This window comes from Sinorhizobium sp. P24N7 (assembly GCF_042436655.1).
Lineage (GTDB): Bacteria > Pseudomonadota > Alphaproteobacteria > Rhizobiales > Rhizobiaceae > Sinorhizobium > Sinorhizobium meliloti_A.
In genome coordinates this window covers 230,687-288,357 of the sequence record NZ_JBHMIW010000002.1, presented here as the reverse complement: position 1 = coordinate 288,357, position 57,671 = coordinate 230,687, and the positions used below count along the sequence as shown (strand labels likewise).

The 57,671-nt window shown below is 58.7% G+C and carries 39 protein-coding genes and 2 pseudogenes (2 of these 41 running past the window's edge); 16 read left to right on the top strand and 25 right to left on the bottom strand.

Features of this window, described 5'->3' with window-relative positions:
* The 3 genes from repA to repC form a co-directional block, all read left to right on the top strand.
* Positions 1–90 carry the final stretch of a plasmid partitioning protein RepA gene (gene repA, locus ACFHWW_RS04070; RefSeq protein WP_283067722.1) on the top strand. The gene continues 1,134 nt to the left of window position 1, outside the view, so only the last 90 of its 1,224 coding nucleotides appear in the window; the start codon falls outside the window, past its left edge; its stop codon occupies positions 88–90.
* Positions 87–1,112 (top strand): plasmid partitioning protein RepB, encoded by a 1,026-nt coding sequence (gene repB / locus ACFHWW_RS04065; protein WP_283067724.1) that lies wholly within the window; start codon positions 87–89, stop codon positions 1,110–1,112. The genes repA and repB overlap by 4 nt, the downstream gene beginning before the upstream one ends.
* 198 nt (positions 1,113–1,310) lie before the next feature.
* Positions 1,311–2,525 (top strand): plasmid replication protein RepC, encoded by a 1,215-nt coding sequence (gene repC, locus ACFHWW_RS04060; RefSeq protein WP_379937356.1) that lies wholly within the window; start codon positions 1,311–1,313, stop codon positions 2,523–2,525.
* 1,295 nt (positions 2,526–3,820) lie between these two features.
* Here the strand turns inward: repC and ACFHWW_RS04055 are convergent.
* The 4 genes from ACFHWW_RS04055 to ACFHWW_RS04040 all read right to left on the bottom strand — a co-directional run bounded on the left by ACFHWW_RS04055 (position 3,821) and on the right by ACFHWW_RS04040 (position 6,241).
* A complete protein-coding gene (locus ACFHWW_RS04055) occupies positions 3,821–3,973 on the bottom strand; it encodes a hypothetical protein (protein WP_379937511.1) in 153 nt (50 codons plus the stop codon).
* 35 nt (positions 3,974–4,008) lie between these two features.
* The gene (locus ACFHWW_RS04050; RefSeq protein ID WP_379937523.1) at positions 4,009–4,146 is read right to left on the bottom strand and encodes a hypothetical protein; all 138 of its coding nucleotides are present in this window, start codon (positions 4,144–4,146) and stop codon (positions 4,009–4,011) included.
* A complete protein-coding gene (locus tag ACFHWW_RS04045; RefSeq protein ID WP_379937355.1) occupies positions 4,143–4,853 on the bottom strand; it encodes a Fic family protein in 711 nt (236 codons plus the stop codon). The genes ACFHWW_RS04050 and ACFHWW_RS04045 overlap by 4 nt, the downstream gene beginning before the upstream one ends.
* A 212-nt stretch (positions 4,854–5,065) precedes the next feature.
* Positions 5,066–6,241, bottom strand: a complete 1,176-nt coding sequence (locus ACFHWW_RS04040) for a site-specific integrase (RefSeq protein WP_283067728.1) — start codon at positions 6,239–6,241, stop codon at positions 5,066–5,068.
* A 71-nt stretch (positions 6,242–6,312) separates the two neighbouring features.
* Between ACFHWW_RS04040 and ACFHWW_RS04035 the strand changes: the two genes are divergently transcribed.
* Entirely contained in the window at positions 6,313–6,591 is a 279-nt protein-coding gene (locus ACFHWW_RS04035; RefSeq protein WP_283067730.1) for a type II toxin-antitoxin system Phd/YefM family antitoxin, read from the top strand.
* Positions 6,578–7,009 carry a plasmid maintenance toxin (PemK-like) gene (locus tag ACFHWW_RS04030; protein ID WP_283067732.1) on the top strand — a complete coding sequence of 144 codons (432 nt, stop codon included), beginning with the start codon at positions 6,578–6,580 and terminating at the stop codon, positions 7,007–7,009. Before ACFHWW_RS04035 ends, ACFHWW_RS04030 begins: the two co-directional genes overlap by 14 nt.
* A 23-nt stretch (positions 7,010–7,032) precedes the next feature.
* Here the strand turns inward: ACFHWW_RS04030 and ACFHWW_RS04025 are convergent.
* Positions 7,033–7,292: pseudogene (locus tag ACFHWW_RS04025) on the bottom strand (hypothetical protein).
* Positions 7,293–7,483: 191 nt separating this feature from the next.
* Between ACFHWW_RS04025 and ACFHWW_RS04020 the strand changes: the two are divergent.
* The 4 genes and pseudogenes from ACFHWW_RS04020 to ACFHWW_RS04005 all read left to right on the top strand — a co-directional run.
* Positions 7,484–7,760: pseudogene (locus tag ACFHWW_RS04020) on the top strand (hypothetical protein); the annotation flags it as partial.
* Positions 7,761–7,781: 21 nt separating this feature from the next.
* On the top strand, positions 7,782–8,468 hold the full coding sequence (locus tag ACFHWW_RS04015) for an RHE_PE00001 family protein (RefSeq protein ID WP_283067734.1): 687 nt from the start codon (positions 7,782–7,784) through the stop codon (positions 8,466–8,468).
* A gap of 221 nt (positions 8,469–8,689) precedes the next feature.
* A complete protein-coding gene (locus ACFHWW_RS04010; RefSeq protein WP_283067736.1) occupies positions 8,690–11,020 on the top strand; it encodes a sensor histidine kinase in 2,331 nt (776 codons plus the stop codon).
* 2 nt (positions 11,021–11,022) lie between these two features.
* Positions 11,023–13,065: a hypothetical protein gene (locus ACFHWW_RS04005; protein ID WP_283067738.1), complete on the top strand. Its 2,043-nt coding sequence runs from the start codon at positions 11,023–11,025 to the stop codon at positions 13,063–13,065.
* A gap of 229 nt (positions 13,066–13,294) precedes the next feature.
* Here the strand turns inward: ACFHWW_RS04005 and ACFHWW_RS04000 are convergent, their stop codons facing one another.
* From ACFHWW_RS04000 to ACFHWW_RS03965, 8 genes are all read right to left on the bottom strand, one after another.
* Positions 13,295–18,550 (bottom strand): FtsK/SpoIIIE domain-containing protein, encoded by a 5,256-nt coding sequence (locus ACFHWW_RS04000; protein ID WP_283067739.1) that lies wholly within the window; start codon positions 18,548–18,550, stop codon positions 13,295–13,297.
* Positions 18,551–18,557: 7 nt separating this feature from the next.
* On the bottom strand, positions 18,558–20,027 hold the full coding sequence (locus ACFHWW_RS03995) for a hypothetical protein (protein ID WP_283067741.1): 1,470 nt from the start codon (positions 20,025–20,027) through the stop codon (positions 18,558–18,560).
* A 43-nt stretch (positions 20,028–20,070) separates the two neighbouring features.
* On the bottom strand, positions 20,071–21,846 hold the full coding sequence (locus ACFHWW_RS03990; protein WP_283067743.1) for a hypothetical protein: 1,776 nt from the start codon (positions 21,844–21,846) through the stop codon (positions 20,071–20,073).
* Positions 21,847–21,991: 145 nt separating this feature from the next.
* On the bottom strand, positions 21,992–22,846 hold the full coding sequence (locus ACFHWW_RS03985) for a phosphoadenosine phosphosulfate reductase family protein (protein ID WP_173519398.1): 855 nt from the start codon (positions 22,844–22,846) through the stop codon (positions 21,992–21,994).
* Entirely contained in the window at positions 22,836–26,285 is a 3,450-nt protein-coding gene (locus ACFHWW_RS03980; protein ID WP_379937354.1) for a hypothetical protein, read from the bottom strand. Before ACFHWW_RS03980 ends, ACFHWW_RS03985 begins: the two co-directional genes overlap by 11 nt.
* Positions 26,278–27,228, bottom strand: a complete 951-nt coding sequence (locus ACFHWW_RS03975) for a DUF4007 family protein (RefSeq protein WP_283067749.1) — start codon at positions 27,226–27,228, stop codon at positions 26,278–26,280. Before ACFHWW_RS03975 ends, ACFHWW_RS03980 begins: the two co-directional genes overlap by 8 nt.
* Positions 27,221–28,414 (bottom strand): cysteine desulfurase family protein, encoded by a 1,194-nt coding sequence (locus ACFHWW_RS03970; RefSeq protein ID WP_283067751.1) that lies wholly within the window; start codon positions 28,412–28,414, stop codon positions 27,221–27,223. The genes ACFHWW_RS03975 and ACFHWW_RS03970 overlap by 8 nt, the downstream gene beginning before the upstream one ends.
* Positions 28,407–28,715, bottom strand: coding sequence for an XRE family transcriptional regulator (locus ACFHWW_RS03965; protein WP_379937353.1), 309 nt, complete (start codon positions 28,713–28,715; stop codon positions 28,407–28,409). The genes ACFHWW_RS03970 and ACFHWW_RS03965 overlap by 8 nt, the downstream gene beginning before the upstream one ends.
* A gap of 154 nt (positions 28,716–28,869) precedes the next feature.
* Between ACFHWW_RS03965 and ACFHWW_RS03960 the strand changes: the two genes are divergently transcribed.
* From ACFHWW_RS03960 to ACFHWW_RS03950, 3 genes are all read left to right on the top strand, one after another.
* Positions 28,870–29,466, top strand: a complete 597-nt coding sequence (locus ACFHWW_RS03960) for a poly-gamma-glutamate hydrolase family protein (protein ID WP_283067752.1) — start codon at positions 28,870–28,872, stop codon at positions 29,464–29,466.
* A 93-nt stretch (positions 29,467–29,559) separates the two neighbouring features.
* Positions 29,560–29,952 (top strand): hypothetical protein, encoded by a 393-nt coding sequence (locus ACFHWW_RS03955; protein ID WP_283067753.1) that lies wholly within the window; start codon positions 29,560–29,562, stop codon positions 29,950–29,952.
* Between the two features lie 754 nt (positions 29,953–30,706).
* Positions 30,707–31,024, top strand: a complete 318-nt coding sequence (locus ACFHWW_RS03950) for a hypothetical protein (protein ID WP_283067754.1) — start codon at positions 30,707–30,709, stop codon at positions 31,022–31,024.
* A gap of 22 nt (positions 31,025–31,046) precedes the next feature.
* Here the strand turns inward: ACFHWW_RS03950 and tnpC are convergent, their stop codons facing one another.
* From tnpC to ACFHWW_RS03915, 7 genes are all read right to left on the bottom strand, one after another.
* Positions 31,047–32,612, bottom strand: a complete 1,566-nt coding sequence (tnpC, locus tag ACFHWW_RS03945; RefSeq protein WP_379937352.1) for an IS66 family transposase — start codon at positions 32,610–32,612, stop codon at positions 31,047–31,049.
* A 68-nt stretch (positions 32,613–32,680) separates the two neighbouring features.
* Positions 32,681–33,028, bottom strand: coding sequence for an IS66 family insertion sequence element accessory protein TnpB (gene tnpB, locus ACFHWW_RS03940; protein WP_283067764.1), 348 nt, complete (start codon positions 33,026–33,028; stop codon positions 32,681–32,683).
* Positions 33,025–33,429 (bottom strand): IS66-like element accessory protein TnpA, encoded by a 405-nt coding sequence (gene tnpA, locus ACFHWW_RS03935; RefSeq protein ID WP_283067766.1) that lies wholly within the window; start codon positions 33,427–33,429, stop codon positions 33,025–33,027. Before tnpA ends, tnpB begins: the two co-directional genes overlap by 4 nt.
* Before the next feature lie 48 nt (positions 33,430–33,477).
* Complete coding sequence (locus tag ACFHWW_RS03930) at positions 33,478–33,705, bottom strand: hypothetical protein (protein WP_283067768.1); 228 nt, start codon at positions 33,703–33,705, stop codon at positions 33,478–33,480.
* A gap of 35 nt (positions 33,706–33,740) precedes the next feature.
* A complete protein-coding gene (locus ACFHWW_RS03925; protein WP_283067770.1) occupies positions 33,741–34,577 on the bottom strand; it encodes an HNH endonuclease in 837 nt (278 codons plus the stop codon).
* A 3-nt stretch (positions 34,578–34,580) separates the two neighbouring features.
* Positions 34,581–36,344, bottom strand: coding sequence for an AAA family ATPase (locus tag ACFHWW_RS03920; RefSeq protein ID WP_283067771.1), 1,764 nt, complete (start codon positions 36,342–36,344; stop codon positions 34,581–34,583).
* A gap of 263 nt (positions 36,345–36,607) precedes the next feature.
* Positions 36,608–37,882, bottom strand: a complete 1,275-nt coding sequence (locus ACFHWW_RS03915; RefSeq protein ID WP_283067772.1) for a hypothetical protein — start codon at positions 37,880–37,882, stop codon at positions 36,608–36,610.
* 275 nt (positions 37,883–38,157) lie between these two features.
* Between ACFHWW_RS03915 and ACFHWW_RS03910 the strand changes: the two genes are divergently transcribed.
* Both ACFHWW_RS03910 and ACFHWW_RS03905 read left to right on the top strand, forming a co-directional pair.
* A complete protein-coding gene (locus tag ACFHWW_RS03910) occupies positions 38,158–38,547 on the top strand; it encodes a hypothetical protein (RefSeq protein WP_283067774.1) in 390 nt (129 codons plus the stop codon).
* Between the two features lie 3 nt (positions 38,548–38,550).
* Positions 38,551–39,264, top strand: coding sequence for a hypothetical protein (locus tag ACFHWW_RS03905; RefSeq protein ID WP_283067775.1), 714 nt, complete (start codon positions 38,551–38,553; stop codon positions 39,262–39,264).
* Between the two features lie 385 nt (positions 39,265–39,649).
* On the opposite strand, the gene ACFHWW_RS03900 is transcribed toward ACFHWW_RS03905, so the two are convergent.
* From ACFHWW_RS03900 to ACFHWW_RS03890, 3 genes are read right to left on the bottom strand one after another with little or no spacing between them, the layout of a single operon-like run.
* A complete protein-coding gene (locus ACFHWW_RS03900; RefSeq protein WP_283067777.1) occupies positions 39,650–40,147 on the bottom strand; it encodes a hypothetical protein in 498 nt (165 codons plus the stop codon).
* Entirely contained in the window at positions 40,137–42,842 is a 2,706-nt protein-coding gene (locus tag ACFHWW_RS03895) for a hypothetical protein (RefSeq protein WP_283067779.1), read from the bottom strand. The genes ACFHWW_RS03900 and ACFHWW_RS03895 overlap by 11 nt, the downstream gene beginning before the upstream one ends.
* A 4-nt stretch (positions 42,843–42,846) precedes the next feature.
* Positions 42,847–43,545: a M12 family metallopeptidase gene (locus ACFHWW_RS03890; RefSeq protein WP_283067781.1), complete on the bottom strand. Its 699-nt coding sequence runs from the start codon at positions 43,543–43,545 to the stop codon at positions 42,847–42,849.
* A gap of 602 nt (positions 43,546–44,147) precedes the next feature.
* Between ACFHWW_RS03890 and ACFHWW_RS03885 the strand changes: the two genes are divergently transcribed.
* The gene (locus ACFHWW_RS03885; protein WP_283067783.1) at positions 44,148–44,426 is read left to right on the top strand and encodes a hypothetical protein; all 279 of its coding nucleotides are present in this window, start codon (positions 44,148–44,150) and stop codon (positions 44,424–44,426) included.
* Between the two features lie 377 nt (positions 44,427–44,803).
* Positions 44,804–45,262, top strand: coding sequence for a hypothetical protein (locus tag ACFHWW_RS03880; RefSeq protein WP_283067785.1), 459 nt, complete (start codon positions 44,804–44,806; stop codon positions 45,260–45,262).
* Between the two features lie 367 nt (positions 45,263–45,629).
* Here ACFHWW_RS03880 and ACFHWW_RS03875 read toward each other — a convergent pair whose 3' ends face one another.
* Positions 45,630–53,423 (bottom strand): hypothetical protein, encoded by a 7,794-nt coding sequence (locus tag ACFHWW_RS03875; RefSeq protein WP_283067787.1) that lies wholly within the window; start codon positions 53,421–53,423, stop codon positions 45,630–45,632.
* Positions 53,414–57,671, bottom strand: partial view of a hypothetical protein gene (locus ACFHWW_RS03870; RefSeq protein WP_283067788.1) — the final stretch only. It continues 7,868 nt past the right edge of the window; only the last 4,258 of its 12,126 coding nucleotides appear in the window; the start codon falls outside the window, past its right edge — the gene reads right to left on this strand; it ends in the stop codon at positions 53,414–53,416. Before ACFHWW_RS03870 ends, ACFHWW_RS03875 begins: the two co-directional genes overlap by 10 nt.

Here is a 57,671-nt window from a genome sequence, read left to right as displayed (position 1 = left end):
CGCGATACCCATAAACGTGCCCGCGAGGCAGTAGACGCCGTTAACGAGGCGATTGTTCGCCTTATCAACGACAGTTGGGGACGGACATGAGCAAATCCTCTCGTAAGTCAATTGTCGCTAGCTTCGGACTGCTTTCCGCAGAACTGGAGAACAAACTGGCGAGTGATCAGCAGCCTGCGCCCTCAGTTCCGTCCTCGGGCAAACGCGTCGGAGCTGGTGTCATCGCCGTGGCCCACCGTACGATCGGCGAAATCCGGTCAGAGCGAGACCAGTTGAAGGCTCTCGTCGAGTCTGGCGGAGGTGCAGTTCGCGAGCTGGATCCTTCTCTCATCGACCCCTCCCCTTACCCGGACCGACTGCCGGACGATGACGAGACAAGCTTCGAGGCGTTCAAACGTTCAATTGAGGCCGACGGGCAAAAGGTCCCCATCCAGGTCCGGAGACACCCCTCGTCGCCTGGTCGCCATCAGATCGTCTACGGTCACCGGCGCTGGCTTGCTGCCAAGCAACTCGGCAGACCCGTTCGGGCCATTGAGGTTGAGATTTCCGACATCGATCTTGTCCTCGCGCAAGGCATCGAGAATGCAAGCCGTCAAGATCTAACCTGGATCGAGCGCGCTCTGTTCGCGTCTCGGATGGATGATGCGGGGATTAAGCCCCGCCATATCTACGCCGCGCTTTCTATTGAGGACGCTGAACTGGCGCGTATGCGGAACGTCTATCGCATCGTTCCGGCAGATATCATCGAAGCGATCGGGCGGGCGCCAAAGATCGGCCGGCCTCGCTGGCTCGATTTTGCCAAGGTGATTGCCGGCGACCCGCGTACTCTCGATTCCATTCGGACTGAGCTGGGCAGCAAGGGCAGAGCTCCCGAAACTTCCGACCAGAGGTTTCAGCGCGTCCTCAACGCCATCAAGCCAGCCGCCAACAGGGCCGTTGAAGCGACTCCGATTTCGGACGGAAATGGCACGAGGCTTGGCGCGTTGGTGATGTCCCCGAAAGAGGTTCGAATTTCGGCCGAGGGATCGCTTGGGATCGAGTTTTTGAAGTTCGTTGAGGCGGAGCTACCAGAACTTGCTGAGCGCTTCGCCCGTCAGCGAGAACACGAATAACCCTGACAGCTGTCAGGATCTCAAAGACTATTGAGGAAAGGAAACGCAGCAAAAGAAAAAGGCCCCCAAACGTTGCCGTCGTGGAAGCCTCTCTCTGATTTAGCACCTCGAGAATCGCATTTCCACGAATCCTAGTCAAGAGTGTTTGGCGTCGTTTTCGGCGGTCGGATTTCTTTTGCCATTCGAAGGTGAAGGAAAATGCAAAGTGGAAATGTGACGACGCCCTTTGGGCGGCGGCCGATTACGCTTGCCTTGGTTCGGCAACAAATTGCCGCAACGGAGATCAAGGCCGGCAGATCGGCTGACAAATGGAAGGTCTTTCGGCACGCTTCTGAAGCGCGGAAAGAGCTTGGACTGCAGGACCGCAGCCTCGCGGTACTCAACGCCTTGTTGACCTTTTATCCAGACAATGAACTCCGCCAGGACGGGCAACTCATTGTCTTCCCGTCCAATGCGCAGCTGACACTCCGCGCCCATGGCATTGCGGGCGCCACGCTTCGCAGACATCTAGCACTTCTGGTTGAGGCCGGTCTTATTGTGCGCAAGGACAGCGCCAATGGTAAACGCTACGCTCGAAGGGATAGGTCAGGCGAGGTCGAAAGTGCATTTGGCTTCGACCTCTCACCCCTGCTCAACCGCGCCGAGGAGCTCGCCCAGATCGCCCAGCAAGTCGCTGCTGACCGAGCAGCGCTCCGGAGGGCGAAGGAAGATCTCACCATATGCCGGCGGAACGCCCGCAAGCTCATCACTGCCGCGATCGCAGAGGGCGCGGATGGGGACTGGGACAAAATTGAGTCGGTATATGTGGAGTTGGTTCGCCGCATACCGCGTTCCCCAAGCTTGTCCGATCTGGACGACCTGCTTCATGACCTGAAATTGCTGCAGGAGGAAATTCTCAACACGTTGGATTTGCAGCGAAAAGAAGAATTTGATAGCACCAATGATGCTCACAATGAGCGTCACATACAGAATTCACATACCGAATCCATATATGAACTTGAACCTAGCTCTCGAAATGAGCAGGACGCGACGCGGAGCCAACTCAGCCAAGTTACGAGCGAGCCGAAAAAGAGATTTCCTCTGGGAGTGGTGCTGAAGGCCTGCCCTCAAATTGCCGATTATGGTCCAGGGGGCACAGTCGCGGGCTGGCGAGACCTAATGTCGGCGGCTGTGGTCGTCCGTTCGATGCTCAGAGTCAGCCCTTCAGCTTATGAGGATGCCTGCGATGTGATGGGTGCGGAAAATGCCGCCGTCACGATTGCCTGCATTCTCGAACGGGCGGAGCATATCAACTCGGCTGGCGGATATCTGCGAGACTTGACTTCAAAGACAAGGCGCGGCGACTTTTCGCTTGGGCCCGTTTTGATGGCGCTTCTGAGAGCTCACGGGCAAAGTTCGAGAAAAGTCGGGTGATCGTGAAGGGCTGTGGCCAACTCTGACAGCTGTCAGGGTTTTAGTCTCGGTTTTTATCACGGAAAGATAGGTGCAGCGCGGGCCACCCGGCTACGCTTAAGGGGCCGGACAGATCCACACCTCAGCGAAGCGTCCAACTGCATCCACCAACTATAGGATTGGCTGAACGGAGCCAATGATGTTCTTGAACCTCGTGAAAATGCGAAAGTGACGGAGGTGAGGCGAGCGGCTTCTGAATTTGGAGTGCACCTGTCGAGGCTGCGATCGAAACGCTATCGCGATCGACAGAACTCGAATCCGTCTCTCACGGAACTGCCTGAGTCCACATCCATTCGTTCACAATCGGTGGGTGACGATCAAAGACCCTGCAGACGGGGCCATAGCATGCCGATCGCCTTGGGCACATTTGACCGGAGAAAGATATTAGACCAGAGGAAGTTGTTGCGGCCCTCATCACTCCACGTGACCGGCATCGGATCTTCGAGGCGCGGGGCGTTGGACATCCTTTGCGATTGTCGCAAAGTAATGGGCTTGGCGTCTCAGCGCTCGCGACGAAGAATCTGCAGTCTGGAAAAATCGCAAGTGAATTTGGGTTGGACGATGTTGGACGGCGTTAGCGAGGTAGAGATCCCGCGATAAGTCGGCGGGAAATATTGACAAATAGGCAAGATATCGTGAGCCGTAACATCTTGGCTGCGAGCGGGAGCTGGCCCAATTAGGCAACGTCCCTACGTGCCCTCCGAATTTAGAGCCCGGAACCCTCTCCCTTTCGCGGAGAAGCAAAACCCTGACAGTTGTCAGGGTTTTGGACCGGCCCTTTTTATTCTTCACCGACAGACAAAGCCGTCATCGCTGGTAGCAGATACTCTTGCATGTGTATTGAACCAACTTTGCGGCACGGCTTTGCCGCGGGCCTTGGCCTCCTTCATGCCGGACTTGGTCCGCTCCGCAATTGGCGCGCGACCACCGGCAAGGAAAACATCTCCTGCGGCGTCAACGTCTCGATGGGCCGCGCTGGGACTGAAATGTGCACCCGCGTCCGTGAGTTGGTCGATGATGTCAAGGAGAGGGCTTACCGAGCGCGCCGGTCGAGCCGAACCACGACGAGCGTTTCGCCGCCGTCGACCTAATGCAGCTTTGAGAGGGCAGGGCAGGCACGGGAGGCATCGCGGAGCCGCGCTCCGCGATGGTCAGGTGGCAGCATGCGGCTCGTTGCTCCATCTCCTGCACTTTTGTCGCCTGGTCGTCGGTGGACACGCGTGCGTAACCAATCATCCGGCCACAAGGAGCAGGTGTCATCGCGGGCGGTTTCCGGTGAGGAGCTCGAGTAGGATGGGATTGATATAGAGTTTCTCGCGGCCGGATTTCAGCTCTGCGAGAATTCCAGCATCAACCAAGGCCTTCAGGTAGACCGCCGCGGCTTGACGCTTTGCTATACCGGCCGTCACGACGTCGGAGATCCGGCAATAGGGGTGGACGAAAATCACCTCCGCCAGCTCGCGCCCGTCTGATCGAGGAGATCGCGGATCGCGTGGATCTTCCTGTTTGACCACTCCGCGGTTTCGCGTATGCCCGCGAGCATGTAGAGGATCCAGTCCGCCCAGGCGCCTTCGGTAGTCACCCGCTGGAGCCGGTCGTAATAGGTTCGCTTGTTGCCGATGATATAGCGGCTGAGATAGAGCACGGGAATGTCGAGCAGGCCCTTGTCGACGAGATAAAGGAGAAGGGGTGAATTGCTTCAAACTGGTAGTGCATGACTGCGAGGCGGATCAGCGGATCGATGTCTTCGGCCTCGTGGATATAGCGCTCCCAGTTTGAAAGCTTGTCCCGTAAGAGGTCGCGACCCTCGGGAGGCGTGTAGATAACCTCCCCCGTGGCTTCATTGTATAGCGCGGTTCCCGGCGTGGCGCGTATGTCGAGCTCAATGCCCTTGATCGTCCGGCAGACTTCGATTGCCATTGCTGTCGAGACCGGCCGCTCCTGAAGCAACTGGAAGCCCTGATGCAGCGCGGTCCGGTAGCGCAGAGCCTCCTTGGTTGCGGCGTCGGGCGGGTTTGCCGCATCGCCGGCAAAGCGAAACATGCAGTCCGTCGTCGTAACGATGGTTTCGATCTCTGAGCTCGCTTGTGCTTCAAGCAAAGGGATGGAATTGATTAGCACAGACTGGTTTGGGATGAGTATCTCCGGATACCTTGAGCTCTGCCAGAGCAGCGCGCGCGGCGATGCAGGCCTTGAGGATGGCCTTCGTCTCAATGTCTTCGCTAGGCGGCAATGTTGGCAGATCGTTGTAGGGGCGGTCGGGCCGGAACGGCATGCTAAAACTTTCATTGTTCCGGCTGACTTGTCTCCGCATATGTCGCTGGCGACGACATGTCGCCTAAACGTGTCGATACAATCGCAATTTATCGACATATCCTGCCGATCGTTGGCGAACGTTTCTGGTAGAGTACCCGCGCTCGTACAGGAGCCTCCAAACTCGTCAAACCAGGACGATCAGGGACCCTGCGGGCGGAAATGCGCTGCTGATGGTGTAGCGCACTTCACGTCACAAGACGTGCCGCCCGGCCCGTCTTTCGCTCGGCATCGTTGTAGTAGCGCGCCGCCTGGGCTACCGACTTGTGCAGCGACTGCTGCATCGCCTCAGGAAGCGGAATGTCGCGGTTGGCGGCCTCGGTGAGATAGCCGGATCTCAACCCATGCGCCGAAAACAGCGCCGGGTCGAGGCCAGCTTGTTTGCAGCGACTCTTCAGGATCAGGTTGACCGACTGCGGCGTCAGCGCCCGCCGGTCGACGTTGCCCCACTGGTCGATGCGCCGGAAAACGGGCCCATCCTTGATTTGCGCGTCGAACAGCCATCGCTTCAACACGGTGACCGGCCGGCCGATCAACAGCACATGTTCGTCATCGTCGGCGCTCGTCGTCTTGGTGCGGCCGAGACGGATCGACAGGCAGGGCAGGGGAGGGGAGTCCTTGTCGGAGGGATCGGCGCGCACCGGTTCCTCGTCGGTCAGGTCCTCGACGCGCAGAGCCGCCACTTCCGAGCGGCGACGGCCGCCGGAGGCAAAGGCGGCCAAGAGCAGTGCCCGGTCGCGCACATCGACCAGCCGATCGCCTGCGCAAGCCTGAAGCAACTTCGCCAGGATCTCGACGGTCACTGCCTTTTTGCTCTTGCGCTGGCGCGGCCGATTACTTGCCTTGACCGCCAGCCTCAGCGCGCTCTTCAGCGATGGCGCGCCGAAGGCGCCGGTGCGACCGCGCCAGCGGGTGAGGATCGACCACGACGTCAACCGCCGCCGAACCGTGCCGGGCGCGTGCGGGCCGGGGGCCCTGAGCAGGCGCTCGGCCCGTAATCCCGCCTCGACCTCGGCCGGCATGCCGTGGGCCGGGTCCTCGCCGCGTTTGACCGGATCCCAGAGATGGTGGGCGACGAATTTCAAGAGCAGTGCTTCCGGCGCCGGCCAGGGGAGGGGGGCTCCGGTCGCCAGCTGGCACCAGGCCTCGAGATAGCCGAGGTCCGAGGCAAGCGCCCGAAGCGTGTTCTCGCCCATGCCCTCGCCGGCGAGATGTTTCAGCGTCGCGACGTCGTCGTCGGTCAGCAGTCCGGCGAGCTGGTCGCGCCGGTCGAAGGGGAGGATGGCGTCGAGTGCGTCGAGCTCTTCGGCGCGGCGATGCACCGCTTGGCTGTTCGCATCCGCCGCTTTATGGTTTTTGATCATGGCTTCCAGCCCCTGTGTTCTTGCGAAAGTTACGGAAAATCCGTATATTCCGGACAAATGGAGTTTTTGATATGACGTCGACCGTGACCGCCGCTGCGGTTTCCAAGAATTTCGGGGCCTATCAGGATGCCGCCGTGCGCGAGCCGGTGATCATCACCAAGAACGGCCGCCCGCGCACCGTGCTCATCGCCTATGAGGACTATCTGCGGCTGTCGCGGCGCGATCGCCGCGTCGAGGCGACGGGGAACCTGAGCGAGGCCGATCTCGCCGCGGTCGAACAGGCGGAAATGGAGCCGGGTCTCGATCATCTCAATGCCGAACTCTTGACGGACAAGAATGCTGCCGACTGAAATCAAGGTCGGCCGCGTCTTCCGCTATTCCTATCTCTGGCACTGGCAGCATCTCGAAGGCCGCGAGGAGGGCGACAAGGACCGACCCTGTCTGGTGCTGGCGCTGGTGACGACGCTCGAGGATGGCACACCAATCGTCCGCGTGCTGCCGATCACCCACACGCCACCAGCGAGAAGCGACGAGGCGATCGAGATTCCGCCGGCGACGAAGCGCCGCCTCCGCCTCGATGACGAGCGCTCCTGGATCGTGCTCAGTGAGAGCAACCGCTTCGCCTGGCCGGGACCGGACATCCGACCGGTCGACAGCGACAGCGGCTATTTCGGGCCATTGCCGCCGGCCCTGTTTGCCGAGGTGAAGCGCCGCTTCGTCGAACTCGCCCGGGCGCACCGGCACACGCCGACGGCCCGGACCGATTGAACCTGTCATGACTTCCGTCCTTTTTACGCCGGCTCCCGTCGCCACCGCGCGATGATCGCCTCGATCTCGCCGCGTCCTCCTCCCGCGCGAGCCAGGTGAACACGGTGGCCATGTCCTCGGAGACGTCGCGGTCGACGGCAAACAGGTCGGCAATGTCGAAGCCACCGAGCGCATCGGCGTTCCACCAGGCAAGCAGGAAGTTCGCCACCCGGCGGCCTTGGCCGGTATCGTCGTGGGCGATGTTCAGGAGCTTTTCGAGGGCAAATCGGACCCGGTCTTCCATGTTTTAAGCTCCCAGCAGCCGCGATTTGGGGCGAATCTAGGCGATTTGCGACTCTAAATCCATCACTATCGATACTTGAAACCTATCGATAGTGAGTGGTCGCGAAGAACGGCGTCCGGATGACGGAAAGATAGCGTAGTTTAGCTTCCGGTTGTGATATTTTTGACGTTAATTCATATGGTTAATCGTTCATTAACCCGGCCGTCTACTGCTGCTGCAGCCGGTGTTTGAGGCCCACTGCGCTGGCGCTCGACGAGCGGATCGCAGTTCGCCCTCGGTCGGGGCCGGATCGAACAACCGCATTTTGCCGACGCCTGCGCCTCGCTGTGGATCGACGGCGAGCTCGTGCACCTCCAGGATCTGGTGCTGCACGATGCCGGCCTTGACGTCCGTGCGCCCACCCATGAGCTGACCATTGCCCGAGACGTGCTGCGATCCCGCCGGCGGATTGCGACGCAGCCGCCCGGCTGAGCGCTCGGTCTGGACGGCATGCGCCGGCTGCGAGGGCAGGGCGCCGGGAGTAAAGAAGTTGACAAGGTGCACGCAGCGGCAACCGCGGTCGTCGATCAGCGGCCGCGCCGGTTGCAGCCCCTGCCGGGGGAGGGACGTACGATCGCTCGCTGCGGAACTGGCCACGATCGACGTCGTGATCGCCGCGTCGTGCTAACCGAAACCGAAGGTCTGCCGCCCGTGCTGCGCGCCGCGTTGTTGCTCGACGCCTGGAATGAACTGGAGGTCCTGCAGCACGTGTCGTGGCTCGGCCGGCTGCTCGCGGCCGAGGCGCTGCGGCAAGCGGGCCTCACGACGGCGGCGCATCTGACCGCTGTCAATCTTGTCCTCAAAACCATTGCCGTCGAGCGCCGCCGCCATCGCGCTCGCGACACCCGCCTGCTGGCGATCCTCAACGGTGTCGTCGCGGCCGCGGAATTCGGCCTCAAGGAGCACGACCGGCTGGCGCTCGCCAGGCAGATGATGGAGCGGCGCCTGGTCGGCCGGCGATCGTCCTCTAATCTGCCGGGCCTGATCGAGATCGTCATCTCGCGGCCGCTGGTGTCGGCCGGCATGGTCGCCGAAATGCTGAAGGTGACGCCACGGGCGGCGCTCAGGATTGTTGGCGAGCTCGGTCTTCGCGAGATGACCGGCAGGGGGAGGTTTCGGGCGTGGGGAATTCTGTAGGGACGGGGCAGGTTGTGATCGAACTCGACATTTAAGCATCGAAAAAACGACTATCCTGCTCTCGTTCGGGGATGATTGCCCCTCGTCTCGCCCTGTGAAATCAGCATCGAGGCTCCCATCATCGCCGCAGAGGGAAGCAAATGGACGGATGCGAGTTGCGATTGAAATCCCATTAAGTACTTTCGCATAGTGTGTCAGCCACACGTTATTCGGGAAGTGACATGGCATTTCAAATATTGGCTCGAACAGTTCTCGAGCTTGGCGCAGAATTGATCAGCTCTGACGGTATCGCCCTTTATGAACTGATCAAAAATGCGATCGACGCTGAGTCTGAAAAAGTCGTCATTGAGGTTCATATCCAGTGTCTTCGGTCGCACTTCGACACGTTGATTGCAGCTGTCGAAGAGCCCGGCGCTGACGCGACCAAGCTTAGGGCACGCTTTGAACAGGCCACAAAGCTGACGAAACTGCTCAGCGTCGATGCCCGTGCCATAGCCTCGATGCGGGAACAAATCGCGGTTATCGCCGATCCTGAGGCACTCGTCGCCACCTTGTGGCAGTGGTACGACGAGCACAACTTCATCCGTGTCATTGATACTGGCAATGGGATGAGCCTCGAAGATCTGCAGGAAGTCTATTTGACTATTGGAACCCGCTCGCGCCAGGAAAGCAAGGAGACGCTGCTTCCCGGTCAAAGGGCACCCCTCGGCGAAAAGGGCGTTGGACGTCTCTCCACAATGCGGCTCGGCGAGAGGCTTACCGTCAAAACGACCAAATCGGACGAGACGAACTTCAATCTGCTCGACATTGACTGGAGCCTATTCAGTCACTCATCCAATGCCAAACTGCATGAAGTGATGGTCGATCCGGTTCTCGGCCCCGCGAAGATCGCGAAGGAAAACTCGGGAACGACAGTCATCATAAGACGCTTGCGTGCGGACTGGACCCTAGAAAAGGTCACCGCGATCGCTAATCAGGAGTTCTCAAAGCTAGTTGATCCCTTCGAGGACGGCGTTGCGAACAACTTGATACAAGTCTTTTACGGCACCGATCGCGTCTACATTGATGAGATCGACACCCGCATTCTGGAACTGGCACATGGACGGTGTGAAGCGAAATACGAGATTGTCGAGGGCCGCCCGCGGCTTTGGGGGTCTGCAACCTATGATCTCCGCGAAAAGCGCCGGACATTTGACCTCAACGTCACCGACTTGTTGTCGGTCGTGAAGACCTCGGGTCCCGAGGCGTTGGTCTCGCTCGGGCCGTTCACAATGGAAATGTGGTGGTTTAACCGTCGCCTTCTGCACGCTGTCGGTACGCTCACGCGAAAAGACATCACTTCTGAAGTGGGCAAGTGGTCTGGTGGCTTGATGCTGTTCCGCGATGGATACCGAGTCAATCCCTATGGCGGCGGAAGCGACGATTGGCTCGAACTAGACAAGAGGGCTTTCGCTGCCAAAGGGTTTAAGCTCAATCGCCAACAGGTTTTAGGACGGGTGAAGATCAGCTGGGAGAATCGTGCCCTGACCGACCAGACCAACCGAGAAGGTCTGACTGAGACAAGAGAAAAGCAGGCCCTTGTCAAACTCTTGCAGCATGTCCTGCTGACAGAGTTTAAAAGTTTCCTCGATCGAGAAGACAAGGCCGCGCGGATCCAAGAACAGACTACCCTCGAGAACATCGAGGAGAAGATCGAAGCCTCTGAGACTGACATCAAGAGGAAACTTCAACAAATTGAACGTCTACTGCCTCCTGAAAACAAACCCCTTATCGCCAACGCGCTGGCAATGTTGCGCGACCTTACGGGGTATCTCAACGAAGTTAAGGCTTTGAGCGATGAGGTTGCTAATGACCGCGCCCAGCTTGTTCATCTAGCTGGTATCGGCTTGATGGTTGAGTTCATTATGCACGAACTAGCGCGAACTGCCGCTGCGACCCTGTCGACGCTGCGAGACATCGATCGCACAGAGCTACAGCGGCCTACAGCATCTGCGATCTCGGTCCTTTCGGATCAGCTGGTCACCATTGAAAAGCGGGTCGCCAACCTCGATCCGATTAGTGCCTCCCGCCGCCAGAACAAAGAGAATTTTGATGTCGCGGAAACACTCCGCGACATCATTGGCGGGAGAGCGGGGCAGCTTTCTCGTCACCAAATCGAAGTGACGGGAAGTTTTCGGGATGCGCGGCCCTGGAAAGTCAAAGCGGTCAAAGGCATGTTCATCCAGATCGTCGAGAACCTGCTTTCGAATTCCTTCTATTGGATGAAGCAACAGGAAAAACTTGAAGACGGATACCGGCAAATCCTCACCATCGAGGTGGATGCCGACGAAAAGTTCGTGAGCATTACCGACAATGGGCCGGGCGTGTCCCCCGATATGGCGAGCGAAATCTTCCAGCCATTCGTGACACGGAGACCTGCGGGTGAGGGACATGGCTTGGGTCTCTACATATCGCGCGAGCTCGCGACTTATCATGGCTGGACGTTGGATATCGAGCGCGCCGAGACGGTCCAGCCGAACAGATTCAATACATTTTTCTTAGATATGGGCTGACAATGATCTACACGAATGAACTGAAAAGCGTCTTCAAGAGTGCCGGAATCAAGAAGGTTGCAATTGTCGACGACGCTTTCGACCAGATCGATGTCAGCAAGATCGAGCGATCAGGGTTTATCGCATCCCGAACTGCTGCGCGTGAGATGGTGGGCGCAAACGCGAATGATTCGACGATAAACCAGCTCGAAAAACGACTTGGCAAAAGACATGCGGAAATCTTCGCCAATCATGACGACCAGGAGGTCGTCGAAGAACTTTGGAAAGTCTATTTGATCGAGGAGGTCGACAGCCCAATGGCGGAGTTGCTCGGGCCGATCTTCCGGGCGATCGGGGTCGACAAACGTGACAAGCTTCGGCCCCTGAGGATATTGAAGAACATGCTTGTCGAAGAGGCCAAGGTTGTGGTCGATGAGCTGGACAGCTCTACGCGTGCAACCGATGTCGTCGACTATGACCTGGTCTTTCTGGATTTCTATTTAGGTGACGACGTACCGAACACGGCAAGCGAAAAACTGACCGAGAAGATGAAGAGCGACGCCAGAGAGCGCTCGATTAAGTTTCTCCGCGACTTGGTCGATCTGACACAAGAGCAGGGAGGCAAGCGCATCCCACTGGTCATGCTGATTTCTTCGCTCGCTAGCCCTGATCATCTGCCGGCGTTTAGATCTGGCGCCAAAATGCTAGCGAGCAAGATGGCGTTTCTGCCGAAAGAGTATGCCGAGAAAAATGTCGCGCGCATGCAACACACCATTATCGGCCTTGCGCAGTTCCGCGGACAGGCGGACGCCCTTTGGAGCTTTTTGGAGGAATGGAAACAAAGCGTCGATACCGCCGCTAACGACATGATGTCTTCGTTGCGCGAACTCGATCTGCCAGATTACTCCTATATGCAAGAATATCGGCTGACGACCGAACGAACGCCGCTGTCGCAGTATATCAGCTCCCTTTTCAGCGGCCGACTAGTCGATATGGTCGAGCGTGAAATGGAACGCCGACAGGCGTCATCCCACCTTAAGGAGCTCAAGCTTCCGCAAGCCATCCCCGGGCGTGTTTCGCCAACCGCCGCCATCACTGACCTGTACAGCTCGTTGACCACAAGCCAGGTGCCGATAGCAGAAGGCGACTTCCAGCCGCGAGCCTGGGCGGGCGATGTCTTCATCGACTTGACGACATACAACGAGGCGTTCGGGACGCAACTTCGCGTGAAGAAGAAGCGGAAGAATATGCCAAAGGTGCTGGCAGTGGTGACACCCGCTTGCGACCTTATCCCGGAGCGTTCAAAGGAAAATCCATTGCGAATGGTGACGATGGTTGGCGGGGATCTCGTGCCGCTAGCGGACACTGATGCTCCAACGACCCACCTTCTGATGTTGAATAAGAAGCCTTATGCCATTCAGTGGAATACAAAATGGCCCTTTACGGTCGGAATCGAAAGCATGAAAACAACTGAGGCTCTAGCGGGTCGCTATAAATGGGCAGCACGCCTAAGGGATCTGCACCACGCGGAGCTCCAGCACATGTTGTTTGCCGACGTCGGCCGCGTCGGCGTGCCGGTATCACCAGTCATGTCGGAATATGTCGGGGTCACCATCCTTGCAAAAACAGGCCGCGACGGTGTCCCCGGCGGCTATGAAACAGTTTTGGACTTGACTAGTAACACGCATCCGGGGTGGACTTTCACCACCCAAAAGGGACGCGCATTTTGTCTGCGCGATGACATCGCATGGACAGTACGCGAATGGGTCCAAAATCGGCATGATCAGATTCAGTCCAAGAAAATCGTGAAGCTTCTTGAAAAATCTAATCAACCATCGTGGCTGGCCGACATGCACAGACCCATCCTGTTCAAAAAAGGTTCCCTCAAATCGAACGCGCCGAGTACGGACGGTGTCGCGTATCTGCGCTGCAAAGCGCTGAGTGAAATAGATTTCACGAAGCTTTCGCAGGAATTCGCGGTTGTTTTCTTGAAATCTGCTGCGGAAGAATCAAACCTCGAACAGCAGTTCGAACTGCGACCCACAGATCCGGCGCTAGTGGTCTGAACGCGAACTGGCGGCGCCAGTCATATGTCTCTGCGATATTCCATTGATCGAGCGGACTAAGCAGCTATTGCGCACGTAGCCTTCGTCTTCGCGGTCCAAGCCGCCAATTTATCACTAGCGAAAGCGCTTCCTTGGAAAAGAAGGTGCTAAAAAAGCTTTGAAACGCTGTATGCGACAAAAAAGGAAATCGCAAATGCGCAATCCCGGCTCCCTCTCTATCGTTGATCCTCTATTGTTGATCGCCACGTCCTCGAATTGCCGCAACTACGTCTGATACGAAGCCCTCTGATGCGAATGGAACCTGAGCATAGATTAGGCTCTGTTCGCCCTCCGCTCTGACTATCATGTGGCCCTTGCCCAGCAGCCTTTCAGCTCCACGCTCACCAAGAGCAATCTCAGATGTCCCCTCGGAGTCGACGCGCAGTATCAGCCTGTTTCCAAGCTGCGACCGCAACTGCATGGGCATCACATTCGCCTCAGGTCGCTGAGCTGCGAAGATGAGATGGATGCCTGCCGCCCGCGCCTTTACCCCCAACCTTCCGACTGTTGATGTAACCGCTACTCGGTAATCATCCGTAAGCATCCATTCCGCAAATTCGTCATGAATGACCCAGTAGGTCGGCAGCACCTCAGCAGGCGTAGCTTTAGCGTTATAGGCAGTGATGTTAGCGACGCGCGCTTCTTTGAAGGTTCGATAGCGACGGTCCATTTCTAGAACCATACGCTCCAGTTGGTCGATGGCCGTCTCCTGTTGGTCAATGATACCGTCTTCCAGATGAGGAAGCGCGTCAAAGGCGAAGTAATCGACGCCTTGCTTCGGATCGATCAGAACGATCTTCGCATGACGTGGATCGTTCGTTGCTGCAATCCCCAATATGATCGATTGCATGAGCACTGATTTTCCAGAGCCAGTACTGCCGGCAATCAAAGTGTGCGGTGCGTGTCGCTGGCTAGGCGACAGTATGAAAAGCTCGTTATCATCTTCTCTTACTCCGATCACAAGGTTCTGGTTCCCAGTCGGTGAAATTGTAGGCTTCCATCGGCTCCAGAGACTTTGGATATCCACGATTTGCCGCTGAGTTCGCGCGACATAGATTGCGATTGCACCTGGCTCAGGCCTCACGGAAATGATGTCCAGGCGATGTGTCGTCAGGAGCTCGGAACGACGCTTGAGAACCTGTTCTACCGTCAAATTTGCGCTTCCGCTGAAACGCAGAATGGCAGCATTCGGTGTCAGCTTCTGGTCAATGAGTTTTGCTTGTAGACCGAGTTGTTGAAGGGCGCTGCGAGCCATCATAGCGGTGTTTGCCAACCACTCTTCATCGGCCTCCGTTTGCCTCGGGCTGGTGTCAAGGTGCCGTTCGACGATCTCTGCCACGCTACTCGCCGGAGCGATGGTATTGGTCACTTCCGGTTTAAGCGCATTCTCGTCACTGGGCTTTTCAGCGGGTGATGGAGGGGCAGATCGGCGGTCATCGTTCTCAGCGACAGGTTCGGACTTTGCTTTTGCAACGGCTCGCGGCGCATCCGACCTGGGATTGATGGTCTGGCCGGGCGTATGCGGCGCCGGCACCTTGCCGTAGATTGGGTCGATCGACGTCAGCAGCGCCTCAACGTTCGCGTTGGCTATGTAGGCTGTGATCAGGTCCTTGAGTTCCGCCCGACCGAAGATCATCTGTCGGCTAGCGGGCGCCCCGCTTACTTCGCTGAAATCTGTAACCGTGGAACCATCTAGAGCGGTCGGAACGAAGACATGACTTAGACCGACCACCTCAATCCGGGCGAGGCCATCTCTGATCCGCCGGCGCCAGTCCACTAGAGGAACATTGCTGGCGGCCGGAATCTGAATGCCGTCTAGCAGAAGATCACCCAAACGAGACAGCCATGACTCGCGATCGAGGCGGTCGGGCTCAAACGTGGCATCAATGATCCGGCGCATCGTGTCGCGGAGCTGCTTTTCCGATTCCTTGCGCTTCGACGGGAAGGAGACAGCATCGACATACTTCGCCTCCGTGACGATGATCCGCAACGTCAGTTGCCCACTGGCATCGATCGCCGGAGACAATGCAAGAATGTCGGCCTGTGTTTCCTCGCGGGCTCCAAGCCAACTCGCGTAGTCGTCAAGAAAATACCACCCGACAAGGCGGTCGGCCCCGAGAGATTGCCGGGCGAGGAACCGGCTCAAGACGACGCCAATGAGCTCACCGGCGGCTTCACCACGTTTTGCGGCTCGCAACACGATGTCGCCCGAAATATCATTCGCGTCACCGATGAAGCGGTCCGCGAGTGCATTGATGTCCTCAGGCGATAGATCGAGCTGCAGTTCCTCGAGCCGCCGGCGTACCATCGCGCGAAGGAGGGTGAGTGGGGCGCGAGACGAAATCACGACATTCCGGCCCTGTGTCGCGGATTGCTTGTACCGAATTACGCGGACGCTCTGGTTCTGCAATTGGCGACGATCGAGCAATTCGTCAAAGTTGACGACCCACGCGCCCAAATCATGCGTTTCTTCGAAAATGCGGGCTGTGCGGTCATCTCGGAAATCAAGCTGGCGGACAGGAAGCAGTCGTTTTCCGTCCTGTAGATCCTCGTCATTTTTCAGGAACGCTGTTGTTGCAGACAGGAACGCCCAGCCTTCGCGGCTTTGCACGGGTGAGCACAGGTAAACGCTCGATTTCAAGTCATCCATTGCACCGGGGCGCCGGCGCGACCATCGCGCCGGTAACAGCGTCGCAAGATCAGCCGGATCAGCAGACTCCCGATACCATTCGACCGACGCATGCCGAGAAATCACGTCTTGACTGAATACGATATCATACGGTCGCCCATCACGCGGATCTGGCGGTGGAGCCTGATCCGCGATGACACTTATGCGTAATCTCGCCATGAAATCTTGGGTAATCTCGGAAGCCGCCAGTACCTCAGCGGACCCACTCGTGCTTGTCAGAATTGATCGATAGATATCACGAAGCCGAGTTCCGTCCGTGTGACGCAACATCACCTGGCACCTCATGTCTTCGTCGTCGTTCAGCTCGCCAAGACCATCAACCAATTGCTGGGGAAGACGCGCTGAATCGCAATTGTAGAGAACAAGCGACATATTCGCCCGTTCATGAGGATGCAGGTTGAGGTAGCGCTGCGTCAGATCGAGGAGGCAGTTCGTCCCGGCCTTTGCGTCGTCGTTTGTTTCTCCTCCTCCCGCTCCATCGAGCACAGGTCGTTCGTGAAGCGAATAGTCGCCTTGATGATCGGCCAGCGAGAGGAGCTCCGGTTTGCGGCCGCTCCAGGAGACAACCACCTCCGGATAGAAGACGTGCCGTATATCTTCAGCAAGATCTCTGAAGAAGAGCTTCGTATCGCCATCGAGGCCCGCGGGCAGGTCGATAATTTTGCGCACGACCTCTCGAACGAGATGAGCTTTCCGCCAGATAGCCGCGAGTCTTAGAGGGTGCCACGGCGCAACAATCGCAGCAGCGGCTCCGTCGCCAACTGGGGCCTGACCCAGCTCCAGGAGGGGGCGCAACAGCAAGTCCTTGTTGCGATCACCGGGTGCTAATGTCCGGACGAGATCAAGTAGCTCCGCATAACTCGCAGCCTGGTCGCGACACACGGGATTAGATGCGCCTTCGGTCCGGAATGACCTGATCGCGGTCTGATAACGCTCGCAGAATGACTCGAAACTTGCAGAGAGCGTCGTCGAAACGGCCGCGTCGATAAGGTCCTGCTCGAGCGCAGCCTTGAGATTGGCTTGCCAGATCAGGCGCAAGTCACGCTCGCGTGTATAGGTTGGGACGAGCGATCCACGATCCCGGTCATAGGCCGGGACTAGTGTTTTCACGTCAGAGAGATCGATCGAACCGGGCCGACGACCGGCCATTCCCGGTTCTCGACCGCATTGAAGCGCGACGAAAGCATTGCTGCACAAGCGGTCCCAATCGTCGCTCAATTGTGACGAGATAACATCCGATCGATACTTCCAAATGAGCTGCGCGGAGGCGATAGAGGTCCCACCTTCGAAATCGGTCGTTTCGAGTTCCAACTGGAACCGTAACTGCAGAGCTGCCTTAGCAGTTGATCGATTGATCGCCGACTTGTCCTTGGCATCCTGCCACCCGCGTAACACGGCAGGATAGTCCATCAACGAGCCAAACTCGATTGCCACGTTCGTGCCCAGCAGCTTCGGCAAACCAGCATATCTGAGCGAGAAGAAAAGGCCGGCCTCCGTATTTAGGCTGCGTAGATCCCGTTTAGTCAGGGAGTCACACCGGATGGTTAACCTTCGCTCCACACCAACCGCCGCACGGGCGTTCAGCGTGTCCATCATCATCGCTACGCCTGATAGGAAATCCTCGGTCTCCAGCGGCCGCCCATAGATAAATTTGTCCCAGGAAGACTTAAGCTTGCGGTCCTCTCTAATTTCGTCACGGTGGCGTTCGTAGAAATCAATGTCTTCAGGTTCTGGGCTGGCAGTCGTCTTTCTTCGTGCCAGAAGCTCCAGATGCTCCTCGTCGTCCTTTGACAGGAGGTCCTCAGGCCCCTCCGAATAGAAGCGTTGAGTATCTTGGCCTAGGTTGGTCTTTTCCCTAGCCAAACCTTCAAAGAGTGGCTTCACGTGCTCCCAAAGGCAGTTCGCCAAGGCCTCAGAGCTGGAATTCCAAGCAGGTCGGCTTTCGATGAAAAGCTCGACAACGGGGTGAACGATCTCAGGAATTACATCTCGAGCCTTTTCGAAGGCATCCCGCAGTTCGGACTCCGAGATGACGATCTGGTTCGGGTTTTGCTTGAGCAGATAGGGGTGGCGCTTCCGGCGCAACCCGATGTATTCGCGTTTCCAAACCGATGCATGACGCCGGGACTTGTCCTTGATCCCGGCAAAGGCCGCCGGATCACGGGGAAGCTGGAGCGCTGGAAGCGCGTAGCCAAGAGCTTCGATGATCGGGTAACCTTCATCGATCACTGCCTCTCGGGTTGCCACAATGTAGCGGGCAAAACGCTCAAGCGCTACAGAGCCCACTTGGCTCAGTCCCGCAAGAGACCGCTCCCACCAAGCTTTCGCATCATCAGTCAGAGCGAGACCCGCACTTGCAGCAGAAACCCATGCGGGCAACCGCTCAATCAGCTGAGCGGCTCCAATAGGCGTGACCTCGTGAAGGGACATATCTTCGGCCTGTCCCTCATCCGCACTCGCGTTTGTAATGAGAAAAGCCGCCTTCTCACAGTCCGCGCTCCGATAGAATGTCGCATTGCGGTCAGTTAAGATTTCCTCAGGTAAAGCGTGCCCGTCGAAAAGAGTGCGGGGTAGCTTGATGTCGACGCGCTCGCTCAAGAAAACGTCGGCCAGGACAGCGCGTGTGACGGCGAGTGTCTGCGGAATGCTCAGACCGTCCAACAGGAATCTGGCAGTGCCGGCCTCTCCACCTACATCCCCCAATTCCTCCTTGAGGATCGAGCACGCAACTTTTCCAATCAGTTCGTGGATATCCATGTTGTAGTCACATCCTGACCGAAAGCGGGTTTTCGACGTAAGCGCATGCATCAGAAAGACGCCGCAACATACCAAGCGTTCTCAGCCGTCGCTCGAGGCGGGCTGAGTTCATTTGGAAGGATTTTCGATCAAACTCATCGTCGGACAGCACCTGCACCGCCTCGCGTTCGCCGATAACAAGACCGTACCTGCGATAAAGGAGGTCCAGGAACTCGCTGTAATCCATGCGAGTTTCGACATTCGCTAGTATCAGAGACTTCAGCAGTGCATCCGTCGGTGCGTAACGGAGCTGGCTTGTCCCTCGCCGAGATACCAGTCCAGCGCCGGCGCCGTATGCGCGATGGACAGCGGCGACATGCTTACGATGTCGTGCCTGGGCGGCTCTCTTGAGATCGGCTAAGAGCTCGGCTTCGTCAGGCTGTCCGCTGTAATCGTCTACTTCCGGCCATCGGACGATATCGACAAGCAAACGTCTGCAATCCGGGAACGGCGTCTCGCCAAGACGTCGGCGTTCCCACTCTTCGCTCCTGCCAATCGCGTCGATATAGGCATCGACCGCTCGCGATGGTAACGTGTCGTTGAGCTGGAAATTCGAAATTGACAGTTCGCGGATCGGGGTCCGTTTGGGTGCAATAATCTCACAAATAAAGTGGGGCTTCGGAGAGAAGCAGTGGACGGCTGCGACGACCAGCTGGTAACGCAGCAGGTGCAACGCGGTGAGCGCCGCTAAGTGGGGGTAGGTGTCAAACCGGGGAAGGGGGCCACGTAGAAGGGACAGCCAATCTTGGGCAAGATCATCAAACGTCTCGTGTCGCGCATAGGGCAGGTAGCTGTTGCCGCGCGTTGACCGGTCTTCGTCGTAGTCGGGTTCCATCAGTTGCAGGAGACGATCGCAAGGATCTCCATCCAGCATTTTTGCGATCTCTGGCGCCAGTTCGGCCGCATGCGACGAGCGGCACAGCATCTGATAAACGAGCTCCCCTGGAAGGCCAAAGTTGATGTACTCGCGAGACGCCGTCAGGCTCAGATCTTCGTATAGGGCATGCCGCCCAAACGGGAACACGAAGCGCGAAGACCAACGTTTGTTCGGCCCATTCTCGATGGTCGTACCGCGTAGCATGGACACCAGCGCGACAAAATCTGAGAACGAGTTGAATCGCTTGCGCAAGTACGAGAAATCTCGAAGAGGAACGCCTTGTGCGCGATTGGCGATCGCCGCCAACCATTTGTCCCAGGAAGCGCTTTCCGCCAGTTTTTCATCGGCGATCCGTAGCATCGGCTCATTGTTATAGAGGATGTTTCGGATATACATTCGCTGCGCCGGTTTAAAACGGAGCGGATACAGCTTTCCTTCGTCGTCAAGTAGCGACCGGTCTCTATCCTTTGCTTCCGCGACACCCAGGAACTCTAGGAAAATCAGCCAAGGCGTGGTCGCGTCCCATAGGCGGTGGCCCCAGATCTGCTCATCGATCCACATATCGTTTTGCGGGTGATCATTTCGCGGAGGCGGCGGTAGGGTCTCAAGCACAATTCACCTCGATTACATCATCCACAGGCTCGCCTTCGCCGTTGAGGCCAAGAATTCTGAAGCTGAGGTCATTCGTTTCCGCCGCCGGGCGAGACCGGGAGAATGCGGCCAGAATGGCGCTTTTGAACGCGAGGATGTCCTCGTGACACTCCTTGGAGAAGCTGCCCGGCAGTGCGCCGCCGGCAACCCGCATGAGGAACTCATAACGAACGAGGTTTAGTTTCAAACTTACCTCGATCCCATTGTCAATTTGGACGACCAGGGTCGGTAACGTCCCGTTCCGGAGCTCGATGCGTTCGTAGCGCCTAGGTGCAACGCTTATCCGCTCTATCAGAATCTGGCTAAGGCCTGCGGCCGAACCTGATAGTCCGGCGGCGATCAAAAGCTCTCGGTCGGTTGTGACCAGCATCCCCGTGAAGATCCTGTTCAGACCATTCACCAGACGCGCGGTTATGGATCGGCTTACTTTTCCAGTATCTTGAAGAGGCGCAACCACGTCCCGCAAGAATTCGCCAGCGTGGCGAAACACTGTGAGATCCCATAGCCTCAAATCTTCGGACTGGTCATCGCGGATCTGAAAGAAAATGGCGCGACGTTGCGCTTGAAGGCTGCTCAAGAATGGATGTTCGTCTTCCTGCGTTGCGTCAGGCCGCTCAAGATAAGCATTACGCAGGGCAGAAAGATCATCTAAGGCTTGGGAAGAAAACGCCCCCTCCACCAAGCTTTCATAGTACGGGCGCAGTGTTTCATCGGATGGACCAAATACGAGAATGTTGTCGATCCTGTTTGTCGTCTCATCCCCTATGCCAAAGCGGTTCAGGAACTCGAAAATCTCCAGGCTTTCCCGCCTCGCGGGTGTCAGATTCGCGCCAAAGAGATTTTGATGGATGTCCGCTATGTGAGCCCGGCCGGCGCGAATGTACGGCCGGATATCGGTCGGCGACATCAGCCGATCTTTTGCTGCTGGGTGACCGAGCAGCATATTTGCGATTAAGAGGAGCACTCGCCGGATCGGCGTATGAAGCTCATTCAGATCCATCAATTCAAACAACTGCCGCAATCGCGACTTGAACTGTGGAGACGATAAGACTTCGTAGTTGCGCCGGATTGGGCACGCCTCAGAAAAGAAACCCTCCGCCTCCGCTTCTTCATAGGCGGCCGCCCAACCGGGATGAGCGATGATGGCCTCCAGCGTCAAGTCGATGATTTTCGCGCAAGGGACGGCACTTAAGTTGAAAAATGCGACGTCACCCTGACTGGTGGGTTTCCCTTCGACCAGGCATGTCTCGAGGAGATCATAGCTTTCTTTCCATAGCGGAACTTCTGCGGCCCTCCGCCATGTATCGAGAAGTTGCCCATCGTTTGCTGCAACGACGAAAATCCAATCCGGGTCAAGCGAAAAGAAGCTTCGGTTGACCTCCGCTAGCAGAGCGTTCTTACCCTCCCAGATCCCATAAGTTCCCTGGGCAGGGAGGGCCGTCAGGTCACGGATGATGCCGACAGTTCGAACGCGGCCGGCGATTTCCGAAGAGATCTCCTGATAGATCTCGTTGGCAGTCCACTCATCAGAGCTTCCACCCAGTTCGGTCCAGAGGCGGCCACAGAGCCGGCTCTTTCCGTCGCCCGCCGTTCCGGTCAAAATAATGGAGCGAGCTCGTTCTGCGGATTTCGAGACGGCCGCAAAAAGATCCACCTCAAGCGGATGCGCGAAATCCAAAGCCTCAACATCGTATCGGCGGGCAGATCGGCGGATCTGCTCGTCGTACATATTGTCATTTCTTGAGATCGGTCCGTACTGTCGTAAGAAGCGAACCCATCGGCCCCCCAACCCACTCATCCCATCTGCCCCCGATACCCATTCGCTGGTCGATACGCGACCGACTCCTTTCGATCGCTAATCTACAACTACATCTTTATATTGAGCATACAAGACAACCGTCGCGCAAATGGCTATCGTCTTCAACCTCCAAACCGCCGAGGGTTTCGACGAGTGACAACGATTTCCTATTGGCCCTCTTCTTCGCCTGAGCTTTTTCCCAGTCTGATTTGATCTTGGCGACGCGCTCCGGCTTTGCGAGGTCACGCAAGGGCTCATTCTGGCACCAGAAAAACTGCTCACCAAACTGAACCGCACGTTCCTCGTATTCCATTGCAAGGTCGAAATACGTCGGATGGGTTTCCAACAGACGCACCCATTCGATTTTCTGCTGATAGAAGCAGAAGTAGCATCCTGACCGGGACCGGCCCCAATCCATATAAGGTGGCAGACCAAGTCCCGAGTCTTCCAAGATCGCTATTATGTCTGCCCGTACCAAGCCGTCGTCTTGAAATGGGTAAACGGCCAAGATGTTCGGTTTCGTGCTGATGTAACCGGTTCTGTTTTCGTCTGCGCGAAGACCAACGTAGTTGATTACTGGCCCGTCACCGACATAAGCTTCGAACGGCTTGAGCTTGAGCATCTTAGTGCACCACCTACGGTGGTTCGACGGGAGCATCCCGCGATAAACCGTCAGCCAATGATCAAAGCTGTCTGTCGGGGTTGTGCGAACAATCGGCTTGCCCAAAATGGCTTCCAGACGCCCGATATAATCGTAGGTCTCGGGAAGCTCTTTGTCCGTATCGTGGAAAATATACTCGATTTCTGGAACACGGTCGCGAAGGTAGATAGCGAGTGCCGCGCTGTCTTTCCCCCCAGAAAGGCTCAAGATATGTCGCGGCTGCTCCGACCCGAACGATGAAAAAATCTGAGATGCATAATCAGTTGTCATTCTGCGTTCTCACACCTGCTGCGCCAGAGCTTTTCTCGTCTGTGGAGGTTTCCCTGGTACGAGCCAGCTCTTGCCAAAGGAGACTGGCAAGGATTTGAATTCGTTGCGCGTCACCTTGTGGCAACCAGTCCGTGAACGTTTCCATTTTTTTCTGGTCCGCAGCGTTTAGATCGACCGGATGAAGGACACGAACGAGGTCTCTTCCGTCACCGCGAGTTAGATTTAAACGTATCGCTTCGGTATTTGGGCGATCCTCTGAGGTGGAGAATGCTGTACTCTCGACCTTTGCAAAGAGCTCGGCCAGTGCAGCAATCTCTTCGGTAAACCGGGCTTCGTCACCAGGCATCCAGCGGGCGGGAGGCTTAGCCACCACAAAACTAGCCAGGGACTCCGCCCAGGCCTCGTCATGTAGGGCGGGATCCCGTAGTCGAAGCGCAAAGGCGCGAAGGCGCGGTTCGCGGGCAGCGAGTGACACGCGAGCGCCTCGAGACGCCAATGCGACACGATCGAATTTTTCTGGGTCCTGACCGGCCGCTTCGCTCGTTCTCTTAACGATGCGTGCGATGAGATCTGAATAGGTGTTCTGAAGTTCTTGAACCGCATCTGTAAAGCGGCTGATGAACTCTTCAACCGACCTCTCATCGGCTTCATCAATGCGGAAGATCGGAAGGCCGCAGGCGTTGGGCAGGTCAGCAAACAAAAGCGTCGCCGGCTCGCGCGCGGATAGGAGTGCGTCGCGCACGGCGAGTGTCGCCGGCGACAAGCCTTTCGACTTTCGAGTGTACTCAGGGAGTTTTGCTGCAAACTGGCAGAGCTCAGTCACGACGTCTAGCAGAACCGGTTGGCGGCCTTCGATCCCCGATGCAAAGAGGTTTGCGAGGCGGGCAAATACGTGCGAGCGCACACCTTCGACGCTGCAATGCTGAATTTCGAAGGTTTGTGGCGCTTTGATCAGGCGCAGGAACTCCATAGCGCCAAATCTCGGAAGGAAGGTGCCGTTCTCGTAGAGAGCCAGCTCATGGCCATGCACTCTGACCACTACTGCCAACAAAATTGGAGCCAATCCATCCCGCACGCCGTATGGCCGATTTGAAAGTCGGCTAAGGATGTCGGTGATAGCGATCCTACAACCTTTGCCGGCCCTCACCATTCTGACGATTTCGGTCAAACTTGGTTCAAGATGCAGCGGATCGTTCGAGGCTTGGGGGATCCGTAACGTGAAGGTTTCGCCATCCGCCACATGCAGTGCACCCTTCTGAAGTACTGAAAGGTACATCGATTTTTCAGGCGGGGACTTGCGCTCGTCCATCCCAAGGAGCGGCAGCTCCGGTGCCTTGAAAAGGCCCTCGATCAAACGCATTCGCGCAGAAGCCGCGGCACTGCTGAGGACATTGCGATTTACAAGCTCGTTCATGACCCTCGGGCTCAGCGGATAGAGATCAGTGCAGAGTTGAGAAACGACCTTTGGTAAGTTGCCGGTCGCGTCGTAATTCTTACCGCCATAGATCCATTCCATGCCCGAGTTTGCATCGATCCTGGCCAACTCGGTGAATTGCGCTACCAGTGCCTGGCGCGAGCGCGCGATTTGACGTTTGACCTCAGCGGATGCGAAATCATCGCTGGACAAGTCAGGCGTGTTCGCTTCGACCCAACGCCAAACCAACACGTCGCGGAGGTAGGACGCGAGCTGCCAGACAGGGGCCGGCACGGCGACCAATGTCGCAGGATTTTCAGCTACGAGGGGAGTGCGGGCGATGTCCCGTGCAATCTGCTGCTGATCCTTTTGGTCAGCGAGCGCCACAATGATGAGACCATCTGCGTTTGTTGGCTTGCTTGCTGCCTTGCCTACATCTTCAGCGGTGGCGTATCTTAGCTCAAAATACCGCATAGTCCCGGTTTCGAGATAATGGCGACGCGCAAGTACCATCTCGCCATCCAAGATCTCAGAAAGAGCCGGCGCAACGGCTTCGACTTCGCCGACCGCTCGCTTGGCCGCATTTACGGATGCCGTTAGGTTGATACTCGAGGTCGGCCAAAGGCGGAACGCCCCAGAGCCACCGCGCTCGAACAAGAGGCCGTCCCGAACAAGAGTGTCGATAGCTGCGGCCAAATCGCCGGAGCCTGACAAACATGCGTCGATTGTCCGACTTGTCGGTAACAAATCGTCGGAGTCGAGCAGGTTGAGTAGTCCTACCGTCTTCAGGACCTTGAGTTCAGCAGGGGCGATACCAACACAGCTGTCGATCGTCGCAACGATGCGAAGCCACTGGTTCTTATAGTTTCCAGCCGACACCCGATGTCCAAATGACGCTCTAACGTAGTCGTAGAAGCGAGCGGCGTCGAACCAGCTTTCGCCAACCTCAGTGGCGGCTGCGAATGCCTGCAACGCCATTGGCTCGCTCGATAGGAGAAAGCCGAATAAAGATCGTTCACTCTGGCCGAAATGCGAAAAGAACCGCACCATCACCGGAAGAAGAGCAGGATGCAGGGGATAAAAGCGAGCGGGGTCAATAGTGAATCCGCGGCCGCCAAGCCAGCCAACCTGACCCGCCTTCTCAAGAGCTGAGTTCGCTTGCGTTCTTACGCTCGCGGGCAGCGCGCCTTCGTCCACACCCAGCGCCCCGGCGACCAGAGCCGCTGAATGAACCAGTGGTTGGTCGAACACGATTTCCTCAAAACGACCAGCGACCTTGTCCCACTCGTGGCGAAGGGCCAGCGGGAGGCGTTCGGCATAAGCTTGGAAGCCCTGATGGAGGATACCGACAAGCAAGAAGGGGCTGGCGTTGCTACGAGCCGCCATCTCGGCCAGTCGCTGCAGCGCGAAGACATCCTCCTGGTCGGGATTCAATGCCGCATGCTCGAGGAGCTTTCCCAGCTCATCGATGATCAACAGCAATCCGAGGTCTCGGTTCGCCGTGCGCTTGGTCATCAGAGATATAAGCTGTTCCAACGAGCGGACGGAGCCGGTTGTTTCACAAGCTTCCAACGCCGCTTCAACCTGCGCATCAAGCAAGTCAGCGCAGGCTGAGTGAATGATGCCCTCTCGAATCGCGCGAGCGACGGCACTCGGGATGCTTTCTCGGCTTCCTGTCACCAGAATGGGCAGGAAACGTCGATCATTGTTACCAGCGCGCCAACCTATTGCCTTGGCTACGCGTTTGGAGTCTTTCCCCGAGGGATCGGCCAAGAGTCGAGCCAACACCAGCGCCATGGACGACTTTCCGACGCCATAGTCGCCAGTGATACGCCAAGCCCGACGCTTCGAGCCGTTGCGGACGCTCGACAGGATCTGACGCAGAGCGTCTGCCATGGGCGGCGTGACAATGTAGTTCTCGAGCGCGGATGCGTCCAAGAAGTCTTTTTCCAGTTGGACTGACCGAAGGAACCGACCAGGGATCGAGAAAATCTCGGTGATTGTCGCGGAGCCCGGCTCAGCCATTGATGTTTGCCTCGTTCGCATAAATTGTCCGCGCGTCAGCCTTAATAGGGGCTTCGCGCGTCAACAGCCCCTGAATGGCTGATGGGCGATAGGTGAAGCCGTGTCGGCCGTGGAGAGAAAGGCTCTCAAGTCGGGCACGAACGTCTTCTTCTGGGAGTTTGAATGACTGGCCGGGCGCACCTGCCGCGGAGAGAAGGTGTCGAACAGGAATCGTCTTTTCACCGGGCGCTGTTCGTTCCCAATAGTCCAAAACGGCATAAGCAAAGAGATCATTGGTGATATCTGCCTTGGGCTCCTTCCGGAAGGCGTACATAGCCTCCCAACGTCCCCCTTCGGCACGGCGTTCACCGGTCTGTTGCAGCAGGCGCAACTCGACAAGCGGGCCATCCAGAGAGTCTTCGATCCCCGCCCTAGAGCCGCGTGCCGAGAGATAGGTGTGCAAGAAGACGTCCAGGTGCTGGCCCAGGGTAATCTCGGAATGAGAATGCCCTAGGCGCTGAGATTGCCGGGCGAATGCTGTGAGCGCTTCAGACCGAGAAAACTCAGCGTACGGCCACGCGCCTAGCAAATAGTACCATGCGAAAATAGCTGGAGTCGCAGACGAGGAGAGGTTCCAGTGTAGAAGCCAAAGTGTTCTGCTGTCTTCCAGATACGGGTCGAAGCCGTTCTCTCCAAATATAACGTGTCCGAGGTCCGAAATCTCGTGCGTGCGGTCAGTGGTGGGGTGGGCGATGCCCATCGCGTCAACCCAGAAACGCAGCGCACGAACCATGTTCTTGCCGATGCCAAGCTCGACCATCGCAGCATCTTCGTTGTAGAAAATGCTGGCGTTTGCAACGATTGCTCGGTAGGCCTTCGGCAGCCACGCGTAGCGGCATGCAAAGGTTTCGTGCCCCGAAAATCGATAGCCTGGCTGACCCTCGGTGGCGGATATGTCAAACATCGATGACCCCGGATAATGAATTACGAACATCGTTGATAGCGTCTGCTATTTCGATGGCTGCACGCTCAACATCGTCAGCTGTCGTTGTTCGGCCCAATCCGATCCGCAGGCAACTTTCGATTTGAGAATTGGGCAATCCCATCGCCCTTAGCACGTGTGATGGCTCTTGCGCGCCAGTATTGCAGGCTGAGCCAGTCGAAATTGACACCTTGCCCCGAAGACGGCTCAAAACCACATCGTTGGGCGCCCCCGGTGCTGAAACGTGAAGGTTATGGGGCAGGCGATTCACTTCGTCGCCATTCACTATCAGGCCGGGAACCAGCGCATATAAGCGGTCTTGTAACAAATCCCTCAGCTGCGAGAGTCGGGCGCTTTCTGCCTCACCCTCAAGCTCCATGAGCTCGCATGCGAAACCTAACGCAGCGATACCGCTAACATTGGGCGTCGGATGATGCGCGCCTTGGAGGCCGAATGTCGACGGGTAATCGAAACTTGGCGAAATGAGTGCGCCGATGCCTTTAGGACCGTAAATCTTATGACCGCTTAAGATGACATATGCGGCACCAAGGTCTCCCAAGTCCAGAGGCGTACGTCCAATTGCTTGGGTGGCGTCGACCAGCGCATCTGCACCGTGTTCGCTCGCCTCGCGAACGATTGTGTCGATGGGATAAACAGTGCCTACCTCGTTGTTGGCAGCCATAACGCATACGAGGTCGACACCTTCTTTTAGGATGCGCCGATAGCTCTCCAAGTCGAGTTGAGCTTTGGCGTCGACCTCGATCCACGATATGGTTGCCAATCCCAAGCGCTCGGCGCGCAAGGCGGTATCGATCACAGCCTTATGCTCCACTCGGCTGATCGCGATTCGTAGAGGACCGCGATGAACCGCGATCGAATGAGCTATCGCAAGCTGGATAGCCTCAGTTGATCCAGACGTGAAATGCACGTCGGTCGGTTCCGCGGACAAGAGGCGCGCGATCTTCTCTTTCGATTGAGCAACAGTGAGCGCAGCTCGTTCGCCGTGAAGGTTTTCAACGCTATTTGCATTGCCGAATTCCTCGAGCATCATGCGAACTGCCACCTCAGCGACCCGGGGATCAACAGGGGTGGTTGCATGGTGGTCAAAGTAAAGCGCGGCTCCCTCACTCCGCAGGGCCAGCCTATGCATTGAGGTGTGTTCATTCATCGAAGGTGGTCCTAATTGAACCAGGACTCCCTTCGGATGGGGTACGGACCTCAATCGCGACGTCGCAGCCTAATTGTACCAGCCACCGTAGAAGCTGGTCAGTGCTTACGATATCGCTACGACCAGACAAAACCTTCGAAAGGGTCGGTTGGTCTGTCGAACAAAGCTTGGCGGCACGGGTTTGGCTAAGACCGGTACCCGCCATAACACGGGCGAGAACACCTCGCAGATCGGCACGGACGACCTGTGCCACATCCGGAGGGGATGAGACAAGAACGGCATCTATGGCAGAATTCGTCATGGCTCACCCCAGATTGATTCGCTTGGTGATTATGGAAAATTCTCCATGGGAACGGCAAGTGGAGATTGGTGGTGTGGCAACGAAGCTCACAACTATTTGTGAGTCTAAACTTGACAATGGCAACGCATCCATTGAGAGTTGAATAGGGGGATGAATGGCGAAGGATCGATTTGAATCATACCACGACCTTGCTGCGGTTTATGTTCGTGGCGAGCACTTTAACGTGGAAACCAGAACGGGTTCGGTTAAGCCATCCGTACTGATCATGGCGCCGCACGGGGGCAAGATCGAGGTTCGCACCGCGGAAATCGCTCGGGCCACGGCGGCACAAGACTACTCATGTTACCTGTTTGAGGCCAACCTCGCCGCGAACAACAGAGTAGAAATGCATATCGCGTCTGAGCACTATGACGTACCAGAGGCCTTGGCCGCAGTGAAATCGGCCGAGGTCGTAATCGCGCTCCATGGCCGGCGAGATGGTGATGACCCTGAGAGGACTTGGATGGGGGGGCTGGACCGCAATCTGTCAGAGCATATCGGTGGCGCGCTTCATGAATCGGGATTTCCTGTTCTCTTCGATCCACCGAAGTTCAAGGGCGTTCACCGCGATAACATTTGCAACCGGGGCGTCACAAAGGCTGGGGTCCAGCTCGAGATCCCATTGTCGCTTCGCGAGGAATTCCGGAGCAATCCGGCGCGCGAGGACGCCTTTATAGGTTGCCTAAGAGCAGCCATCGCATCCTATCTTTGATGAAAAGGCTAACATCCGGCCGAACCTTTGGCGGCCATCCGGGTTGGCATCCAAATATTCTTGCTCGCTAGTTGCGAGGCCAAGGAGTCCTGCTTGAGACGTCTGCTTGAATTCCCGCCGGATATGTACGTCCTCCATGAGGACGAACTTCCGCTTTTTGGGCATAGCCCGGACCTAAAGCGATATGTCGAGCATCTGAAATCAGCCATGGGGCAAGAGGAATGGCGTCTTCGGCGGGACGCCACCGCCAAGCGCTTTTACCAGTCGCTGGTCGGCGAACAAGCTGACCCTACCGGAATTGGGATATACTTTGACAACAAGGATCTGTTTGCCTGGTATCTGTTTCTAGGAGAAGCGTTCAACGACCATCCCCAAAACTACGAGGTGGTTTACGGCTGCAGGGTGGTCCCTATTCTCGCGGCTTTAGGTAGGAACCTGGACAATCTTGAGCGGGTGGGGGAAACAGGGATCGCCTTCATCGGTTGATCTTCAAAGAACGAGCTCAGCCGAACGGCGGTTTGTTCGAATTCCTGGTGGCAGCTAAGTATGTCAACGAAGGCTATGATGTCGCCTTCCACCCCGAAAAGCCCGGACGTGGGCGGACGCACGACCTCGATGTAAAGCGCGGGGACAAGCGGTTCGCAATCGAATGCAAGCGCATGGAGGCAGGCCAATATCATGACAAAGAGCGAGCGGCGATGCGAAGTCTCTGGAAGCCCGCATCCCAAGCTCTAGTTCGCACCGGGGGCTCTTATTGCTTTGACCTGACGTTCCGAACGGAGATTGCATCTATCCCGGCTGACTATCTCCCGCGCATTGCTCTGGACTTCATCAACCGCGATGCGGACAACGCGCTAGTCTACGACGACCTCTCGTACGGTACGTTGAGGAAACTGGACCTTACCCCCCTACAAACGGCGCTGGTCGACTCCTCCTGGATGCATCCTGGGCCAAAATACAACAATCTTCTACTCGGGTCCTATCGCCGATATGAGAGCCTACTTCTTGCCCACAAGGTGAAATGTAAGCGTCCGGTAAGGCAGCTTCGCGCTGACGGCTCGCCTTTACTTTACCGAAACGGCTCGTGCGATAACTTGCAGTTTGATCGCGTCAAAACAGCCAACATCGGCGAATGCCCAGAACAACGAAACGGCTACTGGATAAACTCCGAGAGGTCGAAGCGCTCCGAGGTGACGGTCGCTCACCACCTCGGGGGATGCTGTCAAGATTCGGAAAGGGTATGGTGGCCTATTTACGGGATTGGGTGCGTATTTTCGCGTTTCATCTCTCCGTGGGGCCGTTTCCCCGGCTCAGTAAAATCATTGCTGCAATCGGTCTAGCGGCGTCTGGTCCCGGAGTTCTCTACAAGGTTATCGAGGCGATCATTGTCGGCGAAGTCCGCAATCGCGGGGCGGTCATTGCAACCGCGAAAGAAGAACCTTTCTCATTCTACACCATGACGCTCATCGTTGGCTTGTGGGCTGCCTTCGCTACCGCCTTTGGTGTTGCCGCCTTCCTAGTCCTGATATTGAAGGGCCGCCCGTCGCGCAGCGAGTGATCTATTGCCGGCGTGACAGATACTATCGATCTTGATGCTGCATGCTCCACGGGAGCAGTTCTTCGATCCTGTTGATCGGATGGTCGGCGATGCGGGTGAGGACGTCGCGAAGATAGGCTTCGGGATCGAGACCGTTGAGCTTGGCGGATTGGATGAGCGACAGGATCGCCGCGGCACGCTCGCCGCCCTTGTCCGATCCGGCGAAGAGCCAGTTCTTGCGGCCGAGCGCGATCGGCCGGATCGCCCGCTCGGCGGCATTGTTGTCGATCTCGATGGTGCCGTCGTCGAGGAAGCGGCAGAGCGCGGTCCTGCGCGTAATCGCATAACGGATCGCCTCCGCCGTGTTGCTCGAGCGCGGCAGTTCCGCAAGCATCTTGTCCCACCACCGCCTGAGCGCCTCGATCTTCGATTTGGCCTGGCTCTGGCGGATGGTCTTGCGCCTGTCCGGCGGCGCTCCGCGGATCGCCTTCTCGATGTCGTAGAGTTCGCCAATCCGAGCTAACGTCTCTTCGGCGATCGGATGCGTTCCGGGGCTGGTGGTCAGATCGAAGAACTTGCGGCGGACATGCGCCCAACAGGCCGCCTCCTGGATGGCGGCGGGTATATTGGGTTGGGTTGCTTCGTAGAGGTCGCGGAAGCCGGCATAGCCATCGGCATGGAGCGTGCCGACGAAGCTTGCGAGGTGGGCCTTCGGGTGCTCGCCCTTGCGATCTGGACTGTAGAAGTAGGAGACGGCAGGCGGCGTATCATCGCCCCAGGGGCGACCATCGCGGACATAGCTCCACAGCCGTCCAGTCTTCGTCTTGCCCTTGCCAGGCTCCAACACCGGAACAGGTGTGTCGTCGCCATGCAGACGGCTGCCGACGAACACGTGCGCGCGCAGTCTGGCAACGAGCGGCTCAAGTAGCGCGCCCGCCTTGCCGACCCAATCGGCCATGGTCGAGCGGGAAAGATCGACGCCTTCCCGCGCATAAATCTCCGACTGCCGGTAGAGCGGAAGATGATCGCAATATTTGGCGGTGAGCACATGCGCGACAAGTCCCGGACCCGGCTTGCCGCGCTCGATCGGTAACGACGGCATTGTCGCTTTGGTGTCGGTGTCGCAGCCCTTGCAGGTGAAGCGCGGCTGCACATGGCGCACGACCCGGAAGGAGGCCGGGACATAGTCGAGCACCTCGGTGACGGTCTCGCCGTTGCGAATGAAGTTTGAACCACCGCAGACCGGGCAGGTGCAGGCCGCCTGATGTACGACCTCCTGCCGGGGTAGGTGATCCGGCAAGGGCCGGCGGCTCGGCTTCGCCTTGTCTTGGCTGCCCGAGACGGAACGCACCGAGCCCTCGAACTCCGCGTCCGCGGCCTCGATGTCTTCCAACGCCAGTTCGAGCTGCTCGATCGAGCGCTCGATCTTCTCCGACGAGGCACCGAAGCGGGCCCTTCTCAGAACGGCAAGCTGAGCCTTCAGTTTCTCCATCAAAGTGTCGCGCGAGCGCAGCTTCTGGCTTTTACGCGCCAGTTCCTCGGCCTGCGCGGCGATGATCGCCCGTAAGCTCTCGACGTCATCCGGCAGGTCGGAAAGGCTCTGTCCCATGGCCGGAACGTATAGCTGATTTGGCCTCAGCTCACCAGCTATCACAATGGAAAGATTGGATTTTTGTCCTATGCGACACGCGTCGGCGCAGAGGTCCAGGACGGCCGCCGCCAGTCGATCCCTTCCCACAGCATCGCCAGTTGCGCCGCCGTCAGCCGGGCCGTGCCATCGGCAGCCGAGGGCCACGGAAAGCGGCCTTTCTCCAGGACCTTGTAATAGAGGCAGAAGCCCTGGCCATCCCAGAACAGAAGCTTGATCCGGTTGCCGCGACGCCCGCGAAAGACGAACACCGATCCGGACGCCGGCTTTTGCCGCAGCGCCGTCTGCACAAGTGCCGTCAGTCCGTCGATCCCCTTGCGCATGTCGGTCACCCCGCAGGCGAGATAGACGCGGGCATTCGCACCCGGTCCCATCATGCTTCTTCCACCGACCGGATCAGGGCTTTCAGCGTCTCCGACGCAATGGAGGCATCGACCTTCAGGACTCGGCCACCCTTGCAGCCGATCTCGATGCGCGATGGCTTTGCCAACCGTTTCGGTGCGACCCGTTCTGTTGCGGCCGCTCGATCCGCTTTGCCATCCGCATCCGGCCCGATGAGCGCCACCGGCAATAGCGTCACGCCTGACACATCCGGCCTATTGTCCTGGCCGAGCTTCTTGCGCCAGGTGTAAATCTGTTGCGGCAGAATGTCGTGCCGGCGGGCAATCTCGGCGATGCCAGAGCCGCTCGTCTCCACCTCGTCAAGAATCCGAAGCTTGTCCTCGTGCGTCCAGATACGGCGGCGCTCGACGCCCGTCAGAATCTCAACTCGCCCCATAAGTTCACCCTTGGCTACGTCGCTAACTACAGAATTAGCGACGTAACTTCAGCGCACTGGGCAAATTCTCAAAGGCTGCTTCACCGGACGCTTACGGTGAAATTCAGCCCCAACCCCCACTTTATCGATGACATTGATCAGGCGGTTGCTCTTAGGTGGAGCAGCGCTTCGGAAGCGGCGATCGATAAGAGGGCGCGTGACGTCATCGGAAAGTTGGTGGAAGCGAATGATCAGCTGGTAACGCCAGAAGACGTTCCATTTGATACAGGCGTCCATTGGGGGCCGCATCTGAACTAGCGATAAGGTGGCCACTACATGTCGATCGGGACCGCGACGCAACCGTTCGCGAGCGTGGTCAGATGATCAGTTACATCCGGGTCTGAAACCGTGCCTCGAACTAGCGCGGCTTCCCAAGAATTAATCGATCTGCTTGTGACGACGTCTCTCAATATCGTTTTTAGCCCAGTTTCAGTGCTGGCTCGATCGAGCTTCGGAATGTGCTCCATGCCGTCCCTTATCCTTTGTGGAAAATCGCCAAAGAGCGTACCCATTTTGAGTTGGAATTGCTCACCTAGGATGTGGCCGATGTGAAATTGGATTTGCTTTTCCTCCATTGCCGAAAATCCGGGCATAGGTTCGGCAGTGAAATTCGGCGCGTCGAAGGGTGCGACAATCTTCACCCTCCAAACTGCTTTTGCCGCCAGTTTGTCAAAGTAAGGATGAATGAAGCGCTCTGGTGACAAAGTGCCTTTGTAAATATCACCCTTCACGCTTGAGTTGCACGCAGGACACGCGGGAATCAGGTTCTTGGAAAATATGGAAAATTCTGGATACTCTTTGCGTGGGAGATAATGATCCAGCGTACCGGAGTTGTCGGACCCACACATTGGGCAACATTTGAGACCAGCTGTAGATCGGATTCTCGCGAGGGCACCGCCGCCGGCACGCGTGTCATAGAACTTTCGTTGCGCCTTTTGCCGAGTCTTCGGAATTGGCGCAGGAGAAACTTGCCAAGGGTCTCCTTGGAACTGCACATAGTCAGAATAAGCCTTGAGCCATGCGGATGAGTAGCGACCCCAACCCTTTCGCGCAAGAATTCGCGTAAGCGGACCGTCGTCGTCCTCTTTAGGGAAATTGAGAACCAGCATTGATCAGACCGCTCTCGTTCCCGCCCGTTTAGCCAGCAATCGCCTTACGTAGGCTAGCGTCTCGGGGTTCATGTCAGAGCCATATTCTTCAAGTATGTTTTCGATGGTCACGTCTGGACTCAGTGAAGTGAGCCAGTTCCGCAAGGTAGTTTGGAATTGATGACTGATCTCTGCGTCTGCGAAAATTGCGGTAGAGATCGAATCTATTCCCGCACCGAAAGTCTGCAGACGTGGCTGATCAATACTGATTGATCGATCTTCTAATCTTAGTATGCGCACTCTCCGCGATGGGGCCTCTCGGACAAGGTAGGAAGAATGCGTCGCTGCAATCGCAACTGATTTCGTTGCGACCAGGAGCCGATGAAGAATTTCTGCAAAATCGGATATGAAATGTGGGTGTAGATGCGTTTCTGGCTCGTCGAACAAGAATAGAGTGCCGGGCTCGACCGCAGCGCACGCCTGTGCGGCGAAGCGGAACATGACGTTTTCACCGCTGCTTAGATGGCGTGGGGTGAAATTCATCCGGTCGATAACAACGGGCGGCTCCGTGAGGTCGATCTGCCGAAAGAGAAGCAGCCGCTTCTGCTCAGGATATTTTTCCCCGAGTTTGACGTATCCACGTCCGTCCCATTTGAAACGACTGTATTTTTGGCTGGCGTCGTTTTTTTTGAGCGGCAAGTACACCGTGTTCCACAGGTCGAGTGGCTCTAAGATCCGCTTCAGTAGCAAGAGGCGAGCAGGTAAGTTTGCGGAAGTCTCTGTTGTGTCGATCTGCGGCAAGACGGTCCGCTCGTCGTCCCGCCAGCAATCAAAGATCGAGATTGTTACACTGTCATATCGTTGCATTGGAGGACGCGTTAGCGAAAAGAATTGATAGTCGATCCCCAGCCAAGGATCGAGTGCTATTGGGTAAAGATCAGATGGTGTCGACGAAAAAGCGACGACACGCGAGAAGGCGGGCGGTCCGAAACGGCGCTTGTCTGTACCACGATGAGTGAAACGCACGGACCTTTTTCGAGGAACCAACTTCACGTCGGGATGTCGCGTAAGTCCATCTATCAACGACAGCAGAATCTGCGATTTTCCGGTCCCGTTCTTTCCGATCAAAATCGCGAGACGGTCTCGAATAAGCCGATCCTCGCCAAAATCGAAGTCCACACGGTATGAATTATCTGCGGATGGAAGATCGACCGACATGCAGAATGAAGTTGCAGCGTCTTCGACCTCTGGGATCTGCGTGAATCGCAGATGTCGAGAGCCCCTGCGAAAGGCAGTCCAGCTCTCGTTCTGGCGTAGCATTGACAGGAAAAAAGCTTCGCTCTCAAAAAGCTCCATGCGTGCGCTGTCCGACCGTTCAGCACTAACGACGACGGCATCGCCGAGGCGTCGGAGTATTGCTACTGCCAACTCCAGCCCGACACGCTCCACGAGGTCACGATAGCTATCTTCCCTCAACATAAGTGAGCAGTGGTCCAAGGCTAGAGCCGTTGCGTCGATCCAACCTGGGCTGTCTTTCAAGAGCTCAGAGATTGCTTGCCAGGTGCTGTCGTGGCCCGGGAACATGACTTCAGTGTGGATTTCAATTATGCCCTGCGCTTCGGGAAGAAAGTAGCAGTTGGTTTGAAAGCGATATCCGAAATTGTTGTAGAACGGTTCCTTTTCAGTTTTCGCTACGATTAGCAGTGGCCGAGCATTTACGTTTTCCAAGGCGGTTGCGAGGCTTTCAGCAAACACAAGTCGAACTTCAGGCGCGGAGGGAATTGGCATTTCAGGTACCTGAGATAGTACGCAACGGTGGCTGCGATCATTACTGGTGCCCCTCAATCCCACCATGAATGTCGAAACACAATAGGTTCGGTGTGAAACCCGCGGATTTATCGATTGCAAACCCTCTGCTTCATCTCCTGCTGAGCTGCGTATTAGCGAGGATCTCTTTAGGCTCAGCGGGACGATGTCAGATCGGCCCTGTCGTCAGGGACAAGACTTGGGCGCACCTCATCCAAGGATGTGAGGCCCGAAATCGAAACTGCCTAGACGTATTTTGAACGGTATCTTTCGTCCGGGGCCAGCCAGTGTTCGATGAAATCTAGCGGATCCACGCTTCCCATCATCACCCTCGCGAGCGTCAGCCGCTCCTCTAGGCGCCGTCGACGCTCTCCATCCGCACTCCGCAGCCGCTCTTCCGCATCCGCGAAAAAACGCTCAACCGTCATTGCCTTTCCCCACTTGTCGATGATCTCTGCCAGCTGCTGTCGGCTATCAGTGAGAGCTTGAGCCGCTTTGCGGGCGTCCTCTTGCCGTAGGTATCGCTCCCACTCCTCCTCCCGCTCCTTCTTTCTCTTCGCTGCGGCCTCGTCCTCGGCTGTCATAAGGCGTTGAAGCTTGTCTTTCGCCGCCTTAAACGCATCGATGATCCTAGGGATCATCTTGCCAAGCGGCTCCTGCTCCGCCTCCTGCCAACTGACAGACCAATCGACGCCATTCTTTGGCGAATAAGCAATTAACCGGAAGCGCCCACAGGGCATATCCTGCTCCGTTGTCCAGGAGTGCGTCAGTTGCCAAGGCTTGGCCGATCGTATGAGCTTGCTGTCCTCACGATGATAATCACCGTTGAGGTATCGCATCGTTACCCTTTCCGTCATCTCGGTGAGAGCGAGCCCTATTGGCACCGTGTCGATGGAGAAGATTGTCGGCCGGTCCGGTCCCCAGATTCTCCCTGAGTGGTAGCGCCCGTATTTACGATCCTTGAGCACCACTTCCTGTTCGTTGACGTGGACACGACGAAGGTCATCAGTCGCCGGGGCGATGTGTACTCGATAACCCTGTTTGTCTAGCGCGAGGTAGATGTCGTTGGCGATCGATAGTGCACGCAGCAACGCAGGTTCTGATGATATCAGATCTGGCAGGATCCTTTTGTAGGGCCTGAGGAACTCGCCCTCTTTCACATCCCGCGTCTTTCGGAAGTGTTCCTCTACGCCGAACAACAGCGGATGACGTGCCGGACGATGAGGTTTTGCTGCGACCCTTGTGTTGCGAACAGAGCCTTCTTCCGGCGGTCTCTTTTGTCGTGGCTTCGGGACCGACGGCGTTATCTCGATGATGTCGTCAGACGTCGCCGGCAACGTTGGCAGTTCTGTCGGAAGCCCAAGCGATTTGCGGGTCCAGTATCCGGATCCGGGGTAGGGCACCTGATATTGTTTGCAGATGGCGGCCAGCGCCGTGCCGGAGATACCGAACTCGGGGGCGACTTTACTCAGGGGGCCGTCGCAGACCCGTTTATAAAGCTCAAGACGTGTCAGTTGCATAGCGAAAGGTCCCGATCTCAAATTGAGACCCGATATGGCATCACCGACATGTGGCTGGCAATATATTCCGCCAGTTATCCGTGTTCTATCAGCATCTTAGGTATTTGAGGACGGCATCGGTACATAACCTTTCAAGGTGTTAGATCGCCGGCCGCGGTTCCAGTCGACTATCCAACCCGTCTGCATTCACACGGCACGCACGCCAGCCGGCACATTACCGGATAATTTACAACTGATAGGCATCGTAGGCTCGATCGTTGCCGGTTGGGATTGCAATGTCACTAGAAATAAAATTTGAGGACGCCGAACTGGAGGGTTTTTCAGCTCACGCAAAGGACCGACTCAAAGAATCGGTACGCCATTACGGCGAGAGGTTAATAGGCGAAGCAAATCGCCTCGAGGCAGGACATAATCTCACCAACAATAGTCGTGAAGTCACGCATAGCATGGTGGAGGCTGCGACGACACTCATCAATCACGGCGCAGCGCCACGACGTCGGTCGCCGATCAAGAAGTTGACGCGCATCGCCAGTCAAGCGCTCCCTCTGATTTTCGGGCTGGCTTGGGACGCCAAGCGACTAAGCGATTTGAACTACGCTGCCTTTCTGTTCATTTTGTTTGGACTGGCGATTGCGGCCATTATCTTTGCGAACCTAGAGGACTGAGCCGTGACCCACGATGACGACATTCTGTCGTTCGCTGAACGTGATTTGAAGCGGGCACGGCAACGTAGGCTCTGGGCCCTTGTGACTGCGTTGAAAATCTACTCGGTTCTCGGCGCAGTGTTTGCTGTACTTGCGGCCAGCTATTTTATCTTGCTTTTCTACAATATCGAGTTAACCGATGATCAAGTACGCGCACTTCTCTTTGTCGGTGCGGGTGTTACTGTCTCGGTTGCTTCAGCGTGGGCAGCTTGGCTTGTTAAACGTCGCGGCCAGGGCGATTACCTACTGCCTCCGAACTATAGCACCGCGTCGGAAGCAGATTTCGTAGCAAGGAACGTAGCTACCGCGGAGAGAGTTTCGGGCAACGGTGACAGGTCCTACTTGGTGGATGAAACGGTCGAACTCCGACGTTTGTATCCCGCCCACCACGCGATGTATTTCGTGCATCGTTGGGCTCGGTTCGAAGAAATTTGCCGCGACGTTGTGCGACCGTATGTTGAGGATCGACGTATCTCCGTCGGGAAGGTACTAGAGGTGCTTGGAAAGCAGCACCTTCTTGGTGAGCGCGATCTTCTTTTAGCCCGTGAGTGCCTCACCGTGCGTAATGATATTGTGCACAACATCCATCAACGTGGGCGCTCTCTGCAAGAGCTAGACGCTCTGTCCGACATCCTGAATGACCTGACGGTGAAGATAAGCCGACATGTTGGGGCGTAAACCCGTGACTTCGAGCTGACACGGACCCCGGCCGAGGAAATTTCGTCCTCCGGAACCGGCATCGGTGCGCGGGGACATGTGTTGAAACTCATGAGTAACTCGAGATTTGTCAATTTTCGGCAAGCGCGCATCCATGATATCAGTTGCCGATAGCTGTCACGCATTCTTCGTTTCGTGCAACAACAACGAGAATCTGTGTCCTCGAGCTTTCCGCGGATAGGGGATCTCCGCCGATCGCACAATAGCGGTGCGGAAGACTGGGTGCGAACAGGGGTTCCCGGTTTAAGCGCTGGCGCCATGGCCCGGAACCAGTCAATGCGATCTGGCAAGCGCGGCCTCGTCAACCCGGCTTTCAACAATTGCTTGCTGACAATGCGGAGGCGAATTACGGCAATTGGTAGCCTTGGTATCCCGCACTAGGATCAAGTGGCCGCGGGCGCACTCCTGACTGAGATTGAAATGCATCATAGCTGACGAGGTGGATTGCAGCCGACAGACTGCGAACGTCTGTTCTTACGCCGAGTACGATCGACAAGACTCCTGGTCCGACCGCCGTGGCGACGCGAGTTAACGAAGCGAACTGGCCTGTAGGCGTCTGAATGCCCATTATACTGTCGTCCTGTTGAAGCATGACGACGCGCCCGTCGCGCAAAATGGCGGTACAAGAAAGCGTGGTATTGGGATTGCGCCCGAAGACCCCGATCCAGAAGGCCTCGTCTTCAGCGACCGGCAGGCTTACGTTTGCCTGCGCGCCGAAGAGTGGCAAAGTCCCGAGGCTCGTAGGAAGTTTGTCGACAAGGCCGGTCGCAGGAAGGCGATAGCGCTGGAATGAAAACGTCAAGCACGCGAGCGAGAGCAGTTGCCGCGTTTCATCAATGCTCATCGAAGTCGCTGTTGACCGCCAGCTCGTCTTGGGCATGTGTTTCGCCTGGGTATTCCTGATCAATCTTATCGACTGCCACCTTTGGGTTCGCAGAGCCTTCGTTGTATTTTATCGCCGGTCGCATCGATTGCGACATCGATCTCGATATCGAGCGAACCGCAGCAGGGGGCAGCCGGTAGGCTTCTGCGAAGCTGTGCATCACCTCGGGATCTGGCGGAGGCTGCGTTTGGCTGCCCGGGGGTCGAATAATTCCCGACAAGCGTTCGAGATTAGCAGAATCGCGCTCGCTACCTCCGCGATCCGGCCCGCGCATCGGGTGCGCGGCGGGGGCGTCAAGTTCCCCGTCCAAAGGCACGTTTGAAGCGAGTGTCTCGCGATCTCCGATGTCCTTCAATCCAAGCGAAGGCCCGCCGACTGACCGATCCGGGCTGGTATGCGCGTCTGTAGCCGCCTCGATCAGTGCGTCGCGATAGTGCGCTCGGGTCTCAGCAGTCGACCATCCAAAATACGGAGGCATAACGACTTGAGCGGCTACGCGTTTCCACAGCCGTAACGACACCATCTTCGGATCTTTGCGACTTGCTTCCACCATTAGCCGCCAGCTTCGCTCGAACATCGGCGGTGTATCGAAGGGCCTTCGGCGGCGCAAATCCTCGTTCGCACACATAAGCGAGAGCGCCTCCACGTCCGGATGATCGCCGCCGAGCAACGAGCGCAGGTTTATGACGACCGGATCCAATTGGCTCAGGTCCACATCTGCACGGCGAGCATGCTCAATCAGCAGCAAATGAGCGCCGACTATCCCTTCGATAGGACTGTCGAATTTGTGCAGGAGAAGATCACTTAACTCCCGATTAAGAATGGCGCGGCCGTAGGCCAATGCGAAGAGAGCTTTTTCCAACCGATCGTTCTGCTCATGGCGCCAAGGCTGATTCTGGCGACGCATGATAATAGTACGGCGTGGCAAAGTTTCGGGGCCCTCACTGCTTGTACGCGATCGAAGTAGATAAACTTCGGTCCGCCAGCCGCGCGCGGTCACGAGCGACACTTCGACGATGCCGATTTGGGGATAGGGGTATCTCAAAAAGTAAGCTCCGGGAGCGACATTCGCCGTGAGGTGGGCGCTACCGTCGAAATCCCCCTCACCAAGCGTCTTCACGCCGGAGCGACCGATGTCTCCAACTACCTTCCCATTCGCGCCCAGAACCCTGATGCCCTTCCACGGATTGGCAATCGAATAGCCGGTATCCTTTGGAGTCCATCCGCGGGCGACGACGGCTATTTGCGAGCCATCGGCCGGCACTGCATTGTTCTGCACTTCGCCGACCAGGACGGATTGCCGTTCATGAGAACGAGGAGCCCCGTTGAAGGGCACCGCCGAGGCGATACCTGGCAAATCGCGCGCCGTTACGCTTGCGCCCGGTGCATAGTCGCCGTCCAGCAAGAAGACATCGTCGACAAAACGTCGTCCGACGCGGAACCTTGAGCGATAGAGCCCAAAAGGTAGATCGACCTCCACGTGACCGCCGGGAGCGACCACCGGATCGAAATTGGCGTCCTGCAATATTATCTGATTGGCCGTATCGCCGGCGCTTAGGGTCACATGGAACAGCGGCCGTCCAGACGGCACGAGGACCGGAGACCCGCGTTGAGAAACATTGACTCTTTGTGGGCCTACGACTTCAAAACCTTGTCGAAGGTCCCCACAGTCGACTACGTGCAGGCCCACGTGCAGGTCCAGCCTCGTCGTTTTTTCCGCCGTTTCACTGACAAATTGCGGCCCCGGACCAGACCAAACCCTCAAAGTCCGGCCGACAACCTCATCAGGAAAAATCAGTTCGACCGAGTAGGTTTTTGGCTTCACATTGGTCGCCAGAACCAGTGTTTGGTCCGCTGTCAGGATATCCGGCTCGAGCGAAACATCGATGTCGTCCCGATCGGAATCTGTGAACCAATGATACATCGAATTAACAAGCCAGTTCTGCAACGTCTTGCCGGTCACAAGATTTGAGCTGTTTGCCGCGGCGCCCGTAAGACCTTCGAGCAAACACCACGTGAAGACCCCGTGAAATTTGCCGTTCTCGGTCGGCAAAGATCGCTCGACCGTTTTCTTCGGAGCCTTTGCCGCGTAGGCGAGAAAGCATTCGCCAGGTGTCTCATATGAATTGATGAGCTTGTAGGGTGCCGGCCGGGGCACGGCCGTGACGAGGCGGTTCATGCAGGCGTCAAGCAGTAAGACATACTCGTCGAAACATGCCGCATTGCGCCACCAGTTGAGCCAATTGGAAATACCGATATTCGTGTCCGCCCTGCCCTCCGACGTATTTGCGGTGAGCAGGCACCCGTTTCTGTCGGCCGAAGCAAAACCATGTCCCGACAAGTAAAAGTATATTCGCTTGCCGACCCTGAACCCCCGTCCTGCGTTCCTGCTCGCACAGGCCATGTCGTAGATCCATTTGAAGGCGGCTTTGTTTAGATGCTCCGGCCAGGGAATGTCGTCGCCAGGCTCCTTGTTTACAAAGTCCGCCGACGTCACGCATTTAATGTTGGCCGGCGGTATGTTCCCTCCGGAGGGGCTCTTGAGCCAATCAACAAAGGCGGCAGCATCGTTCTGCGGTCCTCTTAGGCCGCCGTTTACAAGATTGGGATAATGCGACAGTGCGACGACAAGCGCGTAATGGTCGACGTTTGCCATGCGATTACTTCGGATAAACGGCACCAATTAGTGCTTTGTCAGCTGGCGAAAGTTCCGAGTTCAGCCCAGCAGAGAACCCATCTAGGGTCCAGGAGGCCGGTATCGGGTACATCATGATCGACGTAGGATCGACGGCCGTAGCCGTCACATCCTCCTTCGGATAGTAGCGGAACATGTTGTTCTCGATTGCGTTGTCGTCCCAGTAGTTTGGTGGCCCCTGAAGATCAGCGACGACTGCTGCCTTGTTCCACTTGATGCTATTTTCGGGGTTCTGGTGCTCGTGAATCAACCCCAGAGCATGGCCGAATTCGTGCAATACTACACGCCGCAGTTCTTGCTCGTCCGATTCCTCATCTATCCAGCCATAATTCATCGTCGGTTCGGGTTCGGAGATGCGTCTGCAGAATGTGCCGAGATAAGACCACGATCCGTTGCCCCGAACAAAGTCGATCCGTATATCCGTGGATCCATGATCGCGAAAATCCAAGGTAAGTTCGGCGAACCTCTCCCACTCCCTCGCTACCGATTTGACGCGCTCGTGCAGCGCTGGCGTTCCGCTCAGAAACCGGCAGCTAACGAGGTCGCCCGGCTGCCACTTCGCACCGTTTAAAACTGCGGCTCTCGGACGCGATATCTTCTGAATGTCGTGGCTGTCCTTGGGGGCATCTAGGATACATTTGCAGAAGTGCTTGGCATTAAGCATCGGTTCTCTCCCTCCGCTGCGAATGAACTCCCCTCTAAATCAAACAGAACTTCGCCTCCGGCGGGCGCTCGCCGCGACGCCGTTGATGAATCGATCTGGCTTCTGGTCAGTCCCGCCAATACGGGCGCAGGCATCTCAGCCCTAGCCTGAAATCTACTATGAATTGCAACACTTGCACAACGGAAATTTAGATTGTCGAAATATACGCTCGTCGCAGAATGAATTCGGGCGGACGAAGCGTTCGGTGCGCCTGTCGAACTGCCCGCGTGGCGTGGTTGGCCACCTTTTCGCGACGGATGAGCGGCCCCAGATGCTCGTCCCAGAAGATTTCGGCGACTGTATCGGGAGGTGCCTCTAGGAGCCGCTGTGGGTTGAGGAGAAGCTTATATTCGCGCGCGTCCAGTCAGTGCCGCATGATCCGAGTCCCCGTCGGAGCCTTGCAGAATCTGAAATTTCACCCGCTGCTAAATTATGCTTCATAGATTGTCTTCTGACAATCGCAAAACTTAAGAGAGTGCGACATATAGTAGAAGGCTAGCCGTTGGATGAAGTTCGGTGGCAAGTCAGACCGACGTCAGAAAGAAAAGCCACAGGAATTCGTCATGCGGAAATCCTATCTCTCATGCTACAGTCATGTCTCAACGGCAACACTGAATGAATTAACCGGGAGAGATGCAATGTCTCAAGAAGAGAATCCTACACACGAGGTTATTAAAGACGAGGTTTGCTGGGCGAATGTCCGGGATTCTGGCTCGGAAAAATGGGATATAAGGAGCGGAGCAAAAGTTACGTTTTTAGAAGATGAGGGTTCTTATACAAGAATAAGGACAAGTGAGGGAATAGAATGTTCACTAGCATCAGACGCTATCAGGAAGATCTAGTATGAATTGAACGATTAATATCTTGCTCCAGTGGTGTATGGCCGCGGAAGCTAGGGGATGCCCGTGGAATTGCTGCGAGGGCAGGTCTCGCGATGACGGGCACCTTGTTTTGAGGCGCAATCGGAGGTGTGGCGGAGACCGCCCAGCAGCAGCGGCATTGCTCTATATGTCAAACCCGACTGAATGGAGGTCCTCATGATGGAAATCTGCCCCACCGAGACATTATTCGTCGAGGTGCAATCTTCGGCGGGGTTAGGCGCCCCAGTAGTCGAGACGCGCGGCAAACCAGACTTGGCCGCGATCGTCAACCGCGCACTATTTAGCCTCGGGGGCCGACGCGGTTCACTCGCTTCCTACGCGAAAAACGGGAGAAGGTCATGGAAGGGGCGAACATGGAAATAGCGCTCAATAAGAGCCTTGCCGACGATATGCTAACTTTAGCGAACACAGTATTCAGGCGATCGGCTGAACAGTATCGATATTTAATGGCCGGAATTGCTGCGCTCGCATTTCTTATAGTCAATACAGCGTCGAGTGGCATAGCTGAAGAGGCGCCAATGGCTTCATTATTGTCGTTTATCTCACTGTCTAGTTGTGTTTTATCCATTGGTTACGCCTACTTTAATTACAGCGTAACTCTCACTGCGGTTTCAGGAGTGGAGGTGTCAATTGTAAATATCAAGCGGGCATCAAATGAGGACATTGGACATACGCTAAATGGCCTAAATGCCCTAATATCCGGTGAACTCACATCTGGCAATCTTCGCCGTACGCAGCTTGCTTGCGCTGCCTCAGTTGCGCTTGCGCTTCTGACTTTCGGTCTATTATTACTATAAAAAGATACCTACGATCAAACTGCGGCGCGATGAAGTTGTTGACTATGGGAAAGCGTCTGCAAAGTGTCAACAGCCGGGAAAGAACCAGCCATGAACGGGAGATTCGAGACATTTTCTGGCAGCTTCGCGCGTCAGCGGGGCTGCGCGAGAAAGTCAGGACCCTGCCGGCTGCCGCCAGCGATGTCGAAAACGTGGGCGGTGCTTCTTCCTTATAAGCTGGAGAAATATGAACTCGAACGCCGCCAGGCGACTGGGTTTCTTTTGGTATGTAGCCTCGCAGAAAGGCGCCTATATCCAGTTGGCGGGGAGGCGGAAAGCAGGTAAGCGATGACGCTGCATATGGTGGTGCGCCGCGCCCCGGCGCACATTACTCCGGTATCGCGAACTCCCCGCGCGATTCCGGCAACTGCCCGCCGCCAGTGCGATCGACCTTGACCAGAAAGCCGAAGGGCGTTTCCGCCGGCGGTACACCCGACGCCACGAACGGCCACAAGAACAAAGCGCGCCGCCTTACGTGTCCGGCGATGAGATCGTTTAACAGGTCGGGAAGATCGATCTTCTGCGGGAGTGGCGCGGTCGCGAACAGCGCGGTGCCGACCGTGTGTCCGCCGTGCTGCAGCGTCGCCAGTCCGTAGGACGCCGCCGGTGGCGGCAACACCGGCTCGGCCACGATGCCGACATCGACCGTGATCGAATGCGCGATATTGTCCGCGCCTGTTCCGGTTACCGTCAGCTTTAGGCGATCGCCCGGGAGGAGTTGTGCTGGCTGGTCGTTCAACGCCGCGCCGTCGAACGTCTCGCGCAGGCTCGCGATAGCGATTGCATAGGCGGCTAGTCCGAGAACCTTGTAGCGAATCCCGGGCGCCGTCGTGGCGGCGATTGCAAGATCGCGCGCCGCGCCGCCGGCGGCCGGAACGACCTGCACGTCAAGCATCCATTGGCGGTTGTCGGGAGCTTTCGGATTGGCGTTCTGTGTCCGTTCGCGGCGCCAGAACGCGAAGTGAATCGTCGCGGCGGTGTCGTATTCGGCCCGATCGGCCGCCAATACGTGAGGCACGTCGTCGATGCCGAGCGCGTTGCTCCGCGCCGGACTTCCAAGCTCGCGGTCATAGGCCGGATCCCCGAAGGCGAGAGTAAACGGCGTCTGCGGCAGCCAGCGCCGCCGCGCCGGGACGTGCGGCAGATCGAACACCAGCACCTGCGGTGGTCCCGGGACCAGATCCTCATTGGCTGCGCCAGCCAGGCTGTCAGTCGCCAGTGTCAGTTCGCCGGTCTCCTTGGGGTCTGCCGCCGCGTCGGTTGGTTTAATCGGGGCGCCGCAGCGCACCGTGAAGCGGATCGGCGTATCGGCGGATGCGTCGCGCAGCGCCAACATGATGCTGGTTTGGGCGGCCTCGCGCCGGGCGGCGCCGCTGATGGCGAAGTCGAGCAGCAGCCGCTTCGCATTGGGATCGCCGGTCGGATGATCCTCCGCGTCGATCGTCTCGCCCCAGATCATCCTCTCAAACCGGATCACCGCTGTTCCCACCTGGAGCGCCGCATGGGGTAGGTGGCTCATTGTTCCGTTCTGCGTCGGCGGCAGAAGGCCGATGCGTGCAAGCGCGACGCGCGCGGGAATGTCGCCTGGCACGACCGCGACCAGGCGAATCCGACCGCTCCAGCCCGACGAGAGCCAGCCGAGCGCGGGTGTGCCGACCGTCAGAGTCACGCTGCGCGGGTTGAGCGCGTGGTCGTTCGCATCGAGCAGCCGAAAGAAGCGCGCAACCACCGCGGCGCCCTTGATCAGCTTGAATAGCTTCGGTTTGTTGGTTGCCGGACTGCGCTCGTCGCCAGCGATGAAGGTCTGGCGCCGCAGTTCGAGCTCCGCGTCGTCCGGCAGTTTCGACGAGCGCGGCGCGCGGAGTTGCCGTGCAATCACCGGTCCGCGCGCGGCTGGCACGCCGAAGCGGGCAAAATCCGGGTCGAACGGCTTCTCCTGCCAAGTCAGTAGAACTCCCTCGTGCTGCGTGAGCATCGCGCCCGGACGCTGCCCCGTGGTAGTGACCTCGACCGGCCCGGGAAGAAGCGGTGTCAGGCGCGACCGGTCCTTTGCTGCCGTCGTGCCGACGGCAGGGATGCGCGATTGGCCGAACGCCGCCGTCAGCGCCTCGATGGTCGGGGCGCGCGCCCGCGGTGGCGCCAGCACCGCGAGCCGGTCGGGCGGCGAACGCAAGTCCTTAGCGGCACGCCGCCGGAATGCGGCGCGTTGCCCCATCGCGATGAAGGCCGCATGCGCGACCTCCTCGCTCTCGCGCGCCTCGTCCGGCGTGCTCGCGTCGAGGCCGAAGGCGTGCGCAGGCCACGAAAGGCTGCGCACGCGCCCCGCCCAAGCGCGCTCGGTGTTGCGCCGCACCTCCTCGTTGCCAAGCCGCGCATGCATTTGCGCGAGCTCCTCGTTGCGCCGCTCGTTCGGCCACCCGAGCGCCGGCGAGGCATAGATTGTCACATCACGGTCGCGCAGCGCGACCGACGGTTGCCCAATCAGGCCGGGTGGCGCCGGCTTGGCGAACGTCCAGTCCACATGCGGGAACGGCGCGGCCGCATCGACGATTGTCGTACGCTCCGCCGTGGGATCTGCGGCCGGCGGCTTGTCGTGAATGGTCAGATAGCTCGTGTCGACCCGGGCGAGCATGACGACGCGCGGCGCGGCGCTCAGGCTGAAGGCGCGCAGCGCCGCCTCCGCACGTTGCGCACCCTGCAGCGCGAGCGCGTTGCTCGCGGGATCCGACAGCGTCGCCGCAAGCGCGGGCGGCAGGATCTCGGCGGCGACCTGACGCTCGTCCGCTACCAGCAGCGTGACCGCGGGCGGCGCCCGTTCCGGCGCCGCCTCTAGCGGCCAGACGCTGACGGTAAAGCGCGTCTCCCGGTGCGGTACGTCCTGGCTCGGCGCGACGCATCGCACCGCGCGTCCGAACCAGCGGGCATCGGGCGCGTGCGCGAAAGCCTCGGCCACCGTGCGCAGCGCCAGCAGGGTGCGCGGAAACAGGGGAGTCTCAAGTTGATTGTTGAGCGCGCTCGCGCTTTCCAGGAAGGCTTGGTCCACCGCCATGGTGGCCGCGGCACTGTCCGGCTGCGCCGCGCCGACAATTGCCGCGAAGCGCGCCTCGACCAGGCTTTGCGTCCCATCCTGAACCGAGAATGCTCGCGGCGGCACTCCGTCGAGCCGGCGCGGCGCTCCCGCGGCGGCGTCGTGCGCCGCGATCTTGTACATGCGCGTGCTCGCGGCGATCTGCGGACAGTAGTTCAGTGGACCGATCGACGGGGTGTCGTCCGCCACCTGCGCCCAGGGCAGAATCCATTGCGGCACGAGGGTGACGCCGATCTCGGTTCTGCCGTCGAGCCCGACGCGCTGCATGCCGGTCACGACCTCGGTCACACATGAGCCGGTGAGCAGCAGCGCCGGCGGAACCAGCTCGAGATCTTCGACCTTCGGATATTTATTCCTGACCGCTGCCAGGATGGCACGGACCGGAAACCCCGCATTGGCAAGCGCGCGCCGTACCACGCCCGCAATCCGGATGTTGCTCTCGTTGCCGCGGTAACGCGCCATGAAGGCGTAATCGGTGTTGCGCGTGGCCGGCTCGAATTCCACGATCGCATCGGACGCGAGCGCGCGCAGGTCGATCAGGCAAACCTCGTCGAGCGAAGTCCAGGCGAGCGGGGTCCTGGATTGGCTGCCTGGCCAAAACTGTCCCTCGGCCGGGATGAGCTGGTGCTCGACCACGGCGCGAAAGCGCCACGGCTCGTGCAGTGCGACCCTGTCTCCCTCCTGCACCAGGAGTTGGAGCGGCAGCACGTGCGCGCACAGCCGTGGCTGCACCTCGTGCACAAGGTCGAGGCCGGACCCCGGGTCCATGGTTAGCGTTGTGGTCCATTCCGCCTTCTGGCTAGGGTGCGGATCGAACGTCGCGTTGCCTACCGTCGCATGTCCGACCGGCCACTTGATCGTACTTGTCTTCAGCTTGCCGAAGTCGGCATCGAGCCGCAGCGACGATTGCCAAGTCGGCTCACCATTGGAGCGTCCGAGGTGACGGTGGCGGATCGCTGTGATGCGCTGTGTCGTGCCCGCTTGCGCGGCATCAAACGCCAATTCCACGTAGGCGGATCCGAGCTTCGCTTGCGGCCATGCTGCAAACGCTCCCGACGGGGTGCGTTTGAGGACGAACGCGACCGTGCCGCTCACTTGTCCGGGCGGGAGTAGGAAGCCGCGGAACAGCTCCGCGTTTGCGATCTCGTCAGCGATTTGGATGCGGACCACGCCGGCGTCGTGATCGACCTCCTCCACGGGAAGCGCCGCCGTTGACGTCAACTCGAGCCAGCGAATGGCGCCAGAGCCATAGTCGCGCGTGAATGCTATCGGGCTCGCTGGGTCGTTTGTCCGCAGCGGCGCGCGCAGTTCCGCGGTCGTCAGTGTCAGCCGGGGCGCGCCGGCCTTCTGCCACTCCAGATCGATCCTTTTCAGCTGCAGTGGGCTTTCGCCCGGATCGCCAGAGCAGCTTGCCCTGATTGCGCCCGCCTCGAAGCGCGCGTCGCGCAGGTCGAGTTTGCAGGCCTGCCCGAACAGACGCACCGTCAGGCTGGCCGCTTTGATGTCGACGTCGCCGTTCTTCTCCTGCAGCCCAAGCCCCAGCGTGATCGGCACGCTGGATACCGGCATGATCGGCGCGTCGGCGCGAAACAAGAGCTCGCGCGTCGATACCGGGAACGGATCCTGCGGCGAGTCGCCGACCCTGACCTGACCGATCGAGCGGAATGCGAAATTGCCGTCCGAATCATCGAAGCGCAGCACGATCAAGTTGCCCGACGCATAGACGTCCTCTGCGGCAAATACCATGTCCCGCTGCTGCGCGGCCGAAGCCTCTATCCCAGCGATCCCGACCGAGGCGAGCACTTCGAGCAGTACCGGTGTCCCGTCCGGCTTCATCTCGAAGGCCAACAGGCGCAGCGGCCGCGCCGCGAGGGGACCGGCGAGCGGAATCTCGAATCGGCCAAGCTCGCCCGCGACAACCACCGGGTAAAGGCGCCACTCGTACAGCGTCTTTGCGATGCGGCTGCGGTTGAGCGCTTCGGGATCGGGGCCGGCGCCGGTCTCGATACCGCCGGAGCGGTCGAACACGAGCTTCGCGCCCTCCTTCACCGGGAGATCGCGGAACCAGAACTGCAGCTTGTCCTGCCCGATCGTGAGCGCAATCGGCTGATGCCGGGTGGCGAGGGAGAGACGCTGGTCGTCCGGCGCCTTGCGCAGCGAAAGCTCGCGCGCGGTCATCGCGGTGGACAACGGCTTCGGGTCGAACGCTAGCGACAGACCGCGCGCGTCATGCAGCTGATCTGTGTCGCCGCCGATCGGCGGTCGCGGTTTAGCTTTGAACGACGATGACGCGAAGCCGTCAATCCTGACGTCAGTGCCACCCGGCGTCAGCGCGTCACCATTAATGGTGAAGTCAGCGGTGAGGCCGCCCAGCGCTTTTGCGCCCGCATACCAATCCTCGTCCTTGGCCGTATCGCCGAGGCAATAGGCGCCGAGAGTCGCGTCCTGGCCCGGCCGCGTCAGCGCGAACGCGAAGGCTTGCGGCGCCCAGACGTAAGGTTCTACTAGGCCGCGCACAACGCCTTTGGTCTTCATGGTCGACTGATGCCAGGCTCGCAGCTCCGTTTGGCCATCGTCGAGCTTTATCTCCTGCAGCACCACGCGGTCAGCTTCGGTGCGTGCCCGCGCGATGCGGCGTGCGTTCTCGAACCAGACGTCGGAAAGTCTGCGCAGGTCGAGTGCGGTCGGCGGCGTCTCCCGTGCGGACATCGCCTGCTTCTTGCCAGGCGCGATCCTAGACTCTGGTGCCTTTGCATTGGCGAACAGCTCGTCGAGGATCGGCAGATCGAAGCGCAGCGAGACCAGCAGGCTCGCGTCCGCCTCCAGCTTCGCGGCATTCGGCCCAAGGGTGAATTCGATTCCCGGCAGCGTAAGAGCCGCAAGCGCAACTCCGGCCTGCTCGCGCGGCGATGCGGGAGAGGACCCTTCGGCAGCGATTTCGCCGGGCCATGGCCAGCGCCAGCGGCCGTCGCCATGCACGCTGGTTCCGGCCGGCAGCACGACCTCGGGCAGACGCCTGTCGGCGCCAAATACGAGCGTGAGCTCGCCGTTCGACGCCACCTGGGCCGGCACCAGCTCGCGCGTCGCCGAGGGGCGCGTCGCGCTCTCCGCCGTGCGTGTCATCGCGACCGTGGAAACCAGCGCAAGCTCCTTATGCGGCTGCCACACCAGTAGAGGCCCGGCGTCGGGGCTTGTCACGACCGGAAGCGGGAAACTGACTTCACCGAGCGTTCCGCCCGCGATCGCGCCGACATTGACGTTCCAGCCCGTGATATCTCGGCCGCCGAACACGATCGGAATCGCGTGCAGCGCTGCCGGCCCGGCATCGCGTGGCGGCAGGATCTCGACCGGCGAGGGACTGGCCTCGCCGGCCCACAGCAGGCCGTCGAGTGTCCCGAAGGAATCCTCGATCTCGACCTTGATGGTGCGTGCGGCGTCGGCCTCGAGCGGCTTCGCCCATGTGACGGTGATCGAGATGCGGCTAGACGCGACAACGAGCAGCCCGGGCAGGTCGCTGCCGTCGGGCGCGGGATCACCCGGAAGCGTGCCGGATTTGAGCGGCACATCGACGCGCATGAAGCCCGCGAAGGCGGATGGGCCGGTCGCGGCGCGTCGTGTCTTCACAGTGCCTGGCTTCGGCGCATCCATGAGCGGGATCTGCACCCAGCCGCGATCGAGCGCGATGAAGGCATAGGGAGGCCATGTCTTCTGCGCGATTGCGCCGGAACGGCCCCAGATCTCCGAGAACCGGGCGCCGAGCACCTCCATCGAGGCGGCACCGGTGAATCTCGTCAGCATGACCGCGTCCGGGTTTCCGTACGGCCTTGGGGCCTGCGGCGGATCGCTCCAAGACATGGTGACCGTCGGTCCGCTTGCCGGCGCGGCTGGCTCGTCCGACACCGACTCGATACTCAGTTGGACGCTCGCGGTCGGGCTGCGGGTCGCTAGCCGCACTGCATAGCGCACCAACTCGGCGACACCGAGCTCGCCGCCTCCGGCGTCGGCGCGCGTCAGCAGCTTGATACCGACGCCGTCCTCGCGCAGCAGGACCTCCGGAATCACCCCCGGCGCGCCGCAGCTGTACGCTTTGCTGACCTTGTCATAAGCGAGCGACCACGACAGCGGCGGAATGCCGCGCGTGTCGACCTGCAGCACGATATTGCCGCCGCGCGCCGCAAAATCGCGCGCCATCCAGGCGAGCCCCTCCGATAACCTCTTCAGGCTGTCGGCCGACCCGCCGACCAGGTCGAGCCGCATCTCGCTGCGGTTGGCGCGGTGAACCGCGACAAGCCGCAGGCGCAGATCGAGCAGGGAATCGATTTTCGTTCCGAACGGGTCCGGCACGTGCGCATCGAACTCCACGCCTTCGGGTACCAGCTCGAAGGCGATGGCGCGCGCCTTCTTTGGGGGACTTCCGACCTTCTCGAGCGTCTCGACCGTGCCGATCTGTAGGTTGCCGAGGATCCGCACCCGTTGTTCAGCGAGCGGCGTCCAGTCCATCGTCAGGCGCTTGGTCAGCACGGCCGATCCATGCTGCGCTGGATTGGCGTAGCCGACGCGCATTACGCCTCTGGTCGCGCGCAGACGCGGCGCGACGATCTGAAACAGACCGTCTTTGTCCTTTTCGAACGGTCCGTTGGGCCACCCGTCGCGTGGCGCGGCGTGCAGCTCGGAGTAGCGCGGCTGCGCGTCGTCGCCTGTCAGCCGGACTGGCTCGAAAGCCGCCGACAGGATCTCGATCGCGGCCGCGCTGTCGCCGGGACCGAAGTCTACGGTCGTCGCAGCGGCGGTGAGCAGCAGTGGCTGATGCAAGGACACGCTGGTCTTCGCGTTTCCCGAATGCTCGCCGACAATCGTGGCGTTGACCGGGTCCGCGGTCTGCGCGAGCAGTCGCATGGAATGATTGCGCACCACGGGCGGCTCGGCGCCGACGTTGAATGGAAAGCCGAGATTGACGTGCGCTTCCCAGACCCGCTCGTCGACGCTGAAATCAGGCCCCTCGAGCGCGATGCGGCGAAACGGTGTCATTGACATGGCTGCGCTCCCTCTCCCGACCTGACGATCGCATCCTCGGCGGGATCGGCGCTCCCGCGGAAAACCTTCACGCCGAGTGTGCGACCGAGCCCGAACACCTGCCCGCTCATGGTGCGGTCCGTAAAAGCCGCGAGCGCATCGCGCTCTGCAGCATCGGTTACGGTCGTGGTGATAGCCGCCATAATCGTGTCCCGCTCCTGATCGGTCGGCGGCATGCGCAACAGCAATGACACTGCGCGCCAGTCCGCTTGATTCGCCGCTCCGAGGTCTGCCAGTGCACTGGCGACGCCGTTCTCGAGCAGCGCATTGCAGGGCAAATGCACCAGCACGCTCATGTCGACGTCCTTGAGCACGCCGTCTTCGAGCACGCCGAGTTCGGTAATGGCGAGGGCGGTGAAGGGAGTCGCCTCCAGGGCCTTGATCAAGGCGACGACCTTGGCCGCATCCTTGAGTGGATTGGCATTGATCGTGACCCGTGCAATCACGTCCGCGCTGGGCGGCAGCAGGCGCGATCCATCCGGGGCGGTCGCGAGGCCGACCTTGAGCGCCGCTGCAGCCAGGCTGTCGGAGAGTGGGCTCGCGAATGGCGGGAAGTCGAGAAAGCGGTTTCCAGGCTCGCGCTCCTTGCGTGCCGCGGAGAGGCGTCGCATCTCGGTCCGCACCAACTCGCGAACGCCGGTGTCGAAGTCGTCCTGAGCGTACCCGCCCTGGGTCTTGCTCGTCTTCAATTGTCGCAGCGCTTCGCGCCCCGCGATTCCGGCATCGGCGGGCGCTCGCCAGTCTCCGATTGCCGTGTGGGTGACCTGTACTGCCGTCGGTCTGCCTTCGGGCAGTCGCGGCAGTCCCCAGATAAAATCATTGGCCGTTAGTGTCGTCGGCGGTGGCGCGTTGCCGTCGGTGTCGACCCATGCCTGCAGGAAGTCCAGGATCGCTTTGCCGGCGGTATTCGCCGCATAGGCGGCGAACGCATCGCGCCAAACGGTCACATCGACCTTGAACTGCGCGAAGGCGGCCGCATCCGTATTCGCAACCGGAGTCACCGTCGCCGTAACCGGCGTCTGAGGCGCGAGATTCTGCCACTCCGCGCCGGCGGCAAATGCCTGCGGATCCAGCTCAATCAGCTCCAGTGGGTGATGCATGGTGCTCCCAAACACGACCGGATCGATGTGCGGCGCAAAGGTTTCGGCTTCGAGCTGTTCCTTTTGTTGCAGCCTGGACGAGATCGCGAGTTGCCACCACACGCCATGGTTCGTGCAGCGATATAACTCGTCGGGCTCGGCCGAGTCCGCCGCGAACAGCGGACCGATGACATTGACGCGATGGCCCGAGGTTTTGGAGCTGTCCTCGCTGCGCTGCTCGCCGATCACGTCGAGCTCCGCCGACGCGGCTGACAGGCCGGCGCTGTCGACCGTCAAGGCCCTGATCTCATAGCGGGCGAACGGATCAGGGAGGCTGAACACCTCGGGTATCGCGTTGTGCGACAACCAGATCGGTCGCGTGTCCACCGGCATTCCGTCAACCAGCCGCACTAGCGGTAGATGGAATTCCAAATAGACTCCCGGCTTGGCGCCGTCGCGCCGCAGCACCGACCAGCGTGGAACGGGAGTCCTCTCGCCAAAAAGATCCTGCTTCCACGGAAGGTGCAGATCATAGTGACCTTCCTCGACGGTGGCGATCACCGGGTCGGAAACGACGACGCCGGCGGACGCGAAGGCTGCCGCATGAATGCGGAAGAAGAACGGCAGCGCCTCGGTTCGCATCGCGAGCGTGCCGCGCCAGCCATCGGTGTAGCGTCCGCCCTCCTTTGTAGCGAGACCGCCGAACATGTCGTCGCTGGCGATCAGAGCGGCGGGATTAGGACCTGGATTCAATTCACCGAATGCGGCCGCCGTGTTGATGTCTGGAACGAGGTCCTGCGCCCAGCGCTGCATCGGGAACTCGCGCCAGAAGCCGACCGCCGTGGTCTCGAACGAGAGGGCGCCCTCGACCGTCACGTTCGACTCCGACAGAAGCTCCTCGGTGTGCCGTTTGTAGATGAACTCGAGCACGCGCCGCGCCTTCTTCGGGTTGGTCTCGCCGGGCGGCAGTATTTCGATCCGCTTAGCGTCGACCAGAACCGGCGGAGCCAGCGGCTCGGTGCGCGGAATCACCACATCCAATAGCCGGCGGCTCCAGCTTTCCTCGAAGCGGTTCGCTGCATCCTCTTCCCCCGCGAGCCAGTCGCTCCATGCGCCGAACAGCTGCGGTACCCGCGGATTGGCCTCGTTTTCCGCAGCGCGCAGTGCGTCGACGAACCCTTCGTAACGGCCGAAAGGCCTTATCGCATAGCGTTTCAGCCGGCGCTTGCGATCGTCATGCGTCAACAGCACCTCCATGGTCCCGTCGTCCTGTACTCCAACGCGCCACGGATCGGGACGCGTGACCTCGGCGAGCGAGAAATGAACCTCGCGCGGCGGCTTGCTCGCTGGAGCATGATCGACGAAGCGGCGGGTCCAGTCGGGAATGCGGGCGAGCAGCTTGGCTTCATCCTCGCTGGCTGGCCAAGCCTTTGGCCAGCGCCGCTCCGCGGATCTCTTCAACGCCTCAATGGCTTCGATGATCCCAGCATGGGATCCGGCGAGCGCGACGTACCGCTCGGCGGCCATGTCGCGAAAGCGACCGAACGGCTCCAGGCCGGTCGTGCCCATCGGATCGGCGATCTCCCCGACGTCCCCACCGCCGCCCCAGGCCTGGCCGAAAATCCCGAAGGCATCGCCGTCCGACACCGTTGCACGCACAAGCGCGACGACTTCTCCGTCCTTTGCCCGCGCTATGTCGATCATCAGGGTCGATTGCTGGCCTGCTCCGCCGGTCAGCTCCTCATTCAGCTTCTTGCGTTTCGGGTCGCCGTCCGGGACGTAGTTCGATAGCGTGACAGATTGTGGCTTAGCGAGTTGCGCCGTCAGATCGAGCACATCGGCGACCGCAATAGCTGCAGCATTGATCTTGCTCAAGTCGATCGTTAGCGGTGAGGCCTGTCCGGTGGCCTTGCGGATGGCGAAATAGGCGACCGGCTTTTGGATCGCGGTTTGATCGCCTGCGTGTCGGCGCCAGCGGTCGGGCAGGGGACGCAGTGATATCTGCGTCAGCGCCAGGGCATCATGGTTGATGAGTCTCTGCACATCGTCCGGTGTCGTGGCGGGAGTGCCGCCGTCGAATGAAGCAAGCCGCATCGTGCCACCCGCGCGTGTCACGACGTCGACGAACGGTGCACCGATGGAGAGCGTGTCGTACCATGCGAGAGCCTTGTTCATTGCCTTTTGCAACTGGCGTAGCGTCGCGTCCGGAGCCAGGTACTCGCGCGTCTCGGTATCGTACAGCCGCAGTCCTGCGCCCAGCCCAAGCGTGCGCAGGATGCCCCAGCCGTAGGGGTCGCGCTCAGCTGGCGTTTCGTCGAGCCAGCTGGCGACATCGGTCGCACCGATCTTCGGCGATGGTTCCAGCACCGGCTCGTACCGGCGATAGGTTGAGCGCTCGAGATCCTCGAACATCGACCGAACATCGACCGGGAAGGAAATTTCCACTGCCGGAGCTGCGACCGATGGCAACATCTCGCATTGCAGCAGCAGGCGCACGTTGTTGTAGCTGCCTTGGTCCTTGGCGAAATCGTCTGCCAGCTTTTTCCGCGCCAGCGCAGGGAGGTTCGTGACCAGCCGCGCCAGTGCGGCCAACAGGCTGTCCTTCTTTTCCTGCGCTGTCTTCGCAGTTGGCGGGTATTCGAAACGCAGTCTATCGGGAAACGACGTGGCGCCGCCGACGCGGAAGCCAAGCACGTTCGGCGCTGGTGCCGCGGGCCATTCGTCAAGCCGGAATTCGACCGCGACGGATTGATCCAGCGTCTGTGCCGTCAACTGTGCGTCGAATGTCGCCTGGTCCACCTTGAGCGGCGGAAAGGCAGTTGGTGGCATCTCGTCATAGCGCGCCCAGTCGATGGTATCGGCCAGCACCGAGTGGAGCACCGGATCGAGGTCGATAGACCACTCGGTGCTCGCCAGCACGGCTCCGCCGCCTTCTCGCGCCGTGATGGTGACCCGGGCGTTGCGGAATTGCTCCCGATGCTCAGCGTAATGTTTCTTCGCGTCCGCGCTGTCCGGGTCCCAAGTCAGATCCTGCAACAGCATGCGCAGGCCGCGCGCGGTCCATGGCCCCTGGCTGTTGTCGAATGGACCACCGCTGCGCCGTACGACCTCATAGGATCTATCCCCGACC

Bases quoted from the DNA above. Each gene is read 5' to 3' on its own strand.
- tnpC (WP_379937352.1), bottom strand. From the start codon at position 32,612: ATGGGACAGAGCCTTTCCGACCTGCCGGATGACGTCGAGAGCTTACGG.
- ACFHWW_RS03960 (WP_283067752.1), top strand. From the start codon at position 28,870: ATGGCGAAGGATCGATTTGAATCATACCACGACCTTGCTGCGGTTTAT.
- repC (WP_379937356.1), top strand. From the start codon at position 1,311: ATGCAAAGTGGAAATGTGACGACGCCCTTTGGGCGGCGGCCGATTACG.
- ACFHWW_RS03970 (WP_283067751.1), bottom strand. From the start codon at position 28,414: ATGAATGAACACACCTCAATGCATAGGCTGGCCCTGCGGAGTGAGGGA.
- ACFHWW_RS03950 (WP_283067754.1), top strand. From the start codon at position 30,707: ATGGTGGCCTATTTACGGGATTGGGTGCGTATTTTCGCGTTTCATCTC.
- ACFHWW_RS04040 (WP_283067728.1), bottom strand. From the start codon at position 6,241: ATGATCAAAAACCATAAAGCGGCGGATGCGAACAGCCAAGCGGTGCAT.
- ACFHWW_RS04005 (WP_283067738.1), top strand. From the start codon at position 11,023: ATGATCTACACGAATGAACTGAAAAGCGTCTTCAAGAGTGCCGGAATC.
- ACFHWW_RS04035 (WP_283067730.1), top strand. From the start codon at position 6,313: ATGACGTCGACCGTGACCGCCGCTGCGGTTTCCAAGAATTTCGGGGCC.
- ACFHWW_RS03925 (WP_283067770.1), bottom strand. From the start codon at position 34,577: ATGCTGGTTCTCAATTTCCCTAAAGAGGACGACGACGGTCCGCTTACG.
- ACFHWW_RS04000 (WP_283067739.1), bottom strand. From the start codon at position 18,550: ATGGATATCCACGAACTGATTGGAAAAGTTGCGTGCTCGATCCTCAAG.
- ACFHWW_RS04015 (WP_283067734.1), top strand. From the start codon at position 7,782: ATGCGCCGGCTGCGAGGGCAGGGCGCCGGGAGTAAAGAAGTTGACAAG.
- ACFHWW_RS03985 (WP_173519398.1), bottom strand. From the start codon at position 22,846: ATGACAACTGATTATGCATCTCAGATTTTTTCATCGTTCGGGTCGGAG.
- ACFHWW_RS03890 (WP_283067781.1), bottom strand. From the start codon at position 43,545: ATGCTTAATGCCAAGCACTTCTGCAAATGTATCCTAGATGCCCCCAAG.
- ACFHWW_RS03875 (WP_283067787.1), bottom strand. From the start codon at position 53,423: ATGTCAATGACACCGTTTCGCCGCATCGCGCTCGAGGGGCCTGATTTC.
- tnpA (WP_283067766.1), bottom strand. From the start codon at position 33,429: ATGGGGCGAGTTGAGATTCTGACGGGCGTCGAGCGCCGCCGTATCTGG.
- ACFHWW_RS03885 (WP_283067783.1), top strand. From the start codon at position 44,148: ATGCGGAAATCCTATCTCTCATGCTACAGTCATGTCTCAACGGCAACA.
- ACFHWW_RS03880 (WP_283067785.1), top strand. From the start codon at position 44,804: ATGGAAGGGGCGAACATGGAAATAGCGCTCAATAAGAGCCTTGCCGAC.
- ACFHWW_RS03930 (WP_283067768.1), bottom strand. From the start codon at position 33,705: ATGGACGCCTGTATCAAATGGAACGTCTTCTGGCGTTACCAGCTGATC.
- ACFHWW_RS03975 (WP_283067749.1), bottom strand. From the start codon at position 27,228: ATGTTTGACATATCCGCCACCGAGGGTCAGCCAGGCTATCGATTTTCG.
- ACFHWW_RS03910 (WP_283067774.1), top strand. From the start codon at position 38,158: ATGTCACTAGAAATAAAATTTGAGGACGCCGAACTGGAGGGTTTTTCA.
- repB (WP_283067724.1), top strand. From the start codon at position 87: ATGAGCAAATCCTCTCGTAAGTCAATTGTCGCTAGCTTCGGACTGCTT.
- ACFHWW_RS03915 (WP_283067772.1), bottom strand. From the start codon at position 37,882: ATGCAACTGACACGTCTTGAGCTTTATAAACGGGTCTGCGACGGCCCC.
- ACFHWW_RS03995 (WP_283067741.1), bottom strand. From the start codon at position 20,027: ATGTGGATCGATGAGCAGATCTGGGGCCACCGCCTATGGGACGCGACC.
- ACFHWW_RS03980 (WP_379937354.1), bottom strand. From the start codon at position 26,285: ATGGCTGAGCCGGGCTCCGCGACAATCACCGAGATTTTCTCGATCCCT.
- ACFHWW_RS03920 (WP_283067771.1), bottom strand. From the start codon at position 36,344: ATGCCAATTCCCTCCGCGCCTGAAGTTCGACTTGTGTTTGCTGAAAGC.
- ACFHWW_RS03900 (WP_283067777.1), bottom strand. From the start codon at position 40,147: ATGAGCATTGATGAAACGCGGCAACTGCTCTCGCTCGCGTGCTTGACG.
- ACFHWW_RS03990 (WP_283067743.1), bottom strand. From the start codon at position 21,846: ATGTACGACGAGCAGATCCGCCGATCTGCCCGCCGATACGATGTTGAG.
- ACFHWW_RS04030 (WP_283067732.1), top strand. From the start codon at position 6,578: ATGCTGCCGACTGAAATCAAGGTCGGCCGCGTCTTCCGCTATTCCTAT.
- ACFHWW_RS04010 (WP_283067736.1), top strand. From the start codon at position 8,690: ATGGCATTTCAAATATTGGCTCGAACAGTTCTCGAGCTTGGCGCAGAA.
- ACFHWW_RS04045 (WP_379937355.1), bottom strand. From the start codon at position 4,853: ATGAAAGTTTTAGCATGCCGTTCCGGCCCGACCGCCCCTACAACGATC.
- ACFHWW_RS03895 (WP_283067779.1), bottom strand. From the start codon at position 42,842: ATGGCAAACGTCGACCATTACGCGCTTGTCGTCGCACTGTCGCATTAT.
- tnpB (WP_283067764.1), bottom strand. From the start codon at position 33,028: ATGATGGGACCGGGTGCGAATGCCCGCGTCTATCTCGCCTGCGGGGTG.
- ACFHWW_RS03965 (WP_379937353.1), bottom strand. From the start codon at position 28,715: ATGACGAATTCTGCCATAGATGCCGTTCTTGTCTCATCCCCTCCGGAT.